The sequence below is a fragment of the Providencia vermicola genome (assembly GCF_020381325.1).
Taxonomy (GTDB): domain Bacteria; phylum Pseudomonadota; class Gammaproteobacteria; order Enterobacterales; family Enterobacteriaceae; genus Providencia; species Providencia vermicola.
Window position 1 is genome coordinate 230686 of record NZ_JAGSPI010000008.1, and the last position, 57671, is coordinate 288356.

A 57671-nucleotide genomic window follows, 5' to 3' on the forward strand; every position below is an offset into this window, starting at 1 on the left:
TTTCAAACAGATACAAGGCAGACCCACCTTAGTAATTAGCGACGACCTTCAGCGATTGCCGAAACTGCCTGCATTTCAGCTGCTTCTTGCTCTTGCTGTTCTTGGCGTTCACGCACATCCAAAATGTGACCGTTAATTAAACCTTCTTCTACTTCACGTAGCGCGATAACTGTGTATTTATCGTTTTCTTCAGGAACTAAAGGGTCTTTTCCACCAGTTTGTAACTGGCGAGCTCTGCGTGCTGCGACCAATACGAGGTCAAAGCGGTTACCAATTTTCTCTACTGCGTCTTGAACAGTTACGCGTGCCATAAGTGTGCTACTCCAAAAGAAATAAAAAAATGACCTGATATGATACTGAAACTATTCTCAGTCTGCTAGCAATTTGCTGATTAAAGCATCATGTCTCTGAACTTGGCGCCCTAATTTCAAGCGTTCAGTGCGGATAATGGACTGTAAATCGCCTAATGCGGTATTGAAATCATCATTAACGATAAGGTAATCATACTCGTTGAAGTGTTCGATTTCACCTACTGCTTGTGACATTCGTTTTTCAATGACTTCATCACTATCTTGGCCACGGCCACGTAGCCTGCGATAAAGTTCGTCTTTGGATGGTGGGAGAATAAAAATACTGCGCGCTTCTGGCATTCTAGCCCTAATTTGTTGCGCTCCCTGCCAATCTATATCAAGAAAAACATCCACTCCACTTTTTAAAACGTCTTCAATAATAGGTTTAGACGTTCCATAGTAATTTCCAAAGACACAAGCGTGCTCTAAAAAGTCACCATTTTCGACCATTTGTAAGAAATCAGTTTCTGATACAAAGAAATAGTGCTCACCATGAACTTCACCAGGGCGTGCAGCTCGAGTTGTATGAGAAACAGAAACCTGCGTGTCATACAACGGTTGTGTTTTCAATAGAGCCTGAATAAGGCTTGATTTACCCGCACCACTAGGCGCAGAAACAATATATAACGTACCTTGTATCATGATGATTTCTTGAATAGTCGAGGGTTAAACATAAAAGACGGAGATAAACCCCACATAGTATACACATACTTCCATCAACATGCAGCGATATCAATACAACATAAATAGTAGAGAATAGAAATTTGATCTATGAGTAATCTGCGAGCAGCTTCCAGAAATTAATTGAGCATTCTTGAAAATCACATCTGTCTTGCGAAGCTTTTCGCAAAAAAACACATTTTAGCGTGAGCGTTAAGAAGAATACTTTCATGCTTAAAAGGATAAAGCGTATCGAGTATAGGGAAAGTTAATTATTTAAAAGGAATTGTTATGGCATATTTTACGGATAAATTTAGGGATAACTTAGCGCTTATTATTGGTATGTGGATGGTTGGTTGTTGGGGCATTGGCAGCTTAGCCTTTGGTTCCAGTCATGTTGAATTAAATGAGCATTGCAAATTAGGAAACATGAGTGAGATTGAGCAAGAAAGCCATCGGTTAGGTGCTCAGTTACAGGAATGGAATCAGGTCTATCGGTTATCTGGTAATAGTCAAATTAGTGATGAAGCTTATGACCAATTACTTCATCAATGGCAATCTTTACGCCGTTGCCAGCAACTTTCTGAAAAACTTCCCGAAGTTGTGTTACCTAAAAAAGTACAACTTATTAAACATCCTATTCCTCATACAGGATTGAAAAAGCTAGCCGAATCTGAGGTATATAAATGGGTTGATTCTCGCCGTGAAATTTGGTTACAACCGAAAGTGGATGGCGTGGCAGTGACCCTTGTCTATCAAAATGGTTATCTTGTTTCTATGATCAGCCGTGGTAATGGCATTGAAGGCTTAGAATGGCGCGATAAAGCCGACTTTATTCCTGCAATTCCAAAGCAGATTGATATACATAAAAACGTCATTTTACAAGGTGAGCTTTTCTGGCGATTGAACCAGCACATCCAAGCAAAAAGTGGGGGAGTAAACGCCCGAAATAAAATAGCGGGTTGGTTGATGCGTAAGGCGCAGCCAAAAGTTCTTGAGCCTGATATCGGAATATTTATTTGGGCTTGGCCAAACGGTGAATCAGACCCAATGAAACAGCTTCAGGATCTAGCTCAATTAGGGTTTCCCTTAGCAAAAAAATATAGCCACAAAATTGAAAATAAAACTCAAGTAAAGCAATGGCGTGAGCACTATTATCAAAATGAACTTCCCTTTGCCACAGATGGTATCGTACTAAAAAGTTATCCATTTCCAGATGTGTTTGCGTGGAAACCAAATCAAAATAGTTGGGCGGTTGCTTGGAAATATCCACTGCGTAGAGTGGTTTCAGCGGTTAAGCATTTACAATTCAAAGTTGGCCGAACAGGACGAGTTAGCGTTGTTGCAACGATTAACCCCATCAATCTTGAAGGGAAAACTATCTCTAGAGTCAGTATTGGGTCATTGGCATCATGGAGAAAAAAAGATTTACTTGAAGGAGATAAAGTCTTGGTTACTCTTTCGGGTCTTGGAACACCTAAAATAGAAGACGTTATTTGGCGGCTTGAAAAGCGTACATACCCAGATCTTTCTACTTTTGATAGTTTTAATTCGCTTAGTTGCATGACATATACAAAACGCTGCTTACAACAGTTTGTTGCTCGTTTAATTTGGTTCGGTAAAAGCTTAAAAATTAAAGGAGTGAATGAGGCCACATGGCGTGACTGGGTTGAAAATCATCAGCTAACTGAGTTAACGACATGGCTTCGACACGATTGGCAAAACGCGCTACCAAAAAACAAAAAAAATACTTCTTCAATCGAACAGTTTCAATCAGTTAAGTTTCAATCAATCCCATTATGGTTAAAAGGTTTAGGTATCCCCTTACCGAAAATAAAAATTGAGCAAATCATAGCGCTAGAGGGCCTTTATAACAGTTCTGAAATTGAACGCTTAAAGCTAACCCAAAAGCAAAAGGAAAAGTTAGAAAAATGGTTAGCTGAGCCTGAAATTCAATCTGCGTTACAAGCTATACAGAAATTTAAAGCAAATGAGCCATTAACTGAATAAATTAATAGCTCAATAAAATAGACGTTAATCTTGGTTTTCGTAGTTAAATATCGGTAACCCAAGTCGGTAGCGAATTGCGATTAAGCGTGCGCTTAACCCGACAACAAGGGTAATAATAACGACGATATCTTGGGGGAGTGGAGTTTGTAACAAACCGATATAAATCCAGGCAGCTGCGAAAGAGACTCCAGCATAGACTTCTTTTTGGAAAACCAAAGGAATGGTATTACACAGCATATCCCTAAGAACGCCACCAAAGACACCAGTAATAACGGCAGCAATTGCGGCAATAATAGGGCTATAATTCATATCGAGCGCAATTTGAGCACCAAGAATAGAGAAAACGATTAGCCCAATGGCATCCAAAATAAGAAATAGGCGGCGCAAGTGTTTCATCATTGGCGCTATCCAAATAGTGACAACAGCTGCGCCAGCAACAGTTAGGATATATTCTGGGTGTGCGACCCAGCCTAATGGATAGTGTCCAAGTAAGATATCACGCACAGAACCACCGCCTATAGCGGTTGCAGAGGCAATAATAATGACACCGAAGACATCCATTTTACGTCTACCAGCTGCCAGAGCGCCTGTCATTGCTTCAGCGGTAATACCTATAATATAAAGCACACTTAATAACATAATGGTTTTATTCAATATTAAAGTTATTGCTAAAGGGTAATATTACTTTTGAAATTTCTCGACTGAGATTTTCTAGTACCATGCAAATTAGATTAGTTAAAGTAATCCGATAGCTATATTAAATGATGTGAAAGGATAACAGATTGAATAGTAAATTGCCTTATAAAGAAACACGTTTAACAAACGATAATCGGAGCCACCAACTTACGAACATTAATGTATGGACACCTGATAGCTTGTGGATAGCTTATGACATTCGACCTAATGGCAGTTCATTTACAGGTTTATCGATAGAAAAAATTCATGTAAATACATTGCAAGAGGTCGAAATTTATCGAGCTAACTATGGTGCGCATGTTGGTGTCGTGACGGTAAGTTCACAACACCCTCCTCAATATGCATTTATTCATGGCCCAGAATACCCTGATGAGCAATGGCATTATGACTTTCATCATCGCCGTGGTGTATATGTCCATGATGATCAACTGAATGTGGCTTGTCCTATTGATGCGATGTGTATTTCACCGCCTTATATTGCAGGTGCACTGAGGGGAGGGACTCATGTCCATGTGTATAGTCCTGATGGTAAATGGTTAAGTTTTACGTATAACGACCATGTAATGCATGAGTTAGATGTGACGTTAGATCAACGTAATGTGGCTATTGCTGTACCCGCAGGGGCTGTTAATGTTGAGCCGAAAAAACATAAACGTGAGTATAATGGTGACTACTTTTGTTGTGTTGTGAGCCAGACGGTTGTAGAACCTAAGCCTGATAGTGATGAAATTAGCCGTGCCTATGAAGAAGGTTGGGTTGGGCAACGAGGTTATCAAAAACAAGATGGCCAATGGCAAGAAAGGGCACTTGTTTTTATTGGGGATACACATACTCAGGATGGTGAGGTCATTCCTGAAATTTTCATTGTGGATTTACCTTCACAGCCTCAATGTTGTATGGTTGCAGGGGAAAAACCAATTCAGGGGACGGAATTGAGTCTGCCTGCACCACCAAAGGGTGTACATCAAAAGCGACTTACTTATACTCATCAGCGTAAGTATCCAGGTTTAGCAAAACAGCCGAGGCATTGGCTTCGCACTTCACCAGATGGTAAATCAATAGCTTGTTTGATGCATGATGATTTTGGCAATGTGCAGTTATGGTTAGTTAATAGTGTCACGGGGGAGTTAAATCAAATCACTCATGGTGATTCTTCAATACAATCTGCATTTAATTGGGATAGTAAAGGTGAGCATATTTGCTTCGTGTACGACAACAGTGTGACCATTTGCCATATTGCGACAAAAACATTAATTAGATTAACTGAGCGTACTGAACAAGCGCCTAGCGCTGATGCAGTCGTGTTTTCGCCGAATGATAAACTTATCGCATTCATGCGAGACATAAACGGTTTTAGACAACTTTATACCGTAGAAACGGGTTTACATTGTTAGAATGATATTAGCAGGTCACTATAATTATGAATAAAAGAGAGGTAGTAAACTCTTTTATTCATAAATGACTTTATTTTATTCTGAATAGTGCTCTAATTATTTTAATAATGTAATTTTTTAAGTTGGGTATTCAATATGAAAATATTTCAGATAAGTGTCGTTAAATATTGCATTTTCGAAAATATAACAAGAAAAATTAGTGTCACTAATAAATAGAAATTAACGCAATATATATCCCATTTTTAATCAGAGATTAAGATAGATTTCTAACCTGAATGAGTATTATTCTTTCTTTTCTTTTTTATCCAGATCTTCTAATCGCTTCTTAGGGGAGTCCTCTTTTCCATCATCGCCTGATCTTGCATAGTCTAAAGGGATTAGAAGTGTATCCATAACAATAGAAAATGGCAGGTCAATCGCAAGTAGAGGCCTAACTACCCAGCCAGTTTCATCATCTTTAATCATTTTAATACTATTTTTTGAACCTGGGTAATAACCATTAGAGGGGCCTGCATGAGTCATAATACTTGAGCAGCCGCTTAAAAATAGCGGTGTGATAAGAGCAATTAATCGTGCTACATGTAAACTCGGCATATGGTGGTTAACCTATATTTTGCTGATTATTCCTGATTTTCATTCATCATATCGAAAAACAAAAAATTCACAATCGCAGTGTTGTATTATTATTTAATTAAATGACATACATTTTCTTAATTAATATTTAATTATATCTTATTGACGAAGATTGTTTCTTTTTTGTATTTATTTTATGAGTTGTGAAAAACTTAGAAAAAGAAAGAATGATTATTTTGATATTTGTTATCAATCTGAAAATTCAAAGACATAGAGATTTTAATTCATTCTAAAGTGTGCTCTATGACACATCTTACTCTGTTTCTATTTGGCATAATCGATTCAGTAGTATGTTTTATCGCCGATGTAGGTTTGGTTTCTGGGTAACTTGTCGTCAAAAGGATGCGGTCTATGAGTGAACTAGCTCTTACTGTAAGTTTGTTGGCGTTGGCTGCCGCTCTAGGGTTATGGATAGGAAACTGGAAAATCCGTAATGTTGGATTGGGAATTGGTGGTGTTCTTTTTGGCGGGATCATTGTCGGGCACTTCGCCCAAAGCTATGGCCTACAACTTAATAAGGACATGCTGCACTTTATTCAAGAATTCGGTTTAATCTTGTTCGTTTATACCATCGGTATTCAAGTTGGCCCTGGTTTTTTCTCTTCATTACGTGTTTCAGGTTTGAAGCTTAATGGTTTTGCATTAATGATTGTGGCGTTAGGCGCAATAGTTACAGCCATTATTTACAAAGTTGCCAATATTCCACTCCCCATTATTCTGGGTATTTTTTCAGGTGCAGTGACAAACACCCCGTCTCTTGGGGCTGGCCAGCAAATTCTGACAGATTTAGGATCAGACCCAAACCTTGTAGGCCAAATGGGAATGGGCTATGCAATGGCCTATCCGATGGGGATCTGTGGAATATTACTGGTGATGTGGTTAGTGCGGATTATTTTCAGGATTTCAATCGATAAAGAAGACTCAGCCTTTAATAGTACCAATATCCAACAGCGCGATACATTGCAAACCATGAATATTGCGATCCGTAATGCCAACCTTGATGGCTTAATGATGCAAGATATTCCATTGCTCGGAAGTGAAGCGATTGTGTGTTCAAGGCTAAAACGTGGCGATATGCTGGTTGTTCCCCAGCCAACAACAGAAATTCATTTAGGCGATTTACTGCATGTTGTTGGGCAAAAAGACGACCTAAATAAAGTACGTTTAATATTAGGGGAAGAAGTTGATGCTTCTTTATCTACATCAAGTTCCATTTTGCATTCTGTTCGCGTGGTGATTACTAATGATGCTGTATTGAGTAAAAGGCTTAAGGACCTGAACTTAAAACAAAAATATGACGTTGTTGTCACACGATTAAACCGAACAGGGATTGATTTAGTTGCAAATAATAATTCAGTACTGCAATTCGGCGACATTTTAAATATTGTTGGGCGGCCAGAGTCCATTGAAGCTGTCACGGCGTTGCTAGGAAATGCCAAACAAAAATTACAACAGGTGCAAATGTTACCCGTCTTTTTAGGTATAGGGCTTGGTGTGGTTCTTGGTTCAATTCCTGTTTTTGTGCCTGGTTTCCCAGCCGCATTAAAATTGGGGCTCGCTGGTGGGCCACTAGTTGTCGCACTGATTCTGGGTCGAATTGGTACTATTGGACGCCTGTATTGGTTTATGCCTCCAAGTGCTAATCTTGCATTAAGAGAGCTTGGCATTGTGATGTTCCTTGCTGTTGTTGGGCTAAATTCAGGCGGTGATTTTATTGAAACACTGACCAGAGGCGATGGATTAACCTGGATTGGTTATGGGTTACTCATTACGTTTGTTCCCTTATTTATTACCGGTATCGTTGCCAGGGTGTTTGGTAAAATGAACTATTTGAGCTTATGTGGTGTATTAGCAGGCTCAATGACGGATCCTCCAGCGCTAGCATTTGCTAATAACATTCACCCAACGAGTGGGGCACCTGCTCTGTCTTACGCGACGGTATATCCATTAGCGATGTTTTTGCGGATTATTTCTCCGCAATTAATTGCGATTCTATTTTGGACTCTTTAAGGTTTACGCATGATATGCGGAGTTTTTTTAATTGAAATGTTGAAAATATTTAATATTTCAATTAGATAGTTAATTTGGTGTAAGGTAGGGAGTACGACAGTGAAATGAGGTATCCGAACATATAGCAGCTAAAAGTGCTTTTGTTCAAGCTATAACCAAACAAAAAAGATGTTCTAATAGATTTGAATGATATTCGTATTGAAAAAGTTATTTGATTTCAATTACGGAGTTCTCGCTAATTTTTCGCCCTCTCAATTTGAAAGGGCTTTTTTTCTTAAAACTAGCGAGTCAGACGCAGTTAAAACAAGATTTCTTTCTCGTCTAGCAAGTCACTTCCTGATATGCTTTTTCTAACTCTTCCGCTAATATTTTGATCCCTTGCTCTATTTTTTCTGGCTCAGGAACGTAATTCATTCGCATGCATTGGTGTGCATGTGGCCAATCTTGTTCAATACCAGGGAAGAAATAGTGCCCAGGTACCATTAGGACACCACGCTTTTTCAAACGTTGGTATAACTCTAAACTATTAATTGGTAAGTCTTTAAACCACAGCCATAAGAAAATAGCACCTTCTGGCTTGTGAATGAGGCATTTATCTTCGGGTATATAACGGCGAATGATCTTAATAGCTTCTTCAACACGTTGCTGGTAGAAAGGGCCAATAACATTCTTAGATAATGAGATTAAATCATCCCTTTTAAGCATTTCCAGTGCTAATGCAGGGCCTACACCACCAGGTGCGAGGCTAATAATACCGTTCATATTACTGACGGCTTCAATGATTTCTTCATTGGCAATTATGATACCGCAGCGCGTGCCTGGTAAGCCAAGCTTAGATAAGCTCATACAAAGAATGACATTTTCATTCCAAAATGGCGTAGCTTCACTAAAAATAATACCTGGAAAAGGTACACCATAAGCATTATCTATCAGCAGTGGAATGTTGTGTTGTTTTGCTAATTGATCTAAGTGCTCAACTTCTTCATCTGTGATCACGTTCCCTGTTGGATTTGTAGGGCGAGATACACAAATAACACCAATATCATCAGTGACTTCTAAAGTATTAAAGTCAACACGATATTTAAATTGGCCATTAGGTAAATATTCAATTTGCGGTTTGTTCGCAACAAACAGGTCGTCATCAAGGCCTGAGTCCGCATACCCGACATATTCTGGGGCAAGAGGAAAGAGGACTTTACGAGTGATACCATCTTCAAAGCGACCGGCTAGCAGGTTAAATAGGTAGAAAAAAGCACTTTGGCTGCCATTTGCTAGCGCGATATTTTTCGCACTGATGTTCCAGCCTAGTTTTGCTTTTAGCGTTGCCGCAAGCGCTTTCAACATGGCATCTTTGCCTTGAGGACCATCATAGTTGCATAAAGTGTCCGTCAATTGGCCATTTGCACACATTTCAGTTAATAATTCTTGGAAGTATCTATCCATCTCAGGGATATGAGCGGGATTACCACCACCAAGCATGATCGAGCCAGGGGTTCTGATGCCCTCATTCAAGTCTTTCATCAATAATGAAATCCCTGAATTTTGAGCGAACTTATTACCAAATTTAGAAAATATCATTGCATTAATTCACATATGTCTATTAGGTTGTTAATGGAATTTAAAACATACTCCGCCAAACCATAGAGTTCAACCGCTTATTTTATTTGTTTGCTGGTTTTAAATATCTTATTATGGGAAATAAATGGCTTATAATTTCAAACGTTAAAGAATTGATAGCTTATTTTTCTTTATCAAGGATACGAATCAGTCTATAAGTTCTGAATTATTTAAACTGGCAACAGTGAATTAAGTGGTCATTTATCATGCCTGTTGCTTGCATGAAGGCATAGCAGGTGACTGAGCCAACAAATTTAAACCCCCGCTTTTTAAGTGCTTTGGAGAGTTTTTTTGAAAGTTCTGTTTCCGCGGGAACTTGAGATGAGCTCTCCCAGTGGTTGATAATCGGCTGGTTGTTGACAAACTCCCATAGAAAAGTTGAAAAGTCCTCTCCATTTTTCTGCATCGCTAAATAAGCGTTGGCATTTGCAATAATGGCATTGATTTTTAAGCGGTTTCGAATAATACGTGAATCTTGCATTAAGCGCTCAACATCTTTTTCATTCATACATGCAATACGCTGAGGATCAAACTGGTGGAATAACTCCCGATAGTTTTGGCGTTTTTTTAAAATTGTGTACCAAGATAACCCCGCTTGCTGTCCTTCCAAACAGATCATTTCAAACAAATGTTGGTTATCATGATTCGGTTTGCCCCATTCATTATCATGGTAGGCGATATATTCAGGATCTTGATTGACCCAATGACAACGCGTCAGTGATGTACCCATTTTTCATCCTTTTTCCAATCATAATCAACTTGCCTCAAAAAACACAACACTTATACTGTATAAATAACCAGTTTAAAAGGGGCGAAAGTATATTTTTTTATTTTTAGAATAAATACAGACAGATTCAATGCTGTATATCTGTCGGTCAAAGGGTATACTGACGTACTTTCATTAAATTTAACGTATCGCGTGCGGATCTAACATGCAAAAGTTTGATACCAAAACCTTTCAAGGTCTTATCCTAACATTACAGGATTATTGGGCGCGTCAAGGCTGTACCATTGTTCAACCATTGGACATGGAAGTCGGCGCAGGAACCTCCCATCCAATGACGTGTTTGCGTGCATTAGGCCCTGAGCCTATTGCTGCGGCATATGTCCAACCATCTCGCAGGCCAACGGATGGTCGCTATGGCGAAAACCCAAACCGTCTACAACATTATTATCAATTCCAGGTGATCATCAAACCATCACCAGATAACATCCAAGAACTGTACCTCGGCTCATTGAAAGAGCTAGGGGTAGACCCAACTATTCATGATATCCGCTTTGTTGAGGATAACTGGGAAAACCCAACACTTGGTGCTTGGGGGCTTGGTTGGGAAGTGTGGTTAAACGGGATGGAGGTTACTCAGTTTACTTACTTCCAACAAGTTGGTGGGCTGGAATGTAAACCTGTAACGGGTGAAATCACTTATGGTTTAGAACGTTTGGCAATGTACATTCAAGGTGTCGACAGTGTGTATGACCTTGTGTGGTGCGATGGCCCGTTAGGCAAAACCACTTATGGTGATATCTATCACCAAAATGAAGTTGAGCAATCCACCTATAACTTCGAATATGCAAATGTCGATTTTCTCTTCAAATGCTTCGAAGAATATGAGAAAGAAGCGCAACATTTGTTAGCATTGGAAACACCACTTCCATTGCCTGCTTATGAACGCATCTTAAAAGCCGCTCATACTTTCAACTTACTGGATGCGCGTAAAGCCATTTCTGTTACTGAACGCCAACGCTATATTTTACGTATTCGTGCCCTCACTAAAGGGGTTGCTGAAGCGTACTATGCTTCACGTGAAGCGCTTGGATTCCCTATGTGTCATAAGAACTAAGAGGCTGTCATGACTCAACAGACTTTCCTTGTGGAAATCGGCACCGAAGAGTTACCGCCGAAGGCTCTTCGTTCATTAGCTGAATCATTTGCAGCAAACTTTACTGCGGAACTTGATGGTGCTGACATCGCTCACGGTGCAGTAACTTGGTTTGCTGCTCCGCGTCGTTTAGCGCTTAAAATCGCCGATTTAGCAGCATCACAACCTGATCGTGAAGTTGAAAAACGCGGCCCTGCTATTGCCCAAGCATTTGGTGCAGACGGACAGCCGACTAAAGCGGCGGAAGGCTGGGCGCGTGGTTGTGGTATTACTGTTGATCAAGCAGAGCGTTTGACGACAGATAAAGGTGAATGGTTACTGTATCGCGCACAAATGAAAGGCCAAGCTGTCAGCGAATTGCTGGTGGATATGGTCAGCCGTTCATTAGCGAAACTGCCTATCCCTAAATTGATGCGTTGGGCAGATAAAGACACACAATTTGTGCGTCCTGTTCATACTGTTACACTGCTACTGGGTAGCGATGTTATTGACGGCGAAATTTTAGGCATTAAGAGCGCGAGAACGATTCGTGGTCACCGCTTTATGGGCGAAGCTGAATTTACGATTGATAATGCGGATCAATACCCAGCGATTTTACGCGAACGCGGTAAAGTTATGGCGGATTACGAAGAGCGTAAAGCCGTTATCAAAGCGGACGCAGAAAAAGCGGCCCAAGCGCTGGGTGGCAAAGCAGACTTAACAGAAAGTTTATTAGAGGAAGTGGCTTCATTGGTTGAATGGCCAGTGGTGTTAACCGCAAAATTTGAAGAGAAGTTCTTAGAGGTTCCTTCAGAAGCGCTGGTTTATACCATGAAAGGTGACCAAAAATATTTCCCTGTTTATGATAATGCAGGCAATTTAATGCCAAATTTCATTTTCGTGGCGAATATTGAATCTTCCGATCCACAACAGATTATTTCTGGTAACGAAAAAGTTGTTCGTCCTCGTCTAGCCGATGCGGAGTTTTTCTTTAAAACTGACCGTAAGCAACGTTTAGAGGATAATTTACCACGCCTAGAAACAGTCTTGTTCCAAAAACAATTAGGGACATTGCGTGATAAAACGGATCGTTTAGAAGCTTTAGCGGGTTGGATTGCCAGTAAAATTGGTGCGGATGTTAACCATGCAACTCGTGCAGGGTTATTAGCAAAATGTGACTTAATGACCAACATGGTCTTCGAATTTACTGATACACAAGGTGTTATGGGGATGCATTATGCACGCCATGATGGTGAATCAGAAGACGTTGCATTAGCACTTAAAGAGCAGTATCAACCACGTTTTGCTGGTGATGAGCTGCCTTCCACTGATGTTTCTGCTGCATTAGCACTTGCAGAGAAGATGGACACATTAGCGGGTATTTTCGGGATCGGTCAGCACCCTAAAGGGGATAAAGACCCATTTGCTTTGCGCCGTGCTGCATTAGGTGTTCTGCGTATTATCGTTGAAAAAGGTTACCAGCTTGATTTAGTGGAAATGACTGAAGAGGCTGCACGTTTATACGGTGATAAATTAACCAACAAAGATGTAGTCAATGATGTGGTTGAATTTATGCTTGGCCGTTTCCGTTCTTGGTATCAAGAACTGGGTTATAGCATTGATACCATTCAGGCGGTATTAGCGCGTCGTCCAACGCAGCCTGCCGACTTTGATGCACGCGTGAAAGCCGTAACGCATTTCCGTACATTGGAAGAAGCACAGGCCCTTGCGGCGGCAAATAAGCGAGTTTCAAATATTCTGAGTAAATCAGATGAGAATTTATCTGATACTGTTTTAGCATCCGTGCTGAAAACGCCAGAAGAAGTGAAGCTAGCGACACACGTCGTTGTTCTGCAAGATAAGCTGGCACCAATGTTTGCAGAAAGAAACTACCAAGATGCACTTGCTGAGCTCGCATCTTTACGTGATGTCGTTGATGAATTCTTTGAAAATGTCATGGTAATGGATGAAGAACAAGCGGTTCGAGTGAATCGTTTAACACTTTTAAGCCAGTTACGTGAGCTATTTTTAAAGGTGGCAGATATTTCTTTACTGCAATAAGGCCAAATTGCACATTTAATGTGCAGCTGAGTGTCTTTTTATAAAAGTTAATCTGTTTGATAAATAAGCGCTAAATTGTATTTAGCGCTTATTTTTTTAGTGTGTTTGGTAAAAAAGCAAAGAAACCTTACCTTTTTGGTGGTTTTATCAGCAAATGAACGGAATTCAATAAAAATGGGTTGACGATCCCCATTCTTGGCAGTATTATTCACACCGTTTTCGGCGAGTAGCGCAGCTTGGTAGCGCAACTGGTTTGGGACCAGTGGGTCGGAGGTTCGAATCCTCTCTCGCCGACCAAATTCCAAAACCCACCTCATAGAGGTGGGTTTTCTCGTTTTAGCTCCCCGCAATTTTAAACCTTTCGACTATTATTTTTTCAGATTAACTTTGATTGCAATCTATTGCTGTATTTGGTGTTATACACACCTACGGTTTGAGTTTTCCTCATGAATTACGTACTGGCTACAATAAAGCTTATTTATTAGCTCAAGTTGTTTATGGTGCTGATAAAGGTATTTTTCATGACAAGGACTCGTTAATGAAAACCAAGCATGTTAACCCCTCTATTTTTCTTATCCTTTATTTTGTTGCACTGATAGCGGTGATACCAAAAGGTTTTGCAGCGCCAAATAGCCAAAATGCGGATGTGAACCAGCTTACGCCCCTGCCTTGTATCATTATTAACGTTTTTAATTTAATGGGTATGGAGCGGTTACCCAAGATTAAACCTAAGCAGATAAAAATCTGGCGTGGGATGATTGAAGGCCGATGTATGACTCCGTCTGAGTTACTTACCCATGCGGATTATATAAATACAGAGCTAATTAAAGCGGGCTATTTAACGTCTTATCTGTCTTACCCTGAACAACCCTTGTTTTTGAACATTTTACAGGCCGAGGTTATTACAGGGACTATTTCGAATATTCATTATCAGGGGGGAGCCAATATTTTTCCTTTTGAAACGGGTGATGTTCTAAATTTACGACATATTGAACAGGGTTTGTATAATCTACAAAATGCAGCTTTAGTTCCTTACCGTATTGATTTAGCGCCTGATGACATGAATCCTCAGGCAACTGAGATTGTTGTCGTTGGTGGGAATCAACGTGATCAAAGAGGAATATTGTCTATTGAATATCGTCCTTTTGATAGTCAGTCTAAAGCTGTCATCTCTCATGATGTTATTTTTGCTAATCCGTTACGGATAAATGATTCGCTGTATTTAAATGCAAATCATTCTTTAGGTTCTTCGAATGGAAATAAGCTACAAGCTATCGCGCTTGGTTATTCGCTGCCATATCGTTATTGGTTGTTTTCTCTTTATAGTCATTACCAAAATAGCCAAACAAAGATACTAATTAATGACATCGCACTAGAGATGCAGCAACGTAATCGGGCATTATTACTGACTGTACAATATATTTTTAATCGCACTGAAAATAGCGTTACTTTATTTAATGTTAGTTCGCAAATTCAAACTATTGATACCTTTTTAGCAGGGCAACGCTTGGTAACGCAAAGGCGGCTAGCTAGCTATTTGTCTGGTGACCTGATTTATCAGCACACTTTTTCACGAGGCCAAGCGACGGTATCTTTGAAATATAAACAAGGGAACCGTTTGTTTGGCGCTAATGCGACACAAATTACAGGGTTAGAACGGCCTCAAATTTACCAGCTATCATTTTCATCAGCTTGGGGAAGCTCATCTATTTATTATCAGAATAGTTTAGATATCCAATTGAGCCGCTCTAAACTCGATGGATTGTTAGAGCGAGAAGCTTTTTTTGGAAGAAACGGCGTGCAGGGTTTTCCAAATACAGATGGTATTGAGATGGGAGACAATAGCTTAAAGCTACACAATGAAGTGAGTTGGGATATACCGAGGGAACAAACTCAGTTGTATAGTTCTATTGGAATGGGGGTAACGGCAAATGATAGAACAACATTTTGGCGAAAGAATGCCTTATTAGGCTGCAAGGCTGGAGTGAGGGGCTCAATAGGGGCAATCAATTATCATGTTTTCCTTGAAGCGCCTATTTGGCAAGTTAATCAGGTTGTTGCTAATAGCCTCCATTCAGGTATCCAAGCGAGTATGCGTTATTAGTCAATAAGTTAACAACAGTATGAGAGGAGTGGGGAGCGTCTTAGCCAATTGTAGCTTTTATCAACAATATCATAGAATTTTATGTATACAGCTTGAATGATTAAAAGGAACGCATAAAAATTATTTTATTCTTTAAGTTATCAATTGGTTAAAATTATGTTTAGCATGAACAGGCGAATGTTTTTAATATGGATAAAAAATAAACTAAATAATAACATGCTAAAATAATTTCAATCCTCATTTCCTTCAGTGTTTTATTTCAGCAGCTATTGGGTAAAACGCTATATTCGTTCAGTAATTCAGCACTTAATCACAAATATAAAAATAAATAACCCCAACACAAAACACTAATCATTACTAATAATATGGTTATAACGCCTGCTTATTGATCGTTTCATTGATATTTTAGCCTAAATTAGCATGCTAATTGTTTCTAATATGTTACGAGTTTTGTGTGTGATGAGTCAATGCAGCTATTGACGAAGTGAGTGACAGTTGATTAATTGCTCAATGAATAACAAAAAATACAGATACTACTTCTGTCATTTTAATGGCGGGGTTAGTCATCGAGCAAAAACAACATGAACACCACAGGAGCATACAGATGCGCTCTATTAAAAAAACAGGTCTACTTTCAGTAGGATTAACACTAGCAGCATTAGCGGTGTCGGCATCAGTACAAGCTAAAACATTAGTGTACTGTTCAGAAGGTTCGCCAGAAGGCTTTAACCCTCAGTTATTTACGTCTGGTACAACATACGATGCAAGTTCAATTCCACTGTATAATCGTTTGGTTGAGTTTAAATTAGGTACTACAGAGATTGAGCCAGGCTTAGCAGAGAGCTGGGAAGTGAGTGATGATGGAAAAGTGTATACTTTCCACCTACGTAAAGGCGTGAAATGGCACTCAAACAAAGAATTCAAACCAACCCGCGACCTTAATGCGGATGATGTTATCTATACATTCATGCGTCAAAAAGATGCAAACCACCCATATCATAAAGTTTCTGGCGGTAGCTATGAGTACTTCATGGGAATGGATATGGATAAAATTATCGACAAAGTTGAAAAAGTCGATGATAACACAGTAAAAATTACACTAACTCGCCCTGAAGCGCCATTCTTAGCGGATATGGCAATGGACTTCGCTTCCATTTTGTCTGCGGAATATGCTGACCAAATGTTGAAAGCAGGAACTCCTGAAAAAGTTGACTTAAACCCTATCGGAACGGGCCCTTTTGTTTTACAACAGTATCAAAAAGACTCCCGCATTTTATATAAGGCGAATGACCAATATTGGGGAACAAAGCCAAAACTTGACCGCTTAGTATTTTCAATCACGCCTGATGCTTCAGTACGTTATGCGAAACTGCAAAAAAATGAATGCCAAGTTATGCCGTATCCAAATCCAGCTGACTTAGAGCGCATGAAACAAGACAAAGATATTACCTTGTTAGAGCAACCAGGTCTGAACGTGGGGTACCTCTCTTATAACGTAGAGAAAAAACCACTGGATAATCAAAAGGTTCGTCAAGCATTGTCAATGGCAGTGAACAAAGATGCGATCATCGAAGCGGTTTACCAAGGTGCAGGTCAAAAAGCGAAAAACCTAATCCCACCAACGATGTGGAGCTATAACGATGCCGTGACGGATTATGAATATAATCCAGAAAAAGCCAAAGCACTGTTAGCAGAAGCAGGTTTCCCGAATGGGTTTGAAATTGATTTGTGGGCGATGCCAGTTCAGCGTCCATATAATCCAAATGCACGTCGCATGGCCGAAATGATCCAAGCAGACTGGGCGAAAGTTGGTGTGAAATCAAAAGTTGTTAGCTATGAGTGGGGCGAATACCTCAAGCGTGCTAAAGACGGTGAGCCACAAACGGTCATGATGGGTTGGACTGGGGATAATGGGGATCCAGACAACTTCTTCGCTACATTATTTAGCTGTGCTGCGAAAAAACAAGGTTCTAACTACTCCAAATGGTGTAACGAAAGCTTTGAAAACCTGATCCAGCCTGCTCGTATGACGGCAGACCACAACAAACGCGTTGAGCTGTATAAACAAGCACAAGTTGTGATGAATGAACAGGCTCCAGCGCTGATCATTGCTCACTCAACTGTGTTTGAACCAGTACGCAAAGAAGTGAAAGGCTATGTGGTTGATCCACTGGGTAAACATCACTTCGAAAACGTCGATATTGAGAAGTAATCGTATCTAATCTGTCTATGCCCTTCGTTGCTGGTTTGGAACGAAGGGCGTTTTCTTCTTTAAAAGAAGCAGAGAAGTTCAGTTGTTTGTGAGCACCCAGAAAAGTGATTTTCTGAGTAGCCAAACGGACTAAGAGCCGTCAACGGCATTATTAAAGAGATTCAGGATATGCTGCAATTTATCCTCCGACGATTGGGGCTTGTGATCCCCACGTTTATCGGTATTACATTACTCACATTTGCTTTTGTCCATATGATCCCTGGTGATCCAGTCATGATCATGGCGGGCGAAAGAGGGTTATCCCCCGAAAGACACGCCTATTTAATGGCTGAATTAGGGCTAGATCAGCCACTTTGGAAACAATATCTGCATTATATCAATGGCATATTTCATGGCGATCTAGGGATTTCCCTAAAAAGTCGCATTGGCGTATGGGAAGAATTTGTTCCACGCTTTTTAGCAACTGTTGAATTAGCCACCTGTGCCATGATTTTCGCGATTTCTGTCGGGATCCCTGTTGGGGTATTAGCCGCAGTTAAACGCGGGTCGATTTTTGACCACACCGCGATTGGGCTTTCCTTAACAGGTTATTCAATGCCGATTTTCTGGTGGGGGATCATGCTCATCATGTTAGTGTCGGTACAGCTTGACTTGACGCCTGTTGCAGGGCGAGTAAGTGACACAGTTTTCCTTGATGATTCACAACCACTCACGGGTTTTATGCTTATTGATACCCTAATTTGGGGGGAGAGTGGTGATTTTGTCGATGCGTTAGAACACCTTATCTTGCCATCCATTGTATTGGGGACGATCCCATTAGCCGTTATTGTGCGAATGACACGTTCTTCTATGTTGGAAGTATTGGGTGAAGACTACATCCGTACCGCACGAGCGAAAGGCTTAGGTCGTGCAAGGGTTATCCTTATTCATGCTTTACGTAATGCTTTGTTGCCAGTGGTCACCGTGATTGGCTTGCAGGTTGGGGTTATGCTAGCGGGGGCTATTTTGACCGAAACCATTTTCTCATGGCCAGGGTTAGGCCGTTGGTTAATCGAAGGGCTACAACGCCGTGATTACCCTGTTGTTCAAGGCGGTGTGTTGCTTGTTGCCACATTGATTATCTTCGTTAACTTAGTGGTCGACGTGCTGTACGGCATTGTAAACCCAAGAATTCGTCATAAGAAATAAGGAGCGCTAAATGTCTCAATCTACTGAGCCAACCGTTGTCAGCGCCCCACAGCCGATGACACCGTTACAAGAATTTTGGCACTATTTTAAACGCAACAAAGGGGCCGTTGTTGGGATGTTTTACATCATCCTGATGGTGTTAATCGCGATTTTTGCAGGGATCCTAGCCCCTCATGCTCCAGATGAGCAATTCCGTGACTTTTTACTTGCCCCACCAGTTTGGCAAGAGGGCGGAACGTGGCAATTTATTTTAGGCACCGATGACGTTGGGCGCGATTTATTATCTCGCTTGATGTATGGCGCTCGTTTATCACTGCTAGTTGGTTGCCTTGTGGTCGTGCTTTCATTGATCATGGGGGTAACAATTGGTGTGATTGCGGGTTACTTTGGTGGGGTCGTTGATGCGCTGATTATGCGTGTTGTTGATATCATGTTGGCGTTGCCAAGTCTGTTATTGGCCTTAGTGCTGGTGGCTATTTTTGGCCCTTCTATTGTGAATGCTTCTATTGCATTGACATTCGTGGCGTTGCCTCACTATATCCGTTTGACGCGTGCAGCCGTTTTGGTCGAAGTAAACCGTGACTATGTGACCGCTTCGCGAGTTGCGGGTGCAGGGGCTATTCGTCAGATGTTTGTCAATATTTTACCTAACTGCCTCGCGCCCTTAATTGTTCAGGCATCGTTAGGGTTTTCGAATGCTATTTTAGATATGGCTGCTTTGGGTTTCCTTGGTATGGGGGCTCAACCTCCAACGCCAGAGTGGGGAACAATGCTGTCTGATGTGTTGCAGTTTGCACAGAGCGCATGGTGGGTCGTGACGTTCCCAGGATTAGCAATTTTATTAACTGTATTAGCGTTTAACCTGATGGGCGATGGTTTGCGTGATGCATTTGATCCAAAACTCAAGCAGTGATGAGGTAATCTAATGGCACTGTTAAATGTAGAACAACTTTCGGTACATTTCGGCGACGACAAAGCTCCGTTTCGCGCCGTTGATCGGATCAGCTATAGCGTTGAAAAAGGCCAAGTCGTTGGGATTGTTGGCGAGTCAGGCTCAGGAAAATCGGTTAGCTCTTTAGCCATTATGGGGTTAATTGACTACCCTGGAAAAGTGATGGCGGACTCATTAAAGTTCGATGGCCGCGATTTATTGTCTATCCCTGAAAAAGAGCGCCGACAAATTGTCGGTGCCGATGTCGCGATGATTTTCCAAGATCCGATGACCAGCTTGAACCCATGCTTTACAGTGGGTTATCAAATCATGGAAGCATTAAAAGTTCATCAAGGTGGTAATAAAGGTACTCGTAAGCAACGAGCGATTGATCTACTTGATATGGTGGGGATACCTGATCCTGAATCACGTTTGGATGTGTATCCGCACCAGTTATCGGGTGGGATGAGCCAACGAGTGATGATTGCGATGGCGATTGCCTGTCGTCCTAAGTTATTGATTGCAGATGAGCCAACAACCGCACTGGATGTAACGATTCAAGCACAGATTATTGAATTACTGTTGGAGTTACAACAGCAAGAAAATATGGCTCTGGTGCTGATTACTCACGACCTTGCATTGGTTGCTGAAGCCGCTCACCACATTATCGTGATGTATGCAGGGCAAGTTGTCGAGTCAGCAAAAGCGAGTGATATCTTTAAACATCCTCGCCACCCTTATACACAGGCGCTATTACGTGCGCTCCCTGAATTTGCGACGAATAAATCACGTTTAGCTTCGCTTCCAGGCGTGGTTCCTGGTAAATATGACAGGCCAACGGGTTGCTTGCTCAATCCGCGTTGCCCGTATGCCACAGAGAAATGCCGCCAAGAAGAGCCAATGTTACAAACCGTTGGTGATCGCCAAGTTAAATGCCATATGCCGCTTGATGATATGGGGAGGCCAACACTATGAGTGACAAACATGCTACACCACTGCTAAAGGCGGTGGATTTGAAAAAATATTACTCTGTCAAAAGAGGCGTTTTTGGTGCAGAAAAGACGTTAAAAGCACTTGATGGCGTTTCATTTGAGCTCGAAAGAGGCAAAACATTAGCTGTTGTGGGAGAGTCTGGTTGTGGTAAGTCGACATTAGGTCGCTTATTGACGATGATAGAGCACCCTTCTGATGGTGAACTGTATTATCAAGACCAAAACTTGTTGATTAAAGATAAATCAGCTGAAAAATTACGTCGCCAAAAAATTCAAATCGTCTTTCAAAACCCGTATGGGTCTTTGAATCCACGCAAAAAAGTGGGACAAATATTGGAAGAGCCATTAGTGATTAATACGACGCTTTCGAAAGAAGAGCGGAAAGAAAAAGTATTATCGATGATGGCTAAAGTCGGTTTGAAAACAGAGCATTATAGCCGTTACCCACATATGTTTTCAGGTGGTCAGCGTCAACGGATTGCAATTGCACGCGGTTTGATGCTTGACCCTGATATTGTGGTGGCTGATGAGCCAGTGTCTGCGCTGGATGTGTCTGTACGTGCTCAAGTGTTAAATTTAATGATGGATCTTCAACAGGATTTAGGCTTGTCTTATGTGTTTATTTCCCATGATTTATCCGTGGTGGAGCACATTGCCGATGAGGTGATGGTGATGTATTTGGGGCGTTGTGTGGAAAAAGGGACGAAAGAACAGATTTTTAACAATCCTCTGCACCCTTATACACAAGCGTTACTTTCAGCAACCCCAAGACTGAACCCAGATTCACGTCGTGAACGCATTAAATTAACGGGAGAATTGCCAAGTCCGTTGAACCCACCTCCTGGCTGTGCTTTTGCTGCTCGTTGCCGCCGTGCATTTAGCCAATGTACACAATTTCAACCGACACTGAAAGAATATGACCAGCAGCTTGTCGCATGTTTTGCAGTCGATGAAGATGAAAAACACACGATTGTTGTAAGTTAAGTTTTTGAATGGCAGAAAGCCCCTCTTTCTGCCATTTTATTTGTGGAGTTAGTGCATAATTCTCTTCGAGTTGTATCTTATCTTAAATATCCAATCTTTCTTTTTAAATTACTCTTTTGCGGATAAAATCAAGTATACTGACAGATGTTTTTCGTTCTTCTTTAAAAAGCGGCTTGATTAGGAAGGTTGTGGCCAAATGAATACGCAAGTCCAACGCTCACTAACATTAAAAAGTATGGTTGCATTTTTTGCGATTACATTACTCTCACTTGCGCTTTTTTTAGCTATTCAATTCAGTTACTTACTAGAGCAGCGTAAGCAGGATTACTTAGATCAGCTCAGTAATGCTGTTGTGCAAATTCAAAAACCATTAACAGATTCTCTGCTAAGCTCAGATCTTAACGAAGCGAAAAAGTTGCTTGTGAGCTTAAAAACCTCTGGCATTATGGGAAAAGCGATAGTTACTGTTGATGATGCTACCGTCATGAATTTAAGTTTTGCGACGCCAAAGCCGATACCTGAATGGGCAGAGTATATTGTGGGCATTCCTGTGGAAATGACAGTGCCATTATATGCTTATGGCAATGTCGTGCTACAAGCCAAGCCTCAAGGTTATTTGACCTTACAGGTAGATTCGAACCGAGTTTATCGATTTGCATTAAATACGCTTGCTTTAATGACGACCACTTATTTGTTGTTGGTTTTGATTATCGCAATTGCGATGACCTGGTGTGTTAGCCGTATGATTGTTAGGCCATTGCGTAAAATAGCGATTGAATTGCAAACTAATGAATCGGTAAATCAAGTCACCGTATCTAGTTATCATCACGATGATGAGCTTGGTTTATTGGCAAAAGGTTATAATCGTCAAAGAAAACAACAAAAATCAGACTAAGCCATGAACATGCTTTCAGCTTTATGGTCTAATATCGTTAGAGTGGTGGCAATGAAAGATTGGATAAAGCCATACGATATCGTTTAACCCAGTAAGTTCGCGTTTTTCGTTAACTTATTCGTTGTAATTTGCGGTTAAATATAAAGATATAAAACACATAGGGGTTTACATGCAGGGCTTGAAAGTTCGGTATATTATCAGTGTTGTATTACTGTCAGTCGCGCAATTTGCGCAGGCTGAACCGTTACAACCCGATCCAGCATGGCAGCAAGGAAAGCTAGAAAATGGCTTTAGCTGGCAATTATTACAAACACCACAGCGCCCGAATGACCGTATTCAGCTCAGGTTAGCCATTAAAGCAGGCTCATTATCAGAAAAAGCGAGTGAAAAAGGTTACAGTTATTTAATCCCTAAAATGGCGCTACTTCATCAAACAGAAGCATTCCCGACGGCGACTTTACAAGAGTTTTGGCGACAGGCTACTGACCCTGATATGCCAATTCCCCCTGCCGTGGTTTCTTATGACTACACAATTTACAGCCTAAGTTTACCGAACAACCGCCCTGATTTAATTAAACAGGCGCTGAGTTGGCTGTCAACATCAGTAGCAGGTGCAACATACACAGAAGCAGCATTGCACAATGGGCTAGAAGCTCAAAATGTGCCTGTCGCAACGCTACCATTAAATGCGAATGATCCCGTTTGGCGTGCGCGTTTGAAGGGTTCAGCCATGATGGGATATGACCCAGGCCAGAAACCTAGTGGGAATGTTGATCTCGCAGGTGTGAATGATTTTTACCAAAAATGGTACACGCCAGATGTGATGACACTCTATGTAGCGGGGCATGTGGATTCACGGATGTTGTCCGATACAATCTCACAAACGTTCTCTGGGCTGCAAGGAAGACGCTCAGAACCTGTTTCTGTGGCGGTATTATCCACTGTTAAACCACAGTCTATTGATATCCTGCAGGATCAACCAGCGCAAGATACCCTGTCTTTAATTTGGGATATTGATTGGTTACCAATTAATGATTCAAACGTTTTATTACGTTATTGGGCGAGTGATTTAGCGCGTGAAGCAGTTTACCGTACGTTACAAAAATCATTTAACCAAAAATTCAATCAAGATGAAGTTGTTCCTGGTTTAGATTGCCGAGTGCAATATCAAAAAGCAACTTGTACGCTTACCGTTACAGCAGCACCAGAAAAAATGGCTGCAGTAGCAGACCTTGTAGCGAGTGAACTAGCAGCAATTAATCAAAACGGGATTTCACCTGAGTTGTTCGATGAGATGATCAAAGAAAAACAGGTGCAGTTGTCTCAGTTGTTTGCTGCGTATGCACGCACCAGTACGGATGTGCTGATTAGCCAGCGTTTGATTTCCCAGCAAAATGGCGTTGTGGATATCGCACCAGAGCAATATCAACGCTTAAGGCAGGCTTTTTTAGCTGCACAAAGCCTTGAGCAAGTGAATATGGAAGCGAGACGTTTACTGTCCCAAGAGGCTGCTTTTGTTTTAGCACAGCCTAAAGATAAGCAAACCATGGATGCAGAAGAAATTCGCCAAAAATTTAATAAAGTCCTTTGGCCGAAAATTCCTGAAACTCCAGAGCCAACTACAGTTGCGCCAGCAACGCCGGCCGCCCAATAATCGATAAAAAGATAGCCTGCGTAAATACACAGGCTATCTTTCTTCCCAGTAATTATTGTTCAGTCAATAATGTTTCAATCACGCTAATCAGTGTGTCTCTTGATTCTTTGTCATCCACAAAGCCCGCCGCGCTGGTTTTTGTTACTGGTGAATAGTAAGCCACAGACCCCCAAAAACCTAAATGGGAATAAAGGGTGATACCGTTAACTTCACTGACCATAATACCCAAGCGATAGCTTTCAGCATCTTTATGGGAACCGACACTTAACATAGTTTTTAGCGTTTCGTGTGAAGCAAAAACTTGCCCTTCAAATAAGGCTTCTAAAAATTGGGCCATTTGTTTGGCGGACATAATCAACCCGCCGCCGCCATAGACATCCATAGAGGCATGAATATGGGTTCCTTCAAACTTGCCAAGGTATTGTTTTGCCCTTGGCGATGCACTTTGTGGTGGTTGTTCTAAATATTCCCAATAAGCACTTTCTAGGCCGATTTTATCAAATTTGAGTAATTCTCGAACAGCTTGACCAAGGGATTGTCCTGTTATTCGCTCGATAATATCGCCGAGTAGAATGTATCCAGTATCTGAATAAATAAAAGACTCTGAGGGGGCAATAAAGGGGAAATGCTTGCGTACATACATCTCAACTTGTTCAAGACGGCTCCATTGGTAATCTGGGCGCTTTATGACCTCTTTAAGGTAATCTGCATCAGCGTGGTCGAGTAACCCGCTACTGTGACTGAGTAAATGGCGAACGGTGATTTGTTGGGTGTTGTATTGAGTACTTAGTAATGAATCATATTGTGGGTCAATCAGCTTGGAAATAGCATCATCAATATTAATTTTTCCCATTTCAGCTAAACGTAAAATTGCTGCAGCGGTAAAGGTTTTCGTATTACTCGCTATGCGTAATGGGGTATTGACGGTAAGCGGGGCGTTATCCAGTGATGCACCTCTGGCGCAAAATGTACCAACGCTTTTTTTAAGTTGGTTATGGTAGTAGAGAGCTACCCCGCAGGATAAGTTTTCCAGTTGTGGGAATACGTTTGTCATCAAAAGTCCTTATCAGGCCGTCAATTGGGAATTTCCCATATTACCCATTATGTGAAGACGTGATGCACGCTTTAAATGCGCTAAATGCAGGTACGTGGTAATTTTCACGATAAATCAACAGGGTGTCACAGGTCGTGATTGGAATACGGCCTAATCGCAATGGCGAAATTGGCATCGACTCGATAAGGTGCTTGGGCAAAAGTGCAACACAGCTTCCCGCAGTGACGCAAGCAATCATGGCGTGGTAAGAATTCATCTCCTGAATATTCCAGTCTAAATTAGCGGGGATCCCCAACCACTGCTCGGCAATATTGCGATAACTGCATCCTTGGGTAAATGCGGCGAGTGAACGAGTTTTAATGTCAACATTATGGCGAGCACTGTGATCGTGTTCAGGGAGTAACAATTGCAATTCTTCCTGCCAAATAACCTCTGTTTTAATACCCATTTGTGAAAACTGGCTAGGCTCATAGAGTGAAGAAGGTAGGGCAACAAAAGCACAATCCAGTTTTCCTGTATGCACTTGCTCAAGGAGCGATAGAGAAGACCCCGTGCGTAGTAATAATCGCGTGGTTGGGTTTTGTTGGTGAAATTGCGCTAGCGGTAAAGGTAACCGACAAGCGGCTGTACTTTCCATACTCCCAATTCGTAATTGTCCACCATCTTGGCCACCGCTTATCACATGGCGAGCTTCTTCTTCTAATGCGAGCAGGCGCTGTGCATAATCAAGAAATTGCCTGCCTGCTTCGGAAAGTTCAAGGCGTTTATTTTGACGGATAAAAAGTGACTCGCCCAAATCCGCTTCCAATTGTTGGATTCGGGTGGTGATATTTGATGGCACGCGGCCTAACCGAGCTGCCGCACGCGTAATGCTGAGTTCGATGGCAACAGTGCAAAATATTTTTAGAGATTCAGAGTTCATTTTCTTTTTATGTGAATGTTATGCTATGTTTATTCTTTAAATAAGAACGTAAAGTGTACCCTGACATCGAGACAAAGGAAAGATAATGAATAACTCAAATGCATTTCTACAGCGCTTAGGTTTACGCTATCCCATTATTCAAGCACCGATGGCGGTTGTTTCAACACCAGCATTGGCAGCCGCGGTTTCAGAAGCGGGTGGTTTGGGGTCATTAGCGTTAGGGGCCAGTTCTGTTGAACAAGCTCGGCAATTGATTACACAAACGAAAGCCTTAACAGACAAAGCGTTTAATGTGAATGTATTTTGCCATCTAACGCCTAAACGCAGTCAAGCAAATGAACAAGAATGGGTTGATTATTTATCATCACAATTCTCGCAATTCAATGCGCAGCCGCCTGAACAATTGGGTGAAATTTACCTCTCATTTCTCGACAACCCCGACATGTTGGCTTTGTTCCTTGAAATGAAGCCCCCAGTAGTCAGTTTTCACTTCAATGTGCCATCAGCCGAGGTTGTTAGTCAGTTAAAAGCACAGGGGATTTATACCATGGCTGCAGCAACCAATCTGCAAGAAGCTCAGGCGATTGAAAAAGCAGGTATTGATGCGATAGTTGCACAGGGAATTGAAGCAGGTGGTCATCGTGGGATGTTTGATGTAAAAGCGCCTGATGATGAACTCACTATGCAAGCGCTGGTGAAATTATTGTCACAGCATACCCATCTGTCAATTATTGCTACGGGTGGGATTATGAATGGCCAAGATATCAAAGCCGCATTAAGCAATGGTGCGGCAGCTGCACAGCTTGGCACCGCATTTTTGTTATGCCCTGAATCTGCGACGAATGCAGGCTATCGTACAAAATTAAAACAGCAAACAACAGATAATACCGCGTTAACATCGGCGATTTCTGGACGTCCAGCTCGTGGGATTATAAATTCGTTTATGGAAGCAGGAAAAAAATATGAACCGAGTAAATTGCCAGATTACCCAATCGCCTATGATGTGGGTAAGCAGCTGAATGCCGCTGCGACAAAAGCAGGGAGTGACGAATTTGCGGCTCACTGGGCAGGCCAAAATGTGGCGAAGGTACGTGAATTGCCCGCTGCTGAACTCGTCGAGATACTGGCTAAAGAGTTACAATCGTCGTGTGATTAGGCAAATCAGGGGGATAGTTCCCCCTGATTAAATGACTAGAGTGTGGCTTCTTGTTGTGAGCCTTTGGGTTCGTCCGTCGCAATCCATGCGGCACAAAATAAGGTTAAGCGAGCAAAGAAGTAGAAGAACGCCATTAGACCTAGCACAGAACCAAATGCGGCACCTGAAGGTGATGACGCCAAATTTGGTAAAATCCACGTCATTACTGATTTAATAATTTCAAAGCCAATCGCGGCTAATAGTGTGCCTTTGAACAAGGAACGGCGGCGGTGTTGCATGCGTGGTAGGATCCAAAATATCCATAAAAACAACAGGAAGTTTGCTGTGATGGATATTCCTAAACCAATTAACGTCCACGCTGGCTTTAGCCACTCAATACCATCTAAGCCCAGTGTGCTGACGATGGTGGCTTGAGCTGAACCTGCAACAGATGTCAGGGTAATGGTGACAATCAGCGCAATTAATAGGCCAATTAAAGCAAAAAAATCACGAATGTAGCGGAAAACGATATTTTCTTGCTCATCTTCATTTCGTTCCCAAACAGGCCTTGATTGTGCCAAAATCGCTAACCGTAAGTTATTCACCCAGTTAACGCCTGAATATACGGCTAATGCCAAACCTGTTAAACCAACAGTTGTCCGCTGGCGAATTGCGGTATCAATCGTTCTTTCTAATGTATTGGCGAGAGTGGGATCAGTAATATTGGCAGAGATGCCGCGAACCAGTTTTTCAAGGAGTTCAGGATTACTGGCTAACACAAAACCAGCAGCAGCAAAGGAGAACATCAATACAGGAATTAACGAGAGAAAAGAAAAGTAGGTGATTGCGGCTCCAAACTGGTTGCCCATGCGGTCAGTAAAACGCTGTGCGGTACGAATTAAATGTGCAATAAAAGGGATCGCGGTAACAAAATTCACCACACGCATAGAAAAAGTGAGCGCTTTTTTACTGCCATCGAGGCTTTTTGTCAGTGTCGCTTTCAGTTTATTGGTTTCTTTTTGTTCGTCTTCCTGCCTATCTGACATTGATGTCCCTCTTATTTTTACTGCTAAATTAGTGCAGTATTTCGAGCAATTTGCTGTTTATTAACGATAACCTGCCATTACTATAGCGTAAATTTACGGATAACTTTACTCCAATGCCTATTTTTCAATGAAAACAGGCATTGAAGTGCGGTTAATAATGAAATGAGAAAGACTAAAGCGCGTCTTTGTAGGTTTGTAATTCAGCTTGAGCTTGTTTTAATTCTTCTTGTGCTTCAGCTAATTTGCGCTCACGTTTTTCGATTTTACTGCGGTCATTGCCCTTTATTTTTTCTTCTTGTAACTCCGCTTCGCGCTCTTGGACTTTTTCGGTTTTTTCGGCGACATCTTTTTGGCTATCACGGTATAAAGATTCAGGTGTGCAATAACGGTTTACATTGTTTAACGCCTGCTCTAAACCATTAACACGATATTGGTTACCATGTTGTTTGGCATATTTAATTTGTTCTTCGATATTTTGTTTTTTAATTTCACAGCCATTTTGGCCTTTAGCAGCCATCGCAGATGCACTAGTAAAAAAAGCTGCATAAATTGTGGTTATGATGAGTAACTTTTTCATTTTTTTCCCCTAAATATATCAAAATTTGTGTTTAGGATAGCGTTTTATGGCATTTAGGTCATGTAAATTTTACTGTCTCCATGACTGTGACAATTATGAGCAAATTTCGCTATAATGGCGCACAAGTATCAATACGGCCTATTTTTTATTCAAAAAGGCGCTCTTTTACGCATCTATTTAATAGTAACTACGATGGTGGTTAGTGTTGAATTTCCTCAGGAAATAAACGTTACATGTTAAGTTATCGTCATAGCTTTCACGCAGGCAACCACGCTGATGTGTTAAAACACACAGTACAAAGTTTGATCATTGAATCTCTCAAAGAGAAAGAAAAACCGTTTTTGTATTTAGATACGCACTCAGGGGCGGGTCGTTACCAATTAACGGGTGAGCATGCAGAGAAAACGGGTGAATACCTCGACGGGATTGCACGTATTTGGGCGCAGCCGGATTTACCTGAGGAATTACTGCCGTATATGAATATCGTGCGTCGCCTTAATGATGGCGGGCGCTTGCGCTATTATCCGGGTTCACCGTTATTAGCCAAATTTTTATTACGTGAACAGGATAAACTGGTATTAACCGAATTACATACCAGCGACTATCCTTTATTACGTGGCGAGTTCCTGAAAGATAATCGTGCACAAGTTTCTCGCGAAGATGGGTATCAACAACTGAAATCAAAATTACCACCACAAAGTCGCCGTGGTTTTATGTTGATGGATCCCCCTTATGAGATGAAAAGTGACTATGAAGCAGTGGTAAAAGCCGTTGTTGAAGGGTACAAGCGTTTTGCTACGGGGACTTATGCGATTTGGTATCCGGTAGTACTACGCCAACAAATTAAGCGCATGGTCAACCAATTAGAAGCAACAGGCATTCGCAAAATTCTACAAATTGAGTTAGCTGTGCGTCCTGATAGCGACCAGCGCGGTATGACGGCATCAGGAATGATTGTTATTAATCCACCTTGGAAACTTGAGCAGCAAATGAAAAATGTGCTGCCGTGGTTGCATAAAACGCTGGTTCCAGAAGGCACAGGACACACGTTAGTTGAGTGGATTGTGCCTGAGTAATTTACCTGATTAATAGGTTATGCCAATTGAAATAACAGGCGTGGCCTATCGTAAATCGCTATTTATCTCATGACAATGAATAGCGACCTGCGAGAAAATGAATCAATAAGTCATTCAATAAATGGGAATAACCAAATTATGAGCAAACATTACGACTATATTGCAATTGGTGGCGGAAGCGGTGGTATTGCATCGATGAACCGTGCGGCGATGTATGGACAAAAATGTGCCTTAATTGAGGCGAAAGCATTAGGCGGAACATGCGTTAACGTCGGCTGTGTACCGAAAAAAGTGATGTGGCATGCTGCGCAAATTTCAGAAGCCATTCGCAATTATGGTCCTGATTATGGTTTCGACACAACCATTAACCGTTTTGATTGGAAAACCTTAATTGAGAGTCGTACTGCTTATATTGATCGTATTCACCAATCCTATGACCGTGTATTAGGGAATAATAAAGTGGATGTGATCAGCGGTTTTGCGCGTTTTGTGGATGCGCATACTGTTGAAGTGAATGGTGAAACCTATACTGCCGATCATATTTTGATTGCAACAGGTGGTCGTCCTGTGATCCCTGCGATCCCAGGTGCAGAGTACGGCATGACTTCTGATGGCTTCTTCGAACTGGCGGATTTACCAAAACGCGTGGCGGTTGTTGGCGCGGGTTATATTGCCGTTGAACTGGCGGGTGTGTTAAATGGTTTAGGGGCTGAAGCGCATTTATTTGTCCGTAAACATGCGCCATTGCGTTCATTTGACCCACTGATTGTCGAAACGCTGGTGGAAGTGATGAACACCGAAGGGCCAAAACTGCACACTGAATCAATTCCAAAAGAAGTGGTGAAAAATACCGATGGTTCATTGACGTTGAAATTGGAAAACGGCCATCAACAGACTGTTGATGCATTAATTTGGGCTATTGGTCGTGAGCCAATGACAGATAACCTGAATATTGAAGCAACAGGTGTCGCGTTAAATGAAAAAGGCTACATCAAGGTCGATAAATACCAAAACACTAACGTTGCAGGTGTTTATGCGGTTGGTGATAACACGGGTGCAGTGGAATTAACACCAGTGGCGGTAGCTGCAGGGCGTCGTTTATCTGAACGCTTGTTTAATAACAAGCCAGATGAGCACTTAGATTACAGTAATATCCCGACTGTTGTATTCTCGCATCCGCCAATTGGTACTGTCGGTTTAACCGAGCCAGAAGCCGTTGAAAAATACGGTGCAGGCAATGTGAAAAGCTATAAATCATCATTTACGGCGATGTATACCGCAGTGACTTCCCATCGCCAACCTTGCCGCATGAAGTTAGTTTGTGTTGGTGAAGATGAAAAGATTGTTGGAATTCATGGTATTGGTTTCGGTATGGATGAAATTCTTCAAGGTTTCGCGGTCGCATTAAAAATGGGCGCAACCAAGAAAGATTTCGATAATACCGTGGCTATCCACCCAACCGCAGCGGAAGAGTTTGTGACGATGCGTTAAGCATTGGCCATCTAAATTTAAAAGCTAAGCTTTGATGAGCTTAGCTTTTTTTTAATTATTATTTAATAGCTTTAATGAAAAATATACATACAATTAGAAATATTATTAATATGGGAATGGTTATTGAGTCATGACAGAGGAACTTAAAATAATTGCTGATTTTTTGACTAATAATTCTGTTAGTATTATTTTTATTACTTTAATTATTATTTGTAGAGCATCTATTTCAAATTTTATATCGAGACTAACTTCTTTATCATTTAAGAATGGTTCATCTTCTATTGGCATGGAGGCTTCGAAACCAACAGATAACAACAATTTGGCAAATGAATCTGCTAGTTCAGGTGAACACTTTATTACAGGTGAGGTTGTTTCTCAAGCCGAAGTTCATCAAGATATGTGGTTTCGAGATATGCACCTTGCATTTTCGGAAGGAAGAGTTGATGATGCTGAACGTATATTCAAAAAACATTGGATTAACGAAGTTAATGATATTGAAAGGCTAAAAGATGAAGCAATGTATTTATATTTCAGATTTGAAAAAGCTAAAGACAATTCGGCAATTGATAAATTAAAAGAACTCACAAAAAAAGCAGAAACAGATGAGTCTAAGTATGATTGCCTTTCTTGGCTTTCTTTTTGTTATCGTGACAGTATGGATTATTCAAGTGAAGTAAAACTATGGCAATCTGCATTGGAAAGTATTTTATCCGAAGAAATAAACATGAAGGTATTTATCAGTTTAATTTATGCTTTAGATCATGATAAACAATCTATAAAATCAAAAGAGATGTTAATTGAAAAACTTAAGAATACTAAAAATATAACCTTTAAAGGAATGATATACTCAGCTCTATCAAGAATAGAAGGTTCATTAGAAAATATGCAGTTGTCAGTTTTTTGCAAGGATAAATCAGTAGAATTTGATTTGTATAATAGATCTGATTTATTTGATTCAGCTTATATAGCTAGTGAAGAAAATTATAATGCTATATCGATAAGTAATTATATAAAACTAGTCAATATTGATTCAGATAATTCAAATGCAATCAATAATTTGGGGGTTATAGCGGATCGGCTGGGTTTACAAGTTAAAGCGGTTGATAATTATAAAATGTCTTCTTCTTATGATAATACGCTAGCAATGGCTAACCAAGGATATTTATTGTTAAATGCAGGATTTACAGCTGATGCAGAAGAAATAGTTTCTAAAGCTCTTCAATTTGAGAATCCTCATAATAATATTCATGCCTTAATTATAGAAATTAATAAAAAGAAAGAGCTTCAAGAAAAGGAATGGAGTGAACTTAAAGATAAATCTTTGGAAAAACAAAGGTTAATTAGGCAATATACAGAACAATATTATCTTGGTTCCCCAAATGATTTAGAGGGAAATTGGTTATCAAATCAAGATACAGTGATTTCTATAATGGTCGAGAATGAAAAAATACATTTGAGTTGGAAGGAAGAGGTGGGTGGAAAATATAATGTTGAGCTAATAGGTGAGGTTTTCGGAGCTTCATTTAAAGGGCGATTTATTAAGAAGGCTGAAAAAAATAATACTTTACTAAGTTTTAATAGTGACATTGATATGCTTTGTTTCGGATATTTCTATAAAGAAGAAAAACATTTTATATTATTCTCACCAGAGATTAAAAATGATTTTCTTATAGTCTTATCCAAAATAAGTAGTTAGTATAGATAGTAGAGTATATTTCCAAAATTAATCTACTATCATACTCCTTACTCGTTAGATTATTTTTCCAGCAACTCTGCAATTGCAGGGATGGTTGCTAAGCTATCAAGGTATTTTTGCATTGCAGGCGTGGCTTCCATAATTTGGTATTTGACTAAAAACATCACAAATGCCCCGACATACACATCGACAGCGGTAAATTGTTCGCCACAAATAAATGGGTTAGCACTATTTAAACCCACTTCTAAGCAGGCCATTGTGCGTTCAACAGAGCCAAAGCCAGACGATTTTTGCTGTTCTTCGTTTAATTGAATACCTAAGCCATTGACTGTAAAGGCTGATTCAATTGGCCCTGCCGTAAAGAAAAACCAGCGATAATAAGCAGCACGTTTTGGATCATCCAGTGCAGGCGCTAACCCTTTTTCAATGAACTTGTCTGCTAAATAAGTACAAATCGCTGCAGTTTCAGTGACGATAGCATCTCCATCAACTAATGCAGGCACTTTCGCCATCGGGTTAATCGCGAGGTATTCAGCAGTGTGCATGTCTGCGCCATAGCCTAGCTCAATGCGTTTGTAAGGAACATCTAGGATTTTTAATAATAAATCGACGGTATTGCCGCGTGACATTGAGTTAGTAAAAAGGACGAGTTCGCTCATGGTTATTCCCTTATATGAAGTTGAGTGCTTACTATAAGGGAGGGCAGTGTCAGAAATTGTCAGGAGAGACACACAACACGTCTTTTTGCCATCGTGCTAATAGATATTCCTTTGGATACGGTAGGTTATCGGAAAGTGCAAAATACGACTGAATACGATCCAAGCGAAAATGACGGTAGCTTTCTCGTAATTCACACCATGCCGCTAAGACTTGGGAATCTTTCATATAACCAATGGCAATTGGCCAAATAACGCGTTCAGTTGATTGGTTTTGGCCATCAAGGTAAGTCATGCGGGCTTTGCACTCTTTTCGTAAACTTAAGCGTAGGTCCTTAGCAATTTTATCATTGATGTCATAATAATGAGTTGTAGGGGCAAATAAGGTGTTTTGATTGAGGATCTTTTGGGCATTCCCCGCGACCACCGCATTGATTTTACTGATTGCACGTATGGCTGAATTTTTGAGCTCAGTATCGGCATTACTTTTTACCCAACGCAAACCTAAAATCAATGCTTCTAATTCATTTTCATCAAAGGTTAATGGGGGTAATAACAACCCTGTCTTGAGTTGGTAACCGATACCTGCTTCCCCAACAATTTCAGCCCCTTGATTTCGGAGAGATTCTATATCGCGGTAGACTGAGCGAATACTTACTTCCAACTGGGAGGCAAGGGCTTCTGCCGTAATTGGATAACGATTTTCTTTTAAGATTTGTAATAAAGTCAGCAAGCGTTGAGTACGAGTCATAAGTCTTGTTTATTTTCATTTAATACGTATTGCGCCTATTCATGTAAGTAATAGGCACAATGTGCGCAGTTATTGGCTTTTTTGCCACCAAGACACAATATAATCAGCCACTTGTTCTGGATTATTGATGTCAAGCTGTGGCACTTGAGTATCAATGATTTCATTACTGGCGACAGCGACTACATAGTTATCGATCAGGCCATTCAGTGGTTTTCCAACCTCAGATCGAAATAACGCGATTTTATCGATCGTCTCATGTTTAAATCCTTCGACGAGAATCAAGTCTAAAGACGCAGGATCAAAACGGCTGGCTAAATAATACAGATCCATTTCTTTGGCTTCTGGTGTTTCTGTCATAAGCGCCCAGCGCTTTTCGCTGGCGACAAGGGTTTGGTCAGCACCTGCTTTACGTAATTCAAAGCTGTCTTTACCCGGTTTATCCACCTCCATATCATGGTGGGTGTGCTTGATTAAACCGACACGGACGTTACGTTGTCTAAGCAGTGGAATGACTTTTTTTAATAATGTTGTTTTACCCGTGCCGCTGTAGGCGGTAATTCCGAGTAGGGGTAGCGTATTTTGTTTCATGGCTATTTTTGTTGTAACTCCCAGTTACGGCTATCTTCCGGCGTATTCAAGTTAGCGAATGAACCAGATTCTGACGAGAACGTAATGCCTTTTGCATTGATTTTCTGCATAAATAGCATCAATTTACGATCACCTCTGGCGAGGTAATTATCGAGTTGGGATTGGAGACTTCGATGTAACAGGGCGAACGTGGGGTGTTCGCGTTCGGTATCTTGAGCATAACAGGCCAAATGCTGCTCTTTTTCCATGAACATTTTTTCCGCTAAATTCAATGGGAAAGAAGGCACATCGCAAGGGACAAATAGCAGCCAATCGGTTTTGGCACAATGAAGAGCTGCTTGCATACCTGCTAAAGGACCTGAAAAATCCGCATTTAAATCCGTAATAACCGTCAATTGGCTTTGACGATATTCATCTTGATTACGATTGGCATTAATCATCACTTGGTGAACTTGGGGGGATAAGCGTGCGAGGATATATTGGTATAAAGGCTTGCCTAACAAGGGCACTAAGCCTTTATCTTGCCCGCCCATACGTGTTCCGCGGCCACCTGCCAGTATGACCCCTGTAATTGACTGTCGAAATGACATATTCAATATCCTTGAATATCTTCAAGAAAATGTTTCAACTTACCTGCAAACACTTTCGCGTATAGTAATTGCTAAAATTTATTCTATTTTGCTATAAAATCAATGAATATTCGTACGTATTGGCGCTAAACTTTACGTAGATTGACAACAGTTCGCTTTTTCTCTTGTATGATTATTGATAACTTGTATCGAATATTCGTGATAAAGGAATAAACATGAAATGCCATCGCTTAAATGAAGTTATTGAGCTTCTGCACCCTGTTTGGAAAGATAACTCAGATTTAAACCTTGTTGAATTATTGCAGAAACTTGCTGATGAAGCGGGCTTTAAAGGCAGCTTATCTGAATTAACGGATGATGTATTGATTTATCATCTGAAAATGCGTGGCACGGACAGTAACGATGTGATCCCTGGACTAAAAAAAGACTATGAAGATGACTTTAAAACAGCCATTTTGCGTGCTCGTGGGATCATAAAAGACTAAATCATGAATGAGATAGAACCTTCGAATTTCCATTTTAGTGGAATTTCACCTGACTTGATTTTAGACGCGCTAATGGAAGCGGGGATTTACCTAGAATCAGGACTGACTGAATTAAACAGCTATGAAAACCGCGTTTTTCAGTTTCAAGATGAAAATCGTCAACGTTATGTGGTGAAGTTTTATCGACCTGAACGTTGGAATCGGTCGCAAATTCAAGAAGAGCATGATTTTACGCTAGAATTACATGATGAAGGACTGCCTGTTGCAGCCCCTCTTGAGTTTGCTGGGCAAACGGTGTTGGAGTTTGGTGGATTTATGTTTGCTGTTTTTCCGAGTATCGGTGGGCGGCAATATGAAACAGACAACTTATTTCAGCTCGAAAGTGTAGGGCATTTATTAGGGCGCATTCATCAAATTGGTCAGCGCAAAAACTTTGCATTTCGTCCGACAATAGGCGTGGATGAATACCTTGATAAACCGCGCGATATTATTGTTTCAAGTTCATTGATAAAAGAACGCGATAAAGAGCCATTTGTAGCATCGTTGGATAAACTGATTGCGCAGGTCAAACTGCAATGGCCAACAACCTTATCTACCCTAAGACTGCAAGGGGATTGCCATCCAGGCAATATCTTGTGGCGTGATGAGGCTTGGATGGTGGATTTCGATGATGCGCGCAATGGCCCTGCGATTCAGGATTTGTGGATGCTGCTCAATGGCTCACGCCAAGAGCAAATCATTCAATTAGATACGTTATTAGAAACTTATAATGAGTTTTCTGATTTTGATGTAAAACAGCTGAAGCTGATTGAGCCGCTTAGGGCGATGCGTATGGTTCACTATCTTGGGTGGATTATTCGCCGTTGGCAAGACCCTGCGTTTCCTCGGGCGTTTTCATGGCTACAGGCTGATGATTTTTGGCAAAAGCAATCTCTTGAGTTTGCGCAGCAAATTGAACGGTTGCAGGATGCTCCTTTGCAATTAACCCCGCAGTTTTAACATTTAAGTCTTTGTTTTTGGAGAATGTAGTCTATGAAAAAAATTATGTTGGCTTTGCTTGGTATTGCCATGTCTTTTGGTGCTGCAGCGGCAAATTATACAGAAGGTAAAGAGTATACCGATGTTAAACCTGTGCAAAACCTGCCACAAGTTTTAGAATTTTTCTCTTTTTACTGCCCACACTGTTACCAGTTTGAAAGTGTGTATAAAGTGCCACAAACGGTAGAAGCAAACTTACCAGAAGGCGTAAAAATGGAACGTTATCACGTTGATTTCTTAGGGCCTTTAGGCGCTGATTTAACACAAGCGTGGGCGGTTGCTATTGTATTGAAAGCAGAAGATAAAGTGACGCCAATTCTGTTTGAAGGCATCCAAAAAACACAAACTATCAACAGCAAAGCTGATATTCGTAATGCTTTTATCAAAGCAGGTATCTCTGGTGATGAGTATGATGCAGCACTGAATAGCTTCGTGGTCAAATCTGTGGTGGCAAAACAGCAAAATGCGGCCCAAGATTTAAAACTGCGTGGTGTGCCAGCATTATTTGTTGATGGTAAATATCAAGTTCGCAACAACGGCATTTCAGTTGATAAAGCGGAAGACTATGGCAAAGAGTTCTCCAATGTGGTGAATTTCCTAGTGAATAAAAAGTAAGCCTTCTTGATGGTGGCAAATCCTGCCACCATCAAGCGATTTCTATTCACCACTGAATCAATATCCACAATTCGACGACTCCTTTCATCTTGTGTTAAATCAAAATATTTCTTAGCTAACTCATTGATTTTCAATTCTTGTTTTTATATGCAAACAACCGCTTTCTTATTGAATTCAATCAATAACATAAATATATACACACGGTTATCCACAGGATATTCCCTTACGTAGAGTGATTAATCACAGGATGAATAATCACTCTCATGGCCCGTATTGGCGATCATTTGTTTGAAACTGGTCTAGATTTCAACAGAATTTCGGCAGAGGGTTGGCGTAATGTAAAACTTGGGATGTATCTGAAGCCACATTATGGCATCCTATAACTCTTCATTCCCGATTAACAAGATGATGACAGACTATGGCTCAGATTGCAGAAAACCCCCTTATTTTGGTTGATGGTTCTTCCTACCTATACCGTGCTTATCATGCATTCCCTCCGCTGACAAACAGCGCAGGTGAGCCTACAGGTGCCATGTATGGCGTGCTCAATATGTTGCGCAGTTTAATGCTGCAATATAAGCCTAGCCATGTCGCGGTTGTCTTCGATGCGAAGGGAAAAACGTTTCGTGATGAATTATTTGAAAGTTATAAATCTCACCGTCCACCGATGCCTGATGACTTGCGGGCACAAATAGCGCCATTACATGAAATGGTTGAGGCGATGGGGTTACCGTTGCTGGTTGTTTCAGGGGTAGAGGCTGATGATGTTATCGGGACGTTAGCCCGTGAGGCGAGTCGTAAAGGTATGCCTGTTTTGATCAGCACGGGCGATAAAGATATGGCGCAATTAGTTGAGCCAAATATCACTCTTATTAATACCATGAACAACACTATTTTAGGCCCCGATGAAGTCAAGGATAAGTACGGTGTACCTCCTGAACTTATTATTGATTTCCTTGCATTGATGGGTGACTCATCAGATAACATTCCGGGTGTACCCGGTGTCGGTGAAAAAACGGCATTAGCGCTGTTACAAGGTATTGGTAGTTTAGAAGCCATTTACAACGACCTTGATGCTATCGCCCCATTAGGTTTTAGAGGCTCAAAAACCTTAGCCCCTAAAATGGCGGAAAATCGTGAACTTGCGTTTTTATCTTACCAACTTGCGACGATCAAAACCGATGTTGAGTTAGATAAAAAATGTGAGGAATTACAAGTAGCTGAGATTGATGCAGATAAGCTTCATCAGTTATTTAGCCGCTATGAATTTAAACGCTGGTTAGCGGATGTTGAAAATGGCTCTTGGATGGATGGCAAAGGTTCCAGCACTAAAGCCGCTCCAACACCCGCAACGGCAACAGTGAAAGCCACAGCGCCTGCGACACCAACACTCAGCGCTGAAAACTACCAAACTATTTTAGAAAAAGCAGATTTAGACCGCTGGGTTGAAAAGCTGAGCGCAGCCTCTTTATTTGCTTTTGATACCGAAACTGACAGCTTAGATACGCAAGAAGCGCGTTTGGTCGGCATGTCATTTGCTATTGAAGCGGGTCATGCGGCCTATTTACCTTTAGGCCACGATTACCTTGATGCACCCGCTCAGTTACCACTTGATGAAGTCCTTCAAGCGATGAAACCGATTCTTGAGAGCGAAAAAATTCTCAAAATTGGTCAAAACCTGAAATATGACGCGGAAGTTTTAGAAAACTATGACATTGAACTCAAAGGTATTGGTTATGACACCATGCTGGAGTCCTATGTGTTAAATAGTGTGGCAGGCATGGGGCGTCATGATATGGACAGCCTTGCAGAACGCCACCTTAACCATAAAACGGTCAGTTTCGAAGAGATTGCAGGTAAAGGTAAAAAGCAGCTGACGTTTAATCAGATTGCGCTAGAAGAAGCCGCGAATTATGCAGCTGAAGACGCTGATGTCACCTTGTTGCTGCATCAAGCACTTTATCCGCAAGTAGAAGCGGAACCAAAACTGAAGCACATTTTTGAAAATATCGAAATGCCACTGGTGCCTGTGTTAGTTCGCATGGAGCGCAAAGGGGTATTAATTAATGCAGCGACACTGGCAGCACAATCCAAAGTGATCACGGCGCGTTTAGCTGAATTGGAAAAAGAAGCATTTGAGCTGGCGGGTGAAGAATTCAATCTTGCATCACCAAAACAGTTGCAGACTATTTTATTTGAAAAACTGCAATTACCCGTGATTAAGAAAACGCCAAGTGGTGCAGCATCAACGAATGAAGAGGTATTGGAAGAACTAGCGCTTAACCATGCATTGCCTAAATTGCTCTTAGAGCACAGAAGCTTAGCCAAACTGAAGTCGACCTACACGGATAAACTGCCACTCATGATTAACCCGCGTACTGGCCGCGTTCATACTTCTTATCATCAAGCCGTTACGGCAACAGGGCGTTTATCTTCACGAGATCCTAACTTACAAAATATTCCTGTAAGAACAGAAGAAGGGCGGCGAATTCGCCAAGCGTTTGTGGCGCGTGATGGTTATAAAGTCATGGCGGCTGACTATTCACAAATTGAATTACGTATTATGGCGCATTTATCTCAGGATAAAGGCTTACTTACCGCGTTCGCAGAAGGGAAAGATATCCATAAAGCAACCGCCGCAGAGGTGTTTGGTGTTCCTCTTGATGAAGTGACTAGCGATCAACGTCGTAGTGCAAAAGCCATTAACTTTGGCTTGATTTACGGTATGAGCGCTTTTGGTTTAGCGCGTCAGTTAGGCATCCCGCGGGGTGAAGCTCAGCGTTATATGGATTTATATTTCGAACGTTATCCAGGTGTTCTACGCTATATGGAAAATACGCGTTTACAGGCATCTGAACAGGGTTATGTTGAAACCTTAGAAGGGCGTCGATTATATTTAGCAGATATAAAATCCAGCAACGGTATGCGCCGTAAGGCCGCAGAGCGTGAAGCGATCAATGCTCCAATGCAAGGCACTGCCGCTGATATCATCAAAAAAGCGATGATTGCTGTCGATAACTGGTTACAAACGGAAAAACCACAAGCAGATATGTTAATGCAAGTGCACGATGAGTTGGTCTTTGAGGTCAAAGAGTCTGAGCTAGAACGCGTTCAAGCTCAGGTACAAGCCCTGATGGAACAAAGCTTGAAGCTTGATGTACCGCTCAAAGTGGAAGTTGGTATCGGGAATAACTGGGATGAAGCCCACTAGTTTTTGATTAGCTTAAAGTTGAGAAGCGCCTAATGAAATTTTATTAGGCGCTTTTTTTATGAATACGTTTTGGGTAATTATGCGTTTGGTATTATTGACTGTAAATTGAACATAATTACTCGATAATTCACTGAATTTTAACTTGAAAAATTAAAAATAAATGACATTTTTATGCGATGTAGCTCTCATAAATATGTAATAAAAATACGATTTTTTATCTTGAATTGAATATATGGGTAGCTGAATCGTAATAAGCTTTGAAAAAAAACTACAAAAAGACTTTTTTTCGAGCGGAAAATAAAGTACATTAATAGGCGTAGGGTACAGAGGTAAGATGTTCTATCTTTCAGACCTTTTACTTCACGTAATCGGATTTAGCTGAATATTAGCTGCTCCAGTCAAAGTTTTTGACTGGAGCATTTTTTTATCTAAAATTCAGGTGATTAGATTTGAGGCAGGTCAGTGAGCCATCAGTGACTCACTTGTTTGGGTCGGTTATGCTGGCGTGTTATACCAGCTATCTAGCTTAATTCGCAGTTTATCAACACCAATCTTTTTCAGTGCAGAGAAATATTCAACCTCAATATCCCCTTCTAATGGTGCCAGCGCTTCACGCACTTCTGTAAGCTGTTTCTTTCTTGCGCCTGATGCCAGCTTATCAGCTTTTGTCAGCAAGACTAAGACTGGCACATTCATAGCGACAGACCATTCAATCATCTGCATATCGAGATCTTTTAGCGGATGACGGATATCCATTAAAACAACGAGGCCTTTAATGCACTCTCTCTTTTGCAGATATTCGCCAAGTGCTTGTTGCCATTTGCGTTTCATTTCTTCGGGAACTTCGGCATAACCATAGCCTGGAAGGTCAACAAGGCGTACACCTTCTTCAACTTCAAATAGGTTGATGAGCTGAGTTCTTCCAGGTGTTTTACTGGTGCGTGCTAAGCTTTTTTGCTGTGTTAATGCATTTAATGCACTGGATTTACCTGCATTTGAGCGGCCAGCAAAAGCCACTTCAATACCCGTATCTTTGGGTAGATGACGAATATCGGGTGCACTGATGACAAATTTTGCCATCTGATAGTTATGATTCTTAATTGCCATTTGTCGTTCTCCCTGAGTTAGCCTCAAAAGGCGGGGGGATTATAGCTTTGCTTAGCCTCTTCCGACAACTCGAAATATTGCCAGCGCTTGGGTAATCCTATAATGAATGACCAGTTCAGAGTAGAAAAAGTAGGCAATGGAGAAATAATCACAATTCTCGACGTTTTTTATCGAAATTGGTCTACAATCTAACGCAATTAGTGATTTTCAAGCTTTTGGCGTAAATATAGGTAAATCTTTAGCAATCTTGAAGGCTTCGCTCTAGAATTGCCTAATTGTAGTTGTAATATGTCATAACGAAAGGGATCTTACATGTTAAAACGAATTTTTGTGCCACTTTTGGCCGTCTGCGCAATGAGCGCCTCCTCTTTTGCATTATCTGCAGGTGAGACTTACATCAAATTAGTCACATCTGCGGGTAATATTGAACTAGAATTGAACAGTAAGAAAGCACCAGTGACGACAGAAAATTTCGTTCAATATGTTAATGAAGGTTATTATAATGGAACAACCTTCCACCGTGTTATTCCTGGTTTTATGATCCAAGGTGGCGGTTTCGATAAAGATTTACAGCAAAAACAAACTCGTGCGCCTATCAAAAATGAAGCGGATAATGGCTTACGTAACTTACGTGGTACCATTTCAATGGCCCGTACAGCAAATAAAGACAGCGCAACCAGCCAGTTCTTTATTAATGTTGCGGATAATGCATTTTTAGACCACGGCCAACGTGACTTTGGTTACGCCGTGTTTGGTAAAGTGGTTAAAGGCATGGATGTTGCAGATAAAATCTCTAAAGTGAAAACTGAGAATGTTGGTCCATACCAAAATGTTCCCGTAGAGCCAATTACAATCATTTCAGCTGAAGTGATTAAAAAGCCTTAATGCTGTTTAGTGGGTAAGCGAATGCGTTTACCCATTTTGCTAGTCAATAAGTCGTTTTTTAAGTTCGCTATAGATTTCATCACGCCTATCTACCGCAATAACGGTTACGGTGACATTAATATTACCGTAATCCTCACTTTTCACTGTATAAGCAAGACGATACGCGTTATTTTTGAGCTTAATTTTATAGCAATTATGCTGTAGTGAAAGCCGATTCTTTGGCAACGTTAGTGATTCATAAGACTCCATTCTCTTTTTTAAAATCTTTTTAAATTTTTCTTTTATTGCTGAATTGAGCGAATCCCATTCCTTATTAGCTCTATTTTTAGCTCTAATTTAATTTTTGTCTATTAAACACTCGAAAAGTTTGTCTGAATTTCATCGTTTTATAAAGTACTTTTACTTCCTTGTATTTAAAGTAATTCTTAATCTCATCATGAAATTGTTATGGGAGTGTAAATATAATCCCATGATTTTTATATGGAAATTTTTATGGATAAAAAGCATTCCTTGACTTAAATAGGCTATTTTCCTGCCTAGGCTGTGCTATGATAGCCGCCCTTTGTTATTTTTCGTGGTGTTTTAATCATCGGTCTGATTGCCAATATCCGAAAAATATGCATGGGATATAATATATAATGATAAAAATCAGTCGGATAGGCTACTATGCTTCTACTTATTGATAATTACGATTCATTTACTTACAACCTTTACCAGTACTTTTGTGAGTTAGGTGTTGAGGTTGTTGTAAAACGTAATGACGAAATTACCATCGAAGAAATTGAACAGCTTTCGCCTACGCATCTGGTGATTTCACCTGGGCCATGTACACCAGATGAAGCTGGGATCTCCCTTGAGGCGATAAAGTATTTTGCGGGGAAATTGCCTATTTTGGGGATTTGCCTTGGCCACCAAGCCATAGGGCAAGCTTTTGGCGCATCAGTCGTCAAGGCCCGTGAAGTGATGCACGGAAAAACATCCGCAATTCATCATAACCATCAAGGTGTGTTTAAAGGTTTGAACCGCCCATTGACGGTCACTCGTTATCATTCTCTCGTTATTGCAGCAGAGACACTTCCTGTTTCTTTTGATGTATCAGCATGGTCACTGAATAACGGTGATGTAGATGAAATCATGGGAATACGGCACAAAACCTTGCCAATCGAAGGCGTTCAGTTTCACCCTGAAAGCATTTTGAGTGAACAAGGTCATGAGTTATTGAATAATTTTTTAAAGTATTAGTCTGGCAATATTACTAATAATAAATTAATTATGCATATTTCCCCCTTGCCTATTGCTCTTTTGTGGTTTTTTATTCATATTTGATGCTTATATTTTCACTTAAGCATCCAGTTAGAGCAGGTGAGGGGTATGACAGAACAACAATCAGTAAATCGGCAGACTTTTGACCAAGTCATGTTGCCTATATTTTCGCCCGCTGAGTTTATTCCAGTAAAAGGCGAAGGCAGCCGAGTTTGGGATCAGCAGGGCAAAGAATACATTGATTTTGCAGGCGGAATTGCCGTTTTAGCGTTAGGGCATTGCCATCCAAGTTTAGTCGCAGCAGTCCGCGAGCAAAGTGAAAAACTCTGGCATGTCAGTAATATTTTTACTAATGAACAAGCCCTTAAACTCGCGCAAAAGATCACTCAAGCGACATTTGCCGATCGCGCATTTTTTGTGAACTCAGGTTCAGAAGCCAATGAAGCGGCTTTTAAGCTAGCGCGTCGTTATGCCATCACAAAATACAGTCCTTATAAAACCAAAATCATTGCATTCAAGCAGGGGTTCCATGGCCGCACACTATTTACTGTTTCGGTCGGTGGGCAAGCTAAATACGCAGATGGCTTTGGGCCAAAGCCTGCGGACATTATCCATGTGCCTTTTAACGACCTTGACGCGGTTAAAGCAGTGATCGATGAGAATACCTGTGCGGTAGTGTTAGAGCCTGTGCAAGGGGAAGGAGGCGTCACTGCAGCGACTTCAGAATTTCTGCAAGGTGTTCGTAAGCTGTGTGATGAAAATAATGCCTTATTGATTTTCGATGAAGTGCAAAGTGGCATGGGCCGTACAGGAAAATTATTTTCTTATATGCACTATGATGTGACGCCAGATATTTTAACCACAGCCAAAGCATTGGGTGGCGGTTTTCCAATTAGTGCGATGATTACTACTGAAGAAATCGCAAAAACCATGGAAGTTGGTTCTCATGGTACAACTTACGGTGGTAACCCATTAGCTTGTGCGGTGGGGAATGCAGCATTTGATATTATTAATACCGAAGAAGTTTTAAAAGGTGTCGAAAAACGTCGCGAGCTATTCATTGCTCATTTAAATAAGCTGAATGATAAATATAACATTTTTTCTGAAATCAGAGGAATGGGGTTATTAATCGGCGCGGAGTTAGATGGCAAATTATTAAACCGTTCGAAAGATATTTTGCAAGCCAGTGCAGTTGAAGGCTTAATGATGTTAAATGCAGGCACTAATGTACTGCGTTTTACGCCTTCACTGATTATTTCTGAAGAAGAAATTAACAGTGGTATGGCAAAATTAGAGACGGCGATTGGGAAGTTGCTGGGTTAATTGCGATATCAAAGGTGCAGAAATGATCCTCTGCACCTTCACCTTAATTAAGCCTTTTCGCTATGCTCTAAATCTTTTAGCTGATTTTTTAATTGAGTAAAACGCATTTCTTCTTTTTTTATTTCTACTTGAAGGTGGCCTAAATCATTAAGGGTTTTCTCTGCACCTTTTAGTTTAGCATCTAAATTTTTAGTGTCTGGTCTTTTATCATTTAATATTTTTTGTTTTGAATTTTCATTTAATTGGAAGTTATATTCCTTGCTAATATGCATGTCTCGTAACATTGTTGCTCTATTGATATATATTTTCCCATTAAACTGATATGTTATTTTTTTCGGCTTCACTGTAATATGTGTTTTTTTATGGTGAACCTCTGCCTTTTTTGATTTTTTGTTTTCTAACTCATTATTTTTTAGATTAGTAATATTATTATTCTTGATATTCTGATTTTCAGCCTCATCTGAGCTATAACTTGATTCATTAGTTGTTTCTGAAAAATAACCTGAGGAATTAGAGTTTAGGCTCTCATTACTATTGAACATGTTTTTTCCAGATGCAAAATTTATTATTTTCTCTTCATTTTTTTGAAGAGAACTGAGTTCATCATTTAATTTATTAATGACTCCATTCATAGTCTCTATAGTAGCACTAAATTTACTATCTCTTTCATTAGATGAAGAGAGAATACATTCGTTAATTAAACTTTGGACAGATTTTGTATATTTGAATTTGTCATCTAACTGGTTAAAATTTTTATGGGATGATATCTTTTCTTCGAGTTCGTAAATTCTATCTTTTAGGTTCTTAGCTTGATCAAATTGTTTTTTATCCTTACCTGAAAATGATATCGGAGGGTTTTTTTCTTCGTTTACAGACTCTGTATTTTGCTTGCTAGTCTTTTGTATTTCAGTCATTTTATTTTTATTATAAAACTTAACGCTGTATAAATCTTCCTTTCTAGGATGCAGTTTATTTTTAACTACTAAAGCTTGAATCTTACCTGTTGATTGTACTTTTTCAATCGAATTATAAAAGAATTGTTTTATTTTGTTGATACCAAAATCATTAATTAAAAATTTTTTTTGGTCTATATTAATTAATTTGGTATTAGAGTTTTTGGTTTTCATGGGCATATTTTCCAGTTTGATTTTTGTTGGTGAATTATTTTCGATGGTGATGTTGTTTTTAAAGATATCTGATGGGGAAACTAAATCATCTTCATAATAAGTATAAGGCAACAAGAGTTTTTCAACTGGTGGTGAATAGGGTAGTCGACTTAGCTCGGGTTGTGATCTTTTTTGAAACTCACAGCTCTGAGTAGCGAAGTTTATTTTCTTATAATTCCCAAGGTTTAATGCCTTAATAATATTTAGATTATCAATGACAGAGGGGGAGGATGCTTTTTTTTTATTGTTAATGTTACTAATTATACTGGTTTGACTATTTACTTTATTCTCTAACTTCATAACGAATAATCTCCGAACAATGGTTAACTCCCATTATCTTAGTTTGATTATTAGTCAGGAAAATATAAAGAAACGATACTCATTAAAAAATGATATATAAAACAATCGTCTTTTGGGAAAATAGCGTTATATCCATGATACAACGCTATTCGAAAGTGTGCGCCCCACCAAGGGAGTGAGGCGAAAGGTTAGTTATCGAGTGCCGTAAACAACAATGGTTTTACCATGCGCGGAGATTAAGTTTTGATCTTCCAGCATTTTCAAAATACGGCCGACAGTTTCACGGGAACAACCAACGATTTGGCCAATCTCCTGACGGGTGATTTTGATTTGCATCCCATCTGGATGTGTCATGGCATCAGGTTGTTTGGCTAGATTCAGTAGCGTTTGTGCAATACGGCCTGTTACGTCTAAGAAGGCGAGGTTGCCCACTTTTTCTGACGTTGTTTGCAGGCGGCTTGCCATTTGCGCGGAAAGGCGCATTAAGATATCAGGATTAACCTGAATCAATTGACGGAATTTTTTGTAAGAAATTTCAGCAACTTCGCAGGCGATTTTTGCTCTAACCCACGCAGTACGTTCTTGACCTTCTTCAAATAATCCAAGCTCACCAATGAAATCCCCCTGATTCAGGTAGGAGAGGATCATTTCTTTGCCTTCTTCATCTTTGATTAAAACAGCCACTGAACCTTTAACTATGTAGTAAAGGGTTTCTGCTTTCTCACCCTGATGGATCAGTGTGCTCTTGGATGGATACTTATGAATATGGCAGTGTGACAAAAACCATTCAAGAGTAGGGTCTGTTTGTGGCTTGCCGAGAACCATTAGCGTTATCCTCTGTATGTTATTGCAGCCATCCGGAAAAAGCGTACCAGAAAGGCTGGCTTTAAAGTCACTAGCTTAGCATATTAATTTGTCTTATATACCCTAAATAACAGAAAGAGCAACATTGCATCAATCGCTTTTCATGGTTAGGGTAAACAAATTGATATCAACACTATAATATAATCAAATAAAACGTTGAGTTTTGATCTTAATCCTATCAACTAAGTATTGTTTGTAGCATATCCGATGCAGAAAGTCTTCCCTGTATCGCTTCAGCAGAATAAAGCTGATATAACATTCTTTATATCTATGGAACAATGTAGCCTTTAAATCGATTTCATTTCAAGGGGAATAAAATGGAAGCAAGAGTTAAATGGGTGGAAGGGCTCTCTTTTTTAGGTGAGTCAGCGTCAGGCCACCAAGTGATGATGGATGGCAATGCAGGCGATAAAGCACCAAGCCCAATGGAAATGGTGTTAATGGCAGCAGGTGGTTGCAGTGCAATTGATGTGGTATCCATCTTACAAAAAGGCCGTAATGATATTACCGACTGTGAAGTGAAATTAACCTCTCAGCGCCGTGAAGAAGCGCCTCGTTATTTCGTTAAAATCCATTTGCATTTTATTGTAACAGGGAATGAATTAACGGATAAAGCGGTTGAACGTGCAGTTCAGCTTTCTGCTGAAAAATATTGTTCAGTCGCGTTGATGTTAGAAAAGACCGTTGAAGTGACGCATAGCTTTGAAATCAAAAATTAAAAATAAATTTAATAGTTATTGATATATTTTAAAAATAAGATGCTTATTCTAATTAATGGTAAGCATCTTATTTAATAATCAAAAAAACAATTTAGTTATGTTTCTGAGTAATTAGCTTTTCGACTATTGGCATCATAATTAATTCCATTGCTAAGCCTAATTTCCCTCCTGGCACGACAATCGTATTCATCGCAGAGATAAACGAGCCAGATATCATTGATAGTAGATAGGGAAAATCAATCTGTTCAAGTCCACGAAAGCGAATAACAATAAAACTTTCATCTTGTGAAGGAATGGCTTTCGCTGAAAATGGGTTTGAGGTATCTACAGTAGGTACGCGCTGGAAGTTAATATGGGTACGGGAGAATTGTGGCGTGATATAGTTAATATAATCCCCCATTGAACGCACAACCGAATCCATGACCGCTTCTCTAGAATGCCCACGTTCAGTGGTATCACGGATAAGTTTTTGTATCCACTCTAAGTTCACAATAGGCACAACACCTACTAGTAAATCAACATGTTGCGCGACATTGTGCTCAGGTGTCACTATCCCACCGTGTAAGCCTTCATAAAACAGCACATCCGTTTTTTCAGGTAATGATTCCCAAGGCGTAAACGTACCTGGTTGTAAGCCATAAGGTACGGCTTCGTCGTAGGTATGTAGATATTTACGCGATTTCCCACAGCCCGTTTTGGCGTAATCCACCAGTGTTTGCTCAAGGAGCGCAAAGTCATTGGCTTCTGGGCCAAAATAACTAATATGGCGGCCTTGTTCTCTGGCTTTGCGAATCGCCATATCCATTTCAGGGCGCGTATAACGGTGGAAGCTGTCCCCCTCTAGTGTGGCAGATTGAATATTTAATTGGTGGAATATTTTACGAAATGCTTGACTAGTTGATGTTGTGCCAGCACCGCTTGAACCAGTGATGGCAATAATCGGGTGTTTTTTGGACATAGCGGACTCCCTGTGTTGCGCTTATGGCCACTATTTCAGAAACAGCGAACGAAGCGGGTTAGCGGGCTTTAGGCATGAAATTAACGGATTCATGCAATTCTGACCAGACTAGCACAATTTCGCCAGAAACTAACTGTCGTTTCACATCGTTCACTTTATCTTGCAGGCTTTTTTCTTGGGCGCCATAGTCAGTGCCCTCGCGTAACACATAGCTTTCAATCAGATTTCCCAGTGTTTCAGGCGTAAGTTCTCGCCAAGGAATAATCATTTTTTTTCCTTATTTAAATAAGGGATTAGCCATTGTGGAATTCGGGTTTCTAACCACATTTTGGGCTTTCTTAATGTGCCACTCACAAAGCCCACATGACCACCGTGTTCCGTCATCTGATACTCCACATTTTTAGGTAAATGCGATAGATCAGGAACCACTTCTGGCGCCATAAACGGATCATCTTTGGCATGAATAATTAACGTTGGTTTGGTGATATAGGCAAGCTTAGGGAGTGCGCTACATTTTTGATAGTAATCCGTCGCATCATCAAAGCCATGAATACGAGCAGTGATCACATCATCAAATTCACGGATCCGTTTAAGTTGCTTTAGCTGTAATAAATTTAACGGCAATGAACCTGGATAGCGAACGAGTTTGCGAGTCGCATTGCGTTTTAAGCCATTGAGTAAATAGCGTTGATAAAATTGGGAAATCCCTTTTTCCATCCGCAATGAACAAGCTTCCAACATGAGCGGTGCGGAGACCACGACACCTGCATCCACATCTGCATTTTGACCACTTTCGGCTAAATAACACGCTAACATATTGCCACCAAGGGAATAACCGACCGCAGCTGTTGGTACATCACCAAAGGTGTGCTTTAGCCAACGCAAAAAATAACGTGCATCACTGGTTTCACCTGAATGATAGATACGCTGCTGGCGATTCGGTTCGCCGCTGCAACCCCGAAAATGCATGATGACACCTAACCAACCTTGGTTTTGTGCGCTTTCTAACATGCCGTGGGCATAAGGGCTTTTAAAATTACCTTCTAACCCATGAAAAATAACTAAACGCGGCTTATGTGCAGCGAGCTCAGGTTTTTCGCTCCAAGCAAGATCGATAAAATCGCCATCAGGCAATTCAAGTCTCTGCCAAAGAGGTTTAATTTTCGGTGTCCTGCGAAAAATTCTTGGCAACAAAGTTTGGAGGTGTGGATTCTTAGCCCAACTTATCGGACGAAAGTTTTCTGACATAGCCTTATTTTATTTAATGGGGACTCTTGTGAGTCACATAACATACTGTTATTTTTTTGTGATGCAAGTAAACAAATTTGAGTTTGAGGATTAAAGTATAAATGACACTGGGGCTGATTTTTTCACTTTTTACATTTCTATTCATTGCCGCAGTCACACCTGGCCCTAACAACATGTTGTTGACCTCAAGCGCTGCAAACTATGGTTTTCGTCGTACTATCACATTATGCCTCGGGATCATGCTAGGTATGCAGTCTATACTTTACCTCTCTGCATTTGGGATTGCTGCGCTTTTACTGCTATATCCTGCTATCCATATCGTGTTAAAAATTGCGGGCAGTATTTACTTATTGTGGCTTGCATGGAAAACCGCCACAGCAAATTATGCACCACTTAAAGCAAATAGCGAAGTGGCAAAAAGCGTCACTTGGTATCAAGGTGGTTTATTGCAATTTTTAAACCCAAAAGCATGGATGATGGGTTTAGGTGCCGTTGGTGGGTTTAGTCTACCTGGCGAGTTATTCACTCAGTCAATTGTTATGATGAGTATCGCTTTTGTGGTTGTGAATTTGGCGGCAGGGCTTATTTGGATGGGGTTTGGCTCGTTAATTAGCCTGTTTCTTCGTAGCCGCCGTGCATGGTTTATCTTTAACTGGACGATGGGATTACTGACCGCACTGTGCGTGCCATTGATTTGGTTGGAGTAATGCCTATAGCCAAGAAGCTAAATATAATTAGCTTCTTGGCATATCTATATATGAAAAGTACGGTCGTGACCCGTTGGTAATTCGATGGTTAGGCTAAGTTTTCCACCCATCGCTTCGACGTAGCGTTTTAACGTGGCAAGCTTTAGGTCATTTCCCCGTCGTTCAATTTGTGTAATCGCAGGTTGAGAAATACCTAAGTTTTCAGCTAGCATTTTTTGGGAAATATTCAGTTCTTCTCGTAATAACTGGAGACCTGTTTCGAGTACCATTTCTTCAGTTAACGCTTTGATTCTAGATTGGCTTTGAGGGGAACGTTCAGCAATTGCGTCACGCAGTGTTTTCATTTTTTTTCTCCATGAGTGCAAGGTATGCCATAAATTCATTATCAGCAATTTGAATCATTGTTTGATAAAAACGTTTGTTATTACTTTTATCTCCCGCACATAACACAATAGCTTGACGTTTGAAATCAAAGGCAAAAAATGCGCGTAGAGCCTTTCCTGAATGTTGAATTCTTAACTCTTTCATATTGCTATATTTAGAGCCTTTAATGGTATCAGCATAGGGGCGAGGCAGTTTAGGGCCATAGGCTTCTAGGTTTCCAAGAGCGGCTAAGACCTTCTCTTGAACCGGTACGTTTTGCTGATTTAGCCAATTTTCAAAATGAGAGGTTAGTATTACTGTCCACACGATGCATCCTTGCATAAGTGATAATCCATTGTTAAATTTATAAGTTATAACTTATATTGTCAATACGAAAAAGCAGCCATCAGGCTGCTTTTTTATTAGAGCGAGATTAACTTAAATCGACGCCTTTACTGCCAAATAGGTAAGTAAAGAGGAAACCGCAGACATACGAAACCAGTATGCCGCCCGCGTACACGGCCATTCCTGCGAGAACGCCTTGCCCTGAGGTCATTAAGGGGATCGCGATTAACCCAGATGGGCCAAACACCGTATTTAAACCGACGGGCAAACCCATCCATGCTACCGCACCGATAAAGAACCCCCCTGCTGCACCACCTAAACATGCTGTCACAAACGGTTTGACGCGAGGGAGTGTGACACCGTAAATCAACGGCTCGCCAATCCCTAAGAACCCAGGGAACAGAGCACCACCAATTTGCCCGCGGGTTACAGAGCCTTTTTTGGCTTTCACGTATAAGGCAAGCGCCGCGCCGACTTGGCCTGCACCCGCCATTGCCAGTATTGGGAATAGCGAGTTAAACCCTTGTGCGTCCACTAAGGCAACATAAACAGGGATAAACCCTTGGTGAACCCCAAACATGACCGCAATTAAGAACAACCCAGCTAAGACCGCGGTACCAATCGGGTTACCATTTAAGTGCATAAATAACCAAGACATTCCGTCGAACAGCCAAACACCAATTGGCATGATAAAGATAAAGGTTGCTGCGCCGACAATTAACAGAGTAATGGTTGAGGTCAGAATAATATCAAGGCTGGATGGAATAATTTTGCGGACTTGTTTTTCAACCCATGCACCAAAGATACAAGCAATTAAAATCCCAATAATGTTGCCACGAGGGTCAATGTGCCAACCAAAGAAGTTAGACATCCCCGAATAGAAGCCTTTTGTTGCTTCTGGGTCGTAGCCTAAAATAAATAAGGCGGCAATAATTGCACCGTTAACGCCACTCCCCCCAAAAGCTTTTTGGGCGTTGTAGCCAATTAATAACCCCATAAAGGTAAATAACCCCTTACCAAATATGGCGAGGTAGGCAATGGCACTTTTTAACCAAGCCAACTGCTGGGAGTCTGGTGGGAACAGGTTTTCATTGGTGACTAATAACCCAAGTAATGATGCGATCCCCATCAACAGACCCGCCCCAATAAACCCTGGAATTAATGGGGTAAAAATGGTGGCAAACTTTGATAGAAAGCGATGTACCGCGCTAGTTTGTTTCTTTTTTAACTGCTGCTTATTGGCAGAGGCAATTTCGTTCAGGTCTTGAGTTTGATGAGGTGATTCATCGTGCTCATCTTCTGCATCCTCTAGCATTTTATTCATTAAGTCCGCGGCGGTTTGGGCTTTACCTGGGCCTAGGACAATTTGTAGCTGCTCGTCGCTTTCGATAACACCAAGCACGCCCGGGATTTGTTTCAGTGCGGCTTTATCGACGAGTTGGTCATTGTTGAGTGTCAGTCGTAAGCGAGTCATGCAGTTACCCGCTAATTTTATATTGCGATGACCCCCAACCTGTTGCAGGATCTGCTGCATCATTTCTATTGTTATTTTAGCCATACTATTTTTCTCATTAAAATCCGCATGTTAGGCGGAAGATGCCATATTGAGTGCCGTACGAATAAAACCGTTATTGTTGGTGAGCAGCTGGCGAGCCTCATCGGCATTCAAGCCTGATAACACCATCAAAATAGCCGTCTTACAGTGCCTGTCACATTGTTGAAGTGCGTTTTCAGCTGTGGTTCGGTCACAGTCAGTTGCCTCCATAACAATTTTAGTTTGTCTTTCAATTAACTTGGCATTTGTGGCTTCAACATCCACCATCAAGTTGCCAAATACCTTACCGATACGGATCATCGCGCCCGTGGTGATCATATTCAGCACTAATTTTTGGGCCGTTCCCGCTTTCATTCGTGAAGAACCTGTGACCACTTCTGGGCCAACAACAGGGGTAATTGCGATATCTGCCGCATTGGCGATGGGGCTATTTGGATTACAGCTAATGGCAGCTGTCGTGGCGCCGACAGAGTCTGCATAAGCTAAAGCGCCTAACACATACGGAGTACGCCCACTTGCTGCGATACCAACGAGCACATCTTTTTCATTAAATTGGATATTTTTCAGGTCTTGTTCACCTAACTCAGGTTTATCTTCTGCGTTTTCGACGGCACGAAAAATGGCTTGGTGACCGCCTGCAATGAGGCCGATGACTTGCTCATGAGGAGTCCCATAAGTTGGTGGGCACTCACTGGCATCAAGTATGCCTAAACGCCCTGACGTCCCTGCACCCGAGTAAATCAACCGACCACCGTTTAGAAATGCGTCTGCGACTTTATCAACTAACTGTGCAATTTCGGGCAAGACTTTTTCGACCGCTAAAGGGACTTGTTTGTCTTCGTTGTTAATCACTTGCAGCATTTGCAAGGTAGGAAGTTGGTCGATATGTGTGCTTGCGGCATTGCGGCTTTCCGTTACCATTTTGCTTAAGTCGATAGTCATGAAAATAGCTCCTAAATCAGATATTGTACCAATATTATGGAATTATTTATTCCTTTGGTGTGATTGAAATCACGGTGTTATCTATTCTAACTTGCGAATATAAAGGAATATTTTGTCATTTATTTCAAATTAAAGAGTAGCTTTTCATTGAATTTATTCGATTATTTTTAACGTATCGATTAAGTTTTTTTGGAATAATTTATTATTATTTTTTTGATGACTTGAATTTACACCTTTTGGGGGCTCACTATGACATTATTGGATGTCATCACGTATTCACTACCGCGATTAGCGGAAAATCAGCGGAAAATTGCGCAATTTATCCTAGAAAATCCAGAAAATATATTGAGTTTGTCTTCATCTCAACTGGCTGAGAAGCTAAATGTCAGCCAGTCTGCTATTGTGAAGTTTAGCCAAAAAGTAGGCGTTAAGGGGTACCCTGCGCTGAAATTGGCTCTGAGTGAAATCATTGGGCGTCAGAAACTTAATGAAGGGACGGCTCATACTGCATTGCATAATCGAATTGCACCGAATGATAATCTGATGGTGGTGGCGCAAAAGCTTGCGATGGAGAAAAACCATTCGATAACAGAGACAACAAAGCATATTGATTTCAAGCAGTTTGAAAAGGTTGTGGCGTTAATCGATAAATCTCAGCGGGTGCAGATAGTCGGCATTGGCGGCTCAGGGCTCGCGGCAAAGGATTTAAGTTATAAGCTGCAAAAAATTGGGATTACTACATTGGTCGAATTTGACCATCATGTGCAAATTGCAGCGGCATTAACTTTAAATTCCAATGATGTACAGATTGTTATTTCGTTTACGGGTAAGAGAAAAGACATGCTGAGTGCAGCGAATATCGCTCGTAAGCAAGGAGCATCGGTTATCGCGATAACGCGTGATCGACATTCACCACTGGCGCAACTCTCTGATTACGTTCTTGAAAGTATTGCGGAAGAAGATGAGTGGCGTAGTTCATCTATTTCATCTCGAACAGCACAAAACACTATAACAGACCTCATTTTTATGGCGTTGCTACAAAAGCGTGAAGCCAAAGCCAAGTCCTTAGTCATGAATGCGAGAATAGCAATCAATAATTTGGATGAATAGTATTTTGTCTTATAACTTATCGATAACTTTGCAATACATACCTATTTGCGTTAAGACTAAAGTCATAAGCATTTAAATTTGAAATATTCAAAGGGGAATTATTGATGAGAGCACTCATTGTTTATACTGAGTTAACTGACGAAGATTCCGTTATTAGTCACGCGGTTGCAAGGCTAGCAAGTGAGTTGAACGATGAGCACGTTGAAACTGTGGTTATTCGGGATTTTGAAGATGGGATGGCTTATATCCGTTCAAATACGAGCATCGATTGCTTGCTATACGGCCGCGATATGTCAGATAAGCAAGAGCAAACCCAAGCTCATCAATTAATTACTCAGCTTCACCGTCGACAAGAAGATGTCCCTGTTTTTTTACTGAGTGATCGTGAAGAAGCGCTAACCGCTTTTGACCGAAAAATGATGGAGCAAGTTGATGAATTTGCTTGGATTTTAGAAGATTCAGCCGACTTTATTGCAGGGCGTGTCCTTGCAGCGATTATTCGCTATCGTGCGCAATTGCTGCCGCCATTAATGAAAAGTTTAATTAAATACAGTGACATACATGAATATTCGTGGGCGGCACCAGGGCACCAAGGTGGGGTTGGTTTTACCAAAACACCTGCAGGGCGTATTTATCACGATTTTTTTGGTGAGAATTTATTTCGCACAGATATTGGGATTGAGCGAGTCGCAGTGGGCTCATTACTAGACCATACAGGAGCATTTGGTGAATGTGAAAAAAATGCCGCGCGTATCTTTGGTGCTGACCAATCTTATTCGGTGGTTGTCGGGACGTCGGGTTCCAATCGAACGATTATGCAAGCTTGCATGACTGATGACGATGTCGTCGTCATCGACCGAAATTGCCATAAATCGATCGAGCAGGGGTTGATCCTGACTGGGGCGAAGCCTGTGTATATGACACCTAGCCGTAACCGCTATGGTATTATCGGTCCAATCTATCCGAAAGAGATGACACCCGAAGCCATTGCTGAAAAGATCGCTAAAAATCCATTAACATTAGACAAAATCGGTAAACGCCCTGCCTATAGTGTTGTCACTAACTGTACCTACGATGGTGTCTGCTACCATGCACGCAAAGTTCAAGATTTACTAGATAAATCATTGGATAGAATCCATTTCGATGAAGCATGGTATGGGTATGCACGCTTTAATCCGATTTATCATAACCACTTTGCTATGCGGGATGAGCCCAGAAATGGCGATGAGCCGACGATTTTTGCTACTCACTCTACACATAAGTTGTTGAATGCGTTATCCCAAGCATCATTTATTCACATACGAAATGGTCGTAACTCGATTGATTTCAATCGCTTTAATCAGGCCTACCATATGCATGCCACTACCTCGCCGCTGTATGCCATTTGTGCCTCAAACGATATCGCGGCGGATATGATGGATGGTAATAGTGGGCGTTCACTCACCGACGAAGTTATTCGTGAATCTATCGATTTCCGTCAATCATTGGGTTATTTGTATAAAGAGTTTCTCAATGATGACGAATGGTTTTTTAAGCCATGGAATCAGGAAATGGTGAAAGACCCTGCGACAGGGAAACGCTATGCTTTTGAAGATGCCCCTGTTGAGTTGCTGATGAAAGAGCAGAGCTGCTGGG

The 57671-nt window shown here is 40.9% G+C and carries 54 protein-coding genes and 1 tRNA gene (2 of these 55 only partly in view); 30 read left to right on the plus strand and 25 right to left on the minus strand.

Annotation, left to right across the window (positions count from 1 at the left end):
• The 3 genes in view from spoT to gmk are tightly spaced (at most 57 nt apart) and all read right to left on the minus strand, a layout consistent with a single transcriptional unit that may run on beyond the window.
• Positions 1-16 carry the start of a bifunctional GTP diphosphokinase/guanosine-3',5'-bis pyrophosphate 3'-pyrophosphohydrolase gene (gene spoT / locus KDJ85_RS13615; protein ID WP_225820136.1) on the minus strand. It extends 2102 nt beyond the left edge of the window, so only the first 16 of its 2118 coding nucleotides appear in the window; the start codon lies at positions 14-16; the stop codon falls past the left edge of the window.
• 19 nt (positions 17-35) lie between these two features.
• Positions 36-311 carry a DNA-directed RNA polymerase subunit omega gene (gene rpoZ / locus KDJ85_RS13620; RefSeq protein ID WP_004262665.1) on the minus strand — a complete coding sequence of 92 codons (276 nt, stop codon included), beginning with the start codon at positions 309-311 and terminating at the stop codon, positions 36-38.
• A gap of 57 nt (positions 312-368) precedes the next feature.
• Entirely contained in the window at positions 369-992 is a 624-nt protein-coding gene (gene gmk / locus KDJ85_RS13625) for a guanylate kinase (protein WP_206084863.1), read from the minus strand.
• 309 nt (positions 993-1301) lie between these two features.
• On the opposite strand from gmk, the gene ligB reads away from it, so the two are divergent.
• A complete protein-coding gene (gene ligB / locus KDJ85_RS13630; protein WP_225820137.1) occupies positions 1302-3020 on the plus strand; it encodes an NAD-dependent DNA ligase LigB in 1719 nt (572 codons plus the stop codon).
• 24 nt (positions 3021-3044) lie between these two features.
• On the opposite strand, the gene KDJ85_RS13635 is transcribed toward ligB, so the two are convergent.
• Positions 3045-3659 carry a trimeric intracellular cation channel family protein gene (locus KDJ85_RS13635; RefSeq protein ID WP_206085224.1) on the minus strand — a complete coding sequence of 205 codons (615 nt, stop codon included), beginning with the start codon at positions 3657-3659 and terminating at the stop codon, positions 3045-3047.
• A 143-nt stretch (positions 3660-3802) separates the two neighbouring features.
• Between KDJ85_RS13635 and KDJ85_RS13640 the strand changes: the two genes are divergently transcribed.
• Positions 3803-5110: a YidR family protein gene (locus KDJ85_RS13640; protein ID WP_225820138.1), complete on the plus strand. Its 1308-nt coding sequence runs from the start codon at positions 3803-3805 to the stop codon at positions 5108-5110.
• 282 nt (positions 5111-5392) lie between these two features.
• On the opposite strand, the gene KDJ85_RS13645 is transcribed toward KDJ85_RS13640, so the two are convergent.
• Positions 5393-5704 carry a YceK/YidQ family lipoprotein gene (locus KDJ85_RS13645; RefSeq protein ID WP_225820139.1) on the minus strand — a complete coding sequence of 104 codons (312 nt, stop codon included), beginning with the start codon at positions 5702-5704 and terminating at the stop codon, positions 5393-5395.
• A gap of 390 nt (positions 5705-6094) precedes the next feature.
• Between KDJ85_RS13645 and KDJ85_RS13650 the strand changes: the two genes are divergently transcribed.
• A complete protein-coding gene (locus KDJ85_RS13650; RefSeq protein WP_225820140.1) occupies positions 6095-7753 on the plus strand; it encodes a putative transporter in 1659 nt (552 codons plus the stop codon).
• 321 nt (positions 7754-8074) lie between these two features.
• On the opposite strand, the gene KDJ85_RS13655 is transcribed toward KDJ85_RS13650, so the two are convergent.
• Positions 8075-9331, minus strand: coding sequence for a valine--pyruvate transaminase (locus tag KDJ85_RS13655; protein ID WP_225820141.1), 1257 nt, complete (start codon positions 9329-9331; stop codon positions 8075-8077).
• A gap of 205 nt (positions 9332-9536) precedes the next feature.
• Entirely contained in the window at positions 9537-10100 is a 564-nt protein-coding gene (locus KDJ85_RS13660; RefSeq protein WP_225820142.1) for a DNA-3-methyladenine glycosylase I, read from the minus strand.
• 202 nt (positions 10101-10302) lie between these two features.
• Between KDJ85_RS13660 and glyQ the strand changes: the two genes are divergently transcribed.
• From glyQ to KDJ85_RS13715, 11 genes are all read left to right on the plus strand, one after another.
• Positions 10303-11211, plus strand: coding sequence for a glycine--tRNA ligase subunit alpha (glyQ, locus tag KDJ85_RS13665; RefSeq protein ID WP_225820143.1), 909 nt, complete (start codon positions 10303-10305; stop codon positions 11209-11211).
• A gap of 9 nt (positions 11212-11220) precedes the next feature.
• Positions 11221-13290, plus strand: a complete 2070-nt coding sequence (gene glyS, locus KDJ85_RS13670; RefSeq protein ID WP_225820144.1) for a glycine--tRNA ligase subunit beta — start codon at positions 11221-11223, stop codon at positions 13288-13290.
• A gap of 220 nt (positions 13291-13510) precedes the next feature.
• Positions 13511-13587, plus strand: a tRNA-Pro gene (locus KDJ85_RS13675).
• A 241-nt stretch (positions 13588-13828) separates the two neighbouring features.
• Positions 13829-15394 (plus strand): ShlB/FhaC/HecB family hemolysin secretion/activation protein, encoded by a 1566-nt coding sequence (locus KDJ85_RS13680; protein ID WP_225820145.1) that lies wholly within the window; start codon positions 13829-13831, stop codon positions 15392-15394.
• Positions 15395-15998: 604 nt separating this feature from the next.
• On the plus strand, positions 15999-17606 hold the full coding sequence (dppA, locus tag KDJ85_RS13685; protein ID WP_225820146.1) for a dipeptide ABC transporter periplasmic-binding protein DppA: 1608 nt from the start codon (positions 15999-16001) through the stop codon (positions 17604-17606).
• 168 nt (positions 17607-17774) lie between these two features.
• Positions 17775-18794, plus strand: a complete 1020-nt coding sequence (gene dppB, locus KDJ85_RS13690; protein WP_206084845.1) for a dipeptide ABC transporter permease DppB — start codon at positions 17775-17777, stop codon at positions 18792-18794.
• Positions 18795-18804: 10 nt separating this feature from the next.
• A complete protein-coding gene (dppC, locus tag KDJ85_RS13695) occupies positions 18805-19707 on the plus strand; it encodes a dipeptide ABC transporter permease DppC (protein ID WP_225820147.1) in 903 nt (300 codons plus the stop codon).
• 12 nt (positions 19708-19719) lie between these two features.
• Entirely contained in the window at positions 19720-20700 is a 981-nt protein-coding gene (gene dppD, locus KDJ85_RS13700; RefSeq protein ID WP_206084843.1) for a dipeptide ABC transporter ATP-binding protein, read from the plus strand.
• The gene (gene dppF / locus KDJ85_RS13705; protein WP_225820148.1) at positions 20697-21701 is read left to right on the plus strand and encodes a dipeptide ABC transporter ATP-binding subunit DppF; all 1005 of its coding nucleotides are present in this window, start codon (positions 20697-20699) and stop codon (positions 21699-21701) included. Before dppD ends, dppF begins: the two co-directional genes overlap by 4 nt.
• 196 nt (positions 21702-21897) lie before the next feature.
• A complete protein-coding gene (locus tag KDJ85_RS13710) occupies positions 21898-22596 on the plus strand; it encodes a HAMP domain-containing protein (protein ID WP_225820149.1) in 699 nt (232 codons plus the stop codon).
• A gap of 169 nt (positions 22597-22765) precedes the next feature.
• Positions 22766-24250 carry a M16 family metallopeptidase gene (locus KDJ85_RS13715; RefSeq protein ID WP_225820150.1) on the plus strand — a complete coding sequence of 495 codons (1485 nt, stop codon included), beginning with the start codon at positions 22766-22768 and terminating at the stop codon, positions 24248-24250.
• Between the two features lie 52 nt (positions 24251-24302).
• Here KDJ85_RS13715 and KDJ85_RS13720 read toward each other — a convergent pair whose 3' ends face one another.
• Both KDJ85_RS13720 and KDJ85_RS13725 read right to left on the minus strand, forming a co-directional pair.
• Positions 24303-25304, minus strand: coding sequence for a serine hydrolase domain-containing protein (locus KDJ85_RS13720; RefSeq protein ID WP_225820151.1), 1002 nt, complete (start codon positions 25302-25304; stop codon positions 24303-24305).
• A 40-nt stretch (positions 25305-25344) separates the two neighbouring features.
• Complete coding sequence (locus KDJ85_RS13725; protein ID WP_225820152.1) at positions 25345-26226, minus strand: LysR substrate-binding domain-containing protein; 882 nt, start codon at positions 26224-26226, stop codon at positions 25345-25347.
• An 85-nt stretch (positions 26227-26311) separates the two neighbouring features.
• Here KDJ85_RS13725 and KDJ85_RS13730 point away from each other — a divergent pair, with 85 nt between their 5' ends.
• Complete coding sequence (locus tag KDJ85_RS13730) at positions 26312-27382, plus strand: NAD(P)H-dependent flavin oxidoreductase (protein WP_225820153.1); 1071 nt, start codon at positions 26312-26314, stop codon at positions 27380-27382.
• Between the two features lie 35 nt (positions 27383-27417).
• On the opposite strand, the gene yhjD is transcribed toward KDJ85_RS13730, so the two are convergent.
• Together yhjD and KDJ85_RS13740 are read right to left on the minus strand one after the other, a co-directional pair.
• Positions 27418-28407 carry an inner membrane protein YhjD gene (gene yhjD / locus KDJ85_RS13735; protein ID WP_225820154.1) on the minus strand — a complete coding sequence of 330 codons (990 nt, stop codon included), beginning with the start codon at positions 28405-28407 and terminating at the stop codon, positions 27418-27420.
• Positions 28408-28579: 172 nt separating this feature from the next.
• Positions 28580-28984 (minus strand): DUF1090 domain-containing protein, encoded by a 405-nt coding sequence (locus KDJ85_RS13740; protein ID WP_225820155.1) that lies wholly within the window; start codon positions 28982-28984, stop codon positions 28580-28582.
• A gap of 233 nt (positions 28985-29217) precedes the next feature.
• On the opposite strand from KDJ85_RS13740, the gene KDJ85_RS13745 reads away from it, so the two are divergent.
• From KDJ85_RS13745 to KDJ85_RS13755, 3 genes are all read left to right on the plus strand, one after another.
• Positions 29218-30060: a 23S rRNA (adenine(2030)-N(6))-methyltransferase RlmJ gene (locus KDJ85_RS13745; protein WP_225820156.1), complete on the plus strand. Its 843-nt coding sequence runs from the start codon at positions 29218-29220 to the stop codon at positions 30058-30060.
• A 138-nt stretch (positions 30061-30198) separates the two neighbouring features.
• Positions 30199-31551 (plus strand): glutathione-disulfide reductase, encoded by a 1353-nt coding sequence (gene gorA / locus KDJ85_RS13750; protein ID WP_225820157.1) that lies wholly within the window; start codon positions 30199-30201, stop codon positions 31549-31551.
• A gap of 130 nt (positions 31552-31681) precedes the next feature.
• On the plus strand, positions 31682-33247 hold the full coding sequence (locus KDJ85_RS13755; RefSeq protein WP_225820158.1) for a tetratricopeptide repeat protein: 1566 nt from the start codon (positions 31682-31684) through the stop codon (positions 33245-33247).
• 59 nt (positions 33248-33306) lie between these two features.
• Here the strand turns inward: KDJ85_RS13755 and KDJ85_RS13760 are convergent, their stop codons facing one another.
• The 4 genes from KDJ85_RS13760 to mobA form a co-directional block, all read right to left on the minus strand.
• Positions 33307-33906 carry a glutathione S-transferase family protein gene (locus KDJ85_RS13760; RefSeq protein ID WP_225820159.1) on the minus strand — a complete coding sequence of 200 codons (600 nt, stop codon included), beginning with the start codon at positions 33904-33906 and terminating at the stop codon, positions 33307-33309.
• A gap of 49 nt (positions 33907-33955) precedes the next feature.
• Positions 33956-34654 (minus strand): helix-turn-helix transcriptional regulator, encoded by a 699-nt coding sequence (locus tag KDJ85_RS13765; RefSeq protein WP_225820160.1) that lies wholly within the window; start codon positions 34652-34654, stop codon positions 33956-33958.
• 69 nt (positions 34655-34723) lie between these two features.
• On the minus strand, positions 34724-35242 hold the full coding sequence (gene mobB / locus KDJ85_RS13770) for a molybdopterin-guanine dinucleotide biosynthesis protein MobB (RefSeq protein ID WP_225820161.1): 519 nt from the start codon (positions 35240-35242) through the stop codon (positions 34724-34726).
• 2 nt (positions 35243-35244) lie between these two features.
• On the minus strand, positions 35245-35832 hold the full coding sequence (gene mobA, locus KDJ85_RS13775; RefSeq protein WP_225820162.1) for a molybdenum cofactor guanylyltransferase MobA: 588 nt from the start codon (positions 35830-35832) through the stop codon (positions 35245-35247).
• Positions 35833-36047: 215 nt separating this feature from the next.
• Between mobA and KDJ85_RS13780 the strand changes: the two genes are divergently transcribed.
• The 5 genes from KDJ85_RS13780 (at position 36048) to spfP (ending at position 41563) form a co-directional block, all read left to right on the plus strand.
• Entirely contained in the window at positions 36048-36317 is a 270-nt protein-coding gene (locus KDJ85_RS13780) for a YihD family protein (protein ID WP_206084828.1), read from the plus strand.
• A gap of 3 nt (positions 36318-36320) precedes the next feature.
• Positions 36321-37316 (plus strand): serine/threonine protein kinase, encoded by a 996-nt coding sequence (locus tag KDJ85_RS13785; protein WP_225820163.1) that lies wholly within the window; start codon positions 36321-36323, stop codon positions 37314-37316.
• A 33-nt stretch (positions 37317-37349) separates the two neighbouring features.
• Complete coding sequence (gene dsbA / locus KDJ85_RS13790; protein WP_047755858.1) at positions 37350-37970, plus strand: thiol:disulfide interchange protein DsbA; 621 nt, start codon at positions 37350-37352, stop codon at positions 37968-37970.
• A gap of 418 nt (positions 37971-38388) precedes the next feature.
• Positions 38389-41181 (plus strand): DNA polymerase I, encoded by a 2793-nt coding sequence (gene polA / locus KDJ85_RS13795; RefSeq protein ID WP_225820164.1) that lies wholly within the window; start codon positions 38389-38391, stop codon positions 41179-41181.
• A gap of 334 nt (positions 41182-41515) precedes the next feature.
• Positions 41516-41563, plus strand: a complete 48-nt coding sequence (spfP, locus tag KDJ85_RS19290; RefSeq protein WP_438361642.1) for a small protein SpfP — start codon at positions 41516-41518, stop codon at positions 41561-41563.
• 113 nt (positions 41564-41676) lie between these two features.
• On the opposite strand, the gene yihA is transcribed toward spfP, so the two are convergent.
• Positions 41677-42288, minus strand: a complete 612-nt coding sequence (yihA, locus tag KDJ85_RS13800; protein WP_206084825.1) for a ribosome biogenesis GTP-binding protein YihA/YsxC — start codon at positions 42286-42288, stop codon at positions 41677-41679.
• A gap of 312 nt (positions 42289-42600) precedes the next feature.
• Between yihA and ppiA the strand changes: the two genes are divergently transcribed.
• From ppiA to KDJ85_RS13820, 3 genes are all read left to right on the plus strand, one after another.
• On the plus strand, positions 42601-43173 hold the full coding sequence (ppiA, locus tag KDJ85_RS13805; protein ID WP_206084824.1) for a peptidylprolyl isomerase A: 573 nt from the start codon (positions 42601-42603) through the stop codon (positions 43171-43173).
• A gap of 666 nt (positions 43174-43839) precedes the next feature.
• Positions 43840-44415, plus strand: a complete 576-nt coding sequence (locus KDJ85_RS13815) for an aminodeoxychorismate synthase component II (protein WP_225820165.1) — start codon at positions 43840-43842, stop codon at positions 44413-44415.
• 129 nt (positions 44416-44544) lie between these two features.
• The gene (locus tag KDJ85_RS13820) at positions 44545-45759 is read left to right on the plus strand and encodes an aspartate aminotransferase family protein (RefSeq protein WP_225820166.1); all 1215 of its coding nucleotides are present in this window, start codon (positions 44545-44547) and stop codon (positions 45757-45759) included.
• 47 nt (positions 45760-45806) lie between these two features.
• On the opposite strand, the gene KDJ85_RS13825 is transcribed toward KDJ85_RS13820, so the two are convergent.
• Together KDJ85_RS13825 and crp are read right to left on the minus strand one after the other, a co-directional pair.
• Positions 45807-47225, minus strand: a complete 1419-nt coding sequence (locus KDJ85_RS13825) for a hypothetical protein (RefSeq protein ID WP_225820167.1) — start codon at positions 47223-47225, stop codon at positions 45807-45809.
• A 192-nt stretch (positions 47226-47417) separates the two neighbouring features.
• Positions 47418-48050 (minus strand): cAMP-activated global transcriptional regulator CRP, encoded by a 633-nt coding sequence (gene crp / locus KDJ85_RS13830; protein ID WP_004262556.1) that lies wholly within the window; start codon positions 48048-48050, stop codon positions 47418-47420.
• Between the two features lie 356 nt (positions 48051-48406).
• Here crp and KDJ85_RS13835 point away from each other — a divergent pair, with 356 nt between their 5' ends.
• A complete protein-coding gene (locus tag KDJ85_RS13835) occupies positions 48407-48808 on the plus strand; it encodes an OsmC family protein (protein ID WP_206084820.1) in 402 nt (133 codons plus the stop codon).
• A gap of 91 nt (positions 48809-48899) precedes the next feature.
• Here KDJ85_RS13835 and KDJ85_RS13840 read toward each other — a convergent pair whose 3' ends face one another.
• From KDJ85_RS13840 to KDJ85_RS13850, 3 genes are read right to left on the minus strand one after another with little or no spacing between them, the layout of a single operon-like run.
• The gene (locus KDJ85_RS13840) at positions 48900-49766 is read right to left on the minus strand and encodes a phosphoribulokinase (protein ID WP_225820169.1); all 867 of its coding nucleotides are present in this window, start codon (positions 49764-49766) and stop codon (positions 48900-48902) included.
• Between the two features lie 58 nt (positions 49767-49824).
• The gene (locus KDJ85_RS13845) at positions 49825-50034 is read right to left on the minus strand and encodes a YheU family protein (RefSeq protein WP_225820170.1); all 210 of its coding nucleotides are present in this window, start codon (positions 50032-50034) and stop codon (positions 49825-49827) included.
• Positions 50031-51014, minus strand: coding sequence for a hydrolase (locus tag KDJ85_RS13850; protein WP_225820171.1), 984 nt, complete (start codon positions 51012-51014; stop codon positions 50031-50033). Before KDJ85_RS13850 ends, KDJ85_RS13845 begins: the two co-directional genes overlap by 4 nt.
• A 101-nt stretch (positions 51015-51115) precedes the next feature.
• On the opposite strand from KDJ85_RS13850, the gene KDJ85_RS13855 reads away from it, so the two are divergent.
• A complete protein-coding gene (locus tag KDJ85_RS13855) occupies positions 51116-51721 on the plus strand; it encodes a LysE family translocator (protein WP_225820172.1) in 606 nt (201 codons plus the stop codon).
• A 44-nt stretch (positions 51722-51765) separates the two neighbouring features.
• On the opposite strand, the gene KDJ85_RS13860 is transcribed toward KDJ85_RS13855, so the two are convergent.
• The 4 genes from KDJ85_RS13860 to murQ form a co-directional block, all read right to left on the minus strand.
• On the minus strand, positions 51766-52065 hold the full coding sequence (locus tag KDJ85_RS13860) for a helix-turn-helix domain-containing protein (RefSeq protein ID WP_225820173.1): 300 nt from the start codon (positions 52063-52065) through the stop codon (positions 51766-51768).
• Positions 52049-52426: a type II toxin-antitoxin system RelE/ParE family toxin gene (locus tag KDJ85_RS13865; RefSeq protein ID WP_225820174.1), complete on the minus strand. Its 378-nt coding sequence runs from the start codon at positions 52424-52426 to the stop codon at positions 52049-52051. Before KDJ85_RS13865 ends, KDJ85_RS13860 begins: the two co-directional genes overlap by 17 nt.
• 91 nt (positions 52427-52517) lie before the next feature.
• Positions 52518-53987: a PTS N-acetylmuramic acid transporter subunit IIBC gene (gene murP / locus KDJ85_RS13870; RefSeq protein ID WP_225820175.1), complete on the minus strand. Its 1470-nt coding sequence runs from the start codon at positions 53985-53987 to the stop codon at positions 52518-52520.
• Between the two features lie 27 nt (positions 53988-54014).
• Positions 54015-54926: an N-acetylmuramic acid 6-phosphate etherase gene (gene murQ, locus KDJ85_RS13875; protein WP_225820176.1), complete on the minus strand. Its 912-nt coding sequence runs from the start codon at positions 54924-54926 to the stop codon at positions 54015-54017.
• 249 nt (positions 54927-55175) lie between these two features.
• On the opposite strand from murQ, the gene KDJ85_RS13880 reads away from it, so the two are divergent.
• Entirely contained in the window at positions 55176-56036 is an 861-nt protein-coding gene (locus KDJ85_RS13880; RefSeq protein ID WP_225820177.1) for a MurR/RpiR family transcriptional regulator, read from the plus strand.
• Positions 56037-56140: 104 nt separating this feature from the next.
• On the plus strand, positions 56141-57671 hold the 5' portion of the coding sequence (gene adiA / locus KDJ85_RS13885; protein ID WP_225820178.1) for an arginine decarboxylase. The gene runs 737 nt beyond the window's last position; the window shows 1531 of its 2268 coding nt (coding positions 1-1531); its start codon is at positions 56141-56143; its stop codon lies beyond the right edge, outside the window.

Excerpts from the sequence above, each read along its gene's own strand:
- rpoZ (WP_004262665.1), bottom strand. The coding sequence starts at position 311 with ATGGCACGCGTAACTGTTCAAGACGCAGTAGAGAAAATTGGTAACCGC.
- gmk (WP_206084863.1), bottom strand. The coding sequence starts at position 992 with ATGATACAAGGTACGTTATATATTGTTTCTGCGCCTAGTGGTGCGGGT.
- ligB (WP_225820137.1), top strand. The coding sequence starts at position 1,302 with ATGGCATATTTTACGGATAAATTTAGGGATAACTTAGCGCTTATTATT.
- KDJ85_RS13635 (WP_206085224.1), bottom strand. The coding sequence starts at position 3,659 with ATGTTATTAAGTGTGCTTTATATTATAGGTATTACCGCTGAAGCAATG.
- KDJ85_RS13645 (WP_225820139.1), bottom strand. The coding sequence starts at position 5,704 with ATGCCGAGTTTACATGTAGCACGATTAATTGCTCTTATCACACCGCTA.
- KDJ85_RS13650 (WP_225820140.1), top strand. The coding sequence starts at position 6,095 with ATGAGTGAACTAGCTCTTACTGTAAGTTTGTTGGCGTTGGCTGCCGCT.
- KDJ85_RS13655 (WP_225820141.1), bottom strand. The coding sequence starts at position 9,331 with ATGATATTTTCTAAATTTGGTAATAAGTTCGCTCAAAATTCAGGGATT.
- KDJ85_RS13660 (WP_225820142.1), bottom strand. The coding sequence starts at position 10,100 with ATGGGTACATCACTGACGCGTTGTCATTGGGTCAATCAAGATCCTGAA.
- glyQ (WP_225820143.1), top strand. The coding sequence starts at position 10,303 with ATGCAAAAGTTTGATACCAAAACCTTTCAAGGTCTTATCCTAACATTA.
- glyS (WP_225820144.1), top strand. The coding sequence starts at position 11,221 with ATGACTCAACAGACTTTCCTTGTGGAAATCGGCACCGAAGAGTTACCG.
- KDJ85_RS13680 (WP_225820145.1), top strand. The coding sequence starts at position 13,829 with ATGAAAACCAAGCATGTTAACCCCTCTATTTTTCTTATCCTTTATTTT.
- dppA (WP_225820146.1), top strand. The coding sequence starts at position 15,999 with ATGCGCTCTATTAAAAAAACAGGTCTACTTTCAGTAGGATTAACACTA.
- dppB (WP_206084845.1), top strand. The coding sequence starts at position 17,775 with ATGCTGCAATTTATCCTCCGACGATTGGGGCTTGTGATCCCCACGTTT.
- dppC (WP_225820147.1), top strand. The coding sequence starts at position 18,805 with ATGTCTCAATCTACTGAGCCAACCGTTGTCAGCGCCCCACAGCCGATG.
- dppD (WP_206084843.1), top strand. The coding sequence starts at position 19,720 with ATGGCACTGTTAAATGTAGAACAACTTTCGGTACATTTCGGCGACGAC.
- dppF (WP_225820148.1), top strand. The coding sequence starts at position 20,697 with ATGAGTGACAAACATGCTACACCACTGCTAAAGGCGGTGGATTTGAAA.
- KDJ85_RS13710 (WP_225820149.1), top strand. The coding sequence starts at position 21,898 with ATGAATACGCAAGTCCAACGCTCACTAACATTAAAAAGTATGGTTGCA.
- KDJ85_RS13715 (WP_225820150.1), top strand. The coding sequence starts at position 22,766 with ATGCAGGGCTTGAAAGTTCGGTATATTATCAGTGTTGTATTACTGTCA.
- KDJ85_RS13720 (WP_225820151.1), bottom strand. The coding sequence starts at position 25,304 with ATGACAAACGTATTCCCACAACTGGAAAACTTATCCTGCGGGGTAGCT.
- KDJ85_RS13725 (WP_225820152.1), bottom strand. The coding sequence starts at position 26,226 with ATGAACTCTGAATCTCTAAAAATATTTTGCACTGTTGCCATCGAACTC.
- KDJ85_RS13730 (WP_225820153.1), top strand. The coding sequence starts at position 26,312 with ATGAATAACTCAAATGCATTTCTACAGCGCTTAGGTTTACGCTATCCC.
- yhjD (WP_225820154.1), bottom strand. The coding sequence starts at position 28,407 with ATGTCAGATAGGCAGGAAGACGAACAAAAAGAAACCAATAAACTGAAA.
- KDJ85_RS13740 (WP_225820155.1), bottom strand. The coding sequence starts at position 28,984 with ATGAAAAAGTTACTCATCATAACCACAATTTATGCAGCTTTTTTTACT.
- KDJ85_RS13745 (WP_225820156.1), top strand. The coding sequence starts at position 29,218 with ATGTTAAGTTATCGTCATAGCTTTCACGCAGGCAACCACGCTGATGTG.
- gorA (WP_225820157.1), top strand. The coding sequence starts at position 30,199 with ATGAGCAAACATTACGACTATATTGCAATTGGTGGCGGAAGCGGTGGT.
- KDJ85_RS13755 (WP_225820158.1), top strand. The coding sequence starts at position 31,682 with ATGACAGAGGAACTTAAAATAATTGCTGATTTTTTGACTAATAATTCT.
- KDJ85_RS13760 (WP_225820159.1), bottom strand. The coding sequence starts at position 33,906 with ATGAGCGAACTCGTCCTTTTTACTAACTCAATGTCACGCGGCAATACC.
- KDJ85_RS13765 (WP_225820160.1), bottom strand. The coding sequence starts at position 34,654 with ATGACTCGTACTCAACGCTTGCTGACTTTATTACAAATCTTAAAAGAA.
- mobB (WP_225820161.1), bottom strand. The coding sequence starts at position 35,242 with ATGAAACAAAATACGCTACCCCTACTCGGAATTACCGCCTACAGCGGC.
- mobA (WP_225820162.1), bottom strand. The coding sequence starts at position 35,832 with ATGTCATTTCGACAGTCAATTACAGGGGTCATACTGGCAGGTGGCCGC.
- KDJ85_RS13780 (WP_206084828.1), top strand. The coding sequence starts at position 36,048 with ATGAAATGCCATCGCTTAAATGAAGTTATTGAGCTTCTGCACCCTGTT.
- KDJ85_RS13785 (WP_225820163.1), top strand. The coding sequence starts at position 36,321 with ATGAATGAGATAGAACCTTCGAATTTCCATTTTAGTGGAATTTCACCT.
- dsbA (WP_047755858.1), top strand. The coding sequence starts at position 37,350 with ATGAAAAAAATTATGTTGGCTTTGCTTGGTATTGCCATGTCTTTTGGT.
- polA (WP_225820164.1), top strand. The coding sequence starts at position 38,389 with ATGGCTCAGATTGCAGAAAACCCCCTTATTTTGGTTGATGGTTCTTCC.
- yihA (WP_206084825.1), bottom strand. The coding sequence starts at position 42,288 with ATGGCAATTAAGAATCATAACTATCAGATGGCAAAATTTGTCATCAGT.
- ppiA (WP_206084824.1), top strand. The coding sequence starts at position 42,601 with ATGTTAAAACGAATTTTTGTGCCACTTTTGGCCGTCTGCGCAATGAGC.
- KDJ85_RS13815 (WP_225820165.1), top strand. The coding sequence starts at position 43,840 with ATGCTTCTACTTATTGATAATTACGATTCATTTACTTACAACCTTTAC.
- KDJ85_RS13820 (WP_225820166.1), top strand. The coding sequence starts at position 44,545 with ATGACAGAACAACAATCAGTAAATCGGCAGACTTTTGACCAAGTCATG.
- KDJ85_RS13825 (WP_225820167.1), bottom strand. The coding sequence starts at position 47,225 with ATGAAGTTAGAGAATAAAGTAAATAGTCAAACCAGTATAATTAGTAAC.
- crp (WP_004262556.1), bottom strand. The coding sequence starts at position 48,050 with ATGGTTCTCGGCAAGCCACAAACAGACCCTACTCTTGAATGGTTTTTG.
- KDJ85_RS13835 (WP_206084820.1), top strand. The coding sequence starts at position 48,407 with ATGGAAGCAAGAGTTAAATGGGTGGAAGGGCTCTCTTTTTTAGGTGAG.
- KDJ85_RS13840 (WP_225820169.1), bottom strand. The coding sequence starts at position 49,766 with ATGTCCAAAAAACACCCGATTATTGCCATCACTGGTTCAAGCGGTGCT.
- KDJ85_RS13845 (WP_225820170.1), bottom strand. The coding sequence starts at position 50,034 with ATGATTATTCCTTGGCGAGAACTTACGCCTGAAACACTGGGAAATCTG.
- KDJ85_RS13850 (WP_225820171.1), bottom strand. The coding sequence starts at position 51,014 with ATGTCAGAAAACTTTCGTCCGATAAGTTGGGCTAAGAATCCACACCTC.
- KDJ85_RS13855 (WP_225820172.1), top strand. The coding sequence starts at position 51,116 with ATGACACTGGGGCTGATTTTTTCACTTTTTACATTTCTATTCATTGCC.
- KDJ85_RS13860 (WP_225820173.1), bottom strand. The coding sequence starts at position 52,065 with ATGAAAACACTGCGTGACGCAATTGCTGAACGTTCCCCTCAAAGCCAA.
- KDJ85_RS13865 (WP_225820174.1), bottom strand. The coding sequence starts at position 52,426 with ATGCAAGGATGCATCGTGTGGACAGTAATACTAACCTCTCATTTTGAA.
- murP (WP_225820175.1), bottom strand. The coding sequence starts at position 53,987 with ATGGCTAAAATAACAATAGAAATGATGCAGCAGATCCTGCAACAGGTT.
- murQ (WP_225820176.1), bottom strand. The coding sequence starts at position 54,926 with ATGACTATCGACTTAAGCAAAATGGTAACGGAAAGCCGCAATGCCGCA.
- KDJ85_RS13880 (WP_225820177.1), top strand. The coding sequence starts at position 55,176 with ATGACATTATTGGATGTCATCACGTATTCACTACCGCGATTAGCGGAA.